This is a genomic window from Pradoshia sp. Z5_111 (assembly GCF_058267535.1).
Genome location: NZ_JBZCPQ010000001.1, coordinates 461,374 through 519,044, shown reverse-complemented (window position 1 = coordinate 519,044; position 57,671 = coordinate 461,374). Strand labels below are relative to the sequence as shown.

The window sequence follows — 57,671 nt, the reverse complement described above, 5'->3', positions numbered from 1 at the left end:
CTGTGAAAATTTTTCGCGGTTTTTGTAGATTTCCTCAACTGTCATCGAACCAAGAATGGAGCGTAAATGCCCCTCCAGTACTTCTCTTGCTTCCTGTTCACGGTCATCCTTCGTTTTCCCTAAAAATTGTTCCGCAGCTGTTGCAATTTCAGAAATGGTATTACCTATTTTAATAATGGATACACCATCTGCCATTACCGGAACACCCTGTTCGGTGTATTATCTCTATAAACTTATTGGACATAATTATTTAATTATTGATTTTTCTATGATATCAAAGGCTTTTTCAAGTTCAGGAAACTGTACATAATAAAAATTGTACATAATCTTAGGTAATTATGTACAATTACTTAGAATAACATCAATAAAACCATTTTTATATTTGTTCATAAATTTTATAGACTATAAATGATGATAAAATATCATACTTAGATCAATCCTTATTATTAGCCACTCACAAATGTATTCATCACCACAGATTCCCTGACATCAAACATACTTTTATTCTTCTTGATTAAAATTATTAGTAAATATCACTTTTAATATTTCAAGTAATTTTTTTTTTAAAATAAATAACTATTAGATTGCTTATCTACAAAAAAAAAAAAAAAAGAGCTGATCACACAGCCCTTGATATTAAATAAAATACTTGTCTAGGTTTTCTAAAATTTCATTTATTGTTTCCTATGTGAAAGATTCTCTTTCCTTTTGTTCCCTAAAATTATATCTCCTACATATATCTTTTAAAAAAACTTAAAAAGAAGGTATTGTTCCGAAAATATCACTTACTTTTCCTTTCTCTGTTAAATATCCATAAAAAGACTTTATTGATTCAATATGTTATTCCATCATATCAACAGCTTTAATAGAATCTCAATAGAAACTTATACAATTAATTATATCCACTTTATTGTTGGAGGTTTTGTATTTTTAAAATTATTCAAATCAATTAATCTATGTCCCTATCTAAGATAATATCTATTTCATTTGTGGAGCTTCTATCATAGTCACCTTCATAATCCAAATAATCTGGATCTTCATCTGGTTCAGGATAAAGATACCATTGTACTACATTTTCTATATCCTCATTTATTTTTTGATTTATTAACTCGATTAAAGTTTGTCTAGTATCTGTATCTTCTTCGCCTATTAATAAGTAATATACTTCCTCGTAAACTCTACTAGCTGCTATTTTCTTTAATTTTTCATACTCTTCGTGAATCTCATTATTTCTATTAGGGTTTTCATAATGAACATCTATTTCTGCTATAGCATCCAAATCTTCAATTGCAATAAAATCGAATAAATCTAATTCATTTATATAATTTTCTAACTCATCTATTTGTTTTTTTATTAAATCCTCATATATCTCTTCTTCTAAATTAAGCGAATATAATACATCATATATTTCCCTTATCTCTGAAGCATCAAGATTTAATACTAAAGTATGTCTAAATTCTGATAGTTTTAGCAGCTTATCTATATTATAAAAATTAAATAACTCTCTTTCACCCAATAATTTTAATATCACTTGGGACTTATTATCATCTTTATTAAATAATTCTGTTCCTCTACTTATGGCCAATAATCCTTTACTAATATAATCAAGGTATCTAGAGTCCATAATTCTTTCTTTTAATATGAAATAAAAAATATAAAGAGGTATTATATCTCTCACACTTTTCATCTTTAAAATTTCTCCTGATTTTAGTAGTGAAAGAATCTTACTTTCAGCTTTATCACCTAATACTTTTTCTATTTGTTCTATATATATCGCTGAATTAACAATATTTTCTCTTTCTAATGGATTCATAGAAAGGGCATACTGCATAAAATCATTTATAGACGGATTTAGTACACCCATTTTATATTCTTTTCCATCGTCTACTACTTTGACCATTGAAGATGTTAATCGTTTTTTTACTTCTTCAAATTTATTAGTAGTATTATCTATATTAGCTTCCATTTGAATTCTTTTTACAAAGCATTCTTCTAGAATATTTAATGAAATTATAGTATCAGTTAAAGAAAATATTGTATGCATAAAAATCCTATCTTCTAAACCTAAACCTTGTCTAAATTCCTCAGCCCAAACTTCTTGAGGATTGTTCAACGTTACAGATATAAAATTAAAATATTCTTCAGGTCTAACCCTTGAATACCTCTTTTTATGTGTAACATATTCGATAATCCTGGGATTATAATTCTTGTGCTGGACAATATAAAAGTAATTTTTATTTCTGCGAATCGAGTTATAATACTCATCAGGTACTTTATTTTTCATTAAGTGATTATAAAAGATTAAGCTCTTTTCCTTCGAGCTTATACTATTCATATTTATCTTTTTTATTTTTAATTTATCATCCTCTAAATATTGTCTTAACTTACGTGATAACTCTTCCGCCTCATTAAGTACTGTAATTCTGCTATTTAAAATTAATATCTTATTTTCACATAAGTTTATATAGTTCATAAGACTAATTAGTTCTTCATCTTGCCATTGTTTTAATTTTAAATAGTATTGCCCTAAACAATCGTCCAATAAAATAACTTCTTTTAAGTCTTTATTATCTTGCAAGCTCTTTTTTAAATCACTGATTAAACCATTTGTAGTATATCTAATTTGATAACCTTGTTTCACAAAATAAAATGCCAGCATTTTTGATGTTATTGTTTTACCTACACCTGGGTCTCCACAAATCAATAATTTCCTATTTTTTTCTAATATTTCTATACAATTATCAAATAGATTTGTTTGAACAAAGTATTTAAAATCCTCTTCCAAATTATCTAGCAGTACTTCACCATCGATAAATACATCTCTATTTAATAAATGTGTCAGAACTTTATCTGTTAATAACCACAGTTTAAAGTTTTTCCGCAATATATCCTGATTACTTTCTTTATTTAAAAATTTATCTACTTCATACTTTGAAAAAATATTTTTATCACTATTCATATAATCACTAAAAATCTCATATATTTCTTTAATATTATCTGCGGTCAACTCTTTAGATGTGCAAACATAATACTGTTCTGGTTTAGGATCCATTTTCCCTATTTTAACCAATTCTTTTTCTAAAGAGGATTTCAACCCACTAAAAGAACTTTTAACGTAGTGCTTAACTTGAACTACAATACCTTTCTTACTTGGACTTTCGGTTAAATCTACTCCTCCATCTTTGCCAGGACTAAAATGCCTTAATTCTACTCCTAATTCTCTTGACAAAATATCAGAGCAAAGCACTTCAAATTCATTTGGGCTTAAATTAGTATAATCAAACACCTGCATACACTTCTTTCAATGATCTTTTATGATTAATGGACAGAAGATTTCCTAAGATAACTTATCAATTTTGAAAATCAGAAATAACCCCGTTATACCATCTATAATAAAGCACTTTGATAAGTATGTATTTTTTTCCAAAAATACCCCTTTGGAATAATCATATCCAAAGGGGTATAACAGTGCAACTTCTTTATAAAAGATATAACTCAATTCAAATTCTATATATCTTTATTTAAAATAGAATATAATTATTTTCTCGTAGCTCTCAGTAGAATCTTAAAATTCCTGTTATTGTTTCTGAAGGCAATCATTATAAGGTATTGACTACTGAAATTATTATCACCACTATCGTCATCTTCCTTAACGGTATGTTCCGCACTATAAAAAGAGTTAGAAAAAAAGTCTTTGAATCAAAATAATTTGTATCTTTAAAAATAATGCTATAAAAAATAATATATCTTTGAGGACTTCATCCAATTTTTTTACGATATTCATTCTTTTGACCACTTTAAAAATTGATCCTCGGTATTATTTCCATAACCGTAATAGTCGTGAAAATTTTTATGGCAAACAGAACATAATGTTACACCATTAGTTACATCCTGCCTTCTTGCTCGGCACCAATTATATCCATCTTTATGATGAGCAGCTAACCCTTCTGTCTTTCCACATTTTATGCAACTAACTATGATTATCTCAAAATAGCCATCTCCTTATAGGACGTGGCTATACTTGTTATTTAACTAATGCACCGACTGTCGAGTAATAAGCTTATCATTATATTTTTCATCATTAAATCCTAGTACCATAATAGGGCATTCACCCTTCCTGGATTAATGCCCTATACAGAGCTGATTACAGTCCTTGTTACAAGAGTAATATCCCTTTAGTTCAACATTAAGGGTGGCACTGTCTCTTCAAAGTTTTGTACCCGTTACTTAAATGTCTAAATGATCATTCTTATAATTATTGATAATTATTGATAATTAACGATAATTATAAGAATAAAAATCCCACTTTCTGTAATAGTGAATTAAAAAAAGAGTATTAATCCTTTTTCGATCAAAACTCCATTGGGTGAAGTACATCTATTTTTATAATCTTCCTTACCTTTTTAATCATTTATTCCTGTAATAAGAGAATTAATACCTTTTATCGGTTAAACAAAACCAACTTTATTAACACCTATAACACCTCGCCTTAAGATATTAATATTAATAGTATTAGGTTCGAATTTTTTGTAACTGAACTTTTTCGACTCAAATTTTATAATATTCGAATTTCTATGGATAGACCTTTCGTACTCAAAAACTGTTAACCCCAAACTTTCTAAAATCTCTTTGGGTAATACATAATCTTGTTTAACTAAACCAAAGAAAGTAAAGCCCGATTCTATATAAAAAGATAAACAGACACTGGTGCTGGCGTCATATAGAAAACTTCCTATTATAGAGCCCAAGAAACTGCCTAACAAAAACCCAAAAAGAGGAATTTGTATCAACCCCTGAGATACAGATCCACCCATCAGTGCAAAAGAGGAAACCACTAAATCACGAGCAAAAGCATTTACTAATTCTATAGATTTCATTCTCCCTGTTGCAAGCTTAAACGAATTATGAATAGTATTCATAACAACTATGGTTCCTAATGAAATCATACTTGGATCAATTGACTTAAGAGTTTCACCTGCTAATCCCGATTTTAAAGTAGCTGTTATCGCAGCTGCAACCGAACCTCTTATAAACCCTTCTGCTGATGAATCTAAGGTAACAAAACCAACTTGAAGAAGTTCATCTCTTTCAATGTAACCTTGTTCAATCATACTCATAATAATTTTATATATTTCTGGTGTCACTTTTATTATGGAAGATAATACCGCTGCTGTTACACCTGCTTGTAAAGCTTGCTGTATAACATATTCAACCTTTATAAAATCCTCTGTAGTTAAACCATACTTTTTAGGATCAAAATTACCTTGCTTTATATCTTCAACTATTTTTAATGCTTCATTATTTGATAAACCTTTTGAGGAATATCCATTCTCTTCAATAACAGCTCTAGCATATTTAGCAGTATGTTGATAAGATTCAGTTACTTCAGGGCGTGTTTCACTGTTTCTCAGTGCTTGTTTGTCAGCAGCAATTCTAATGCCATCATTAGCAATCTGATCTGAAGGAGCTACCTTTCCAACATCATTATATTTAGGGTTACTCAATTCTTTTGCTGTATCCTCAGCTGATTTATAATATTTGATTTGCCAACCACTATTAGTTCCCTTGTTAAATATATCAATATCTTTTATGGGATTATTACTTTTGTCCACCCTAGCATATATATCATTTCCTCCCTTTACTACAACATCTGCATTAAAGGTCCCTGCGTGCCAATCCTCCGCCACAAAACCCTTTGTTGCTATATCTCTTGCATTCGTCCGCTGAGAAACTGTCTTGGACATTTCAGCAATGGTTTTATCAATTTCACTTTGCACTTTATCTACATATTCTATACTATGTTTAATTCCCTTGAACTCACTGGAGTTTTTCACAAAATGATTATAACCTTCCTTAAATGAATTCAATGTTTAATCCTCCATAAAATCATTTAATCCATTGATAAAGAAATTTCTCACCAAAACATTATATTGTTGTACTAAAATTGCCTTTCTCTTTTTTTGATTTAGCCAAAATTTCAAGGCTATATTCCCCAATAAAGGAATGATTAGGTTTGTGTATAGCGGAAGAGTAAATAGAGTCTTAGCTCTTACTGAGGTAAAGGACTCACTTATATTTTTATTATCTTCACTTACCTTTTTACAATAGTCTATAAAACTGTTTAACTCAGACTCTTTTACAGGTAAATAGTCTATATAAATGACACACTTATGTCCTAACCAACCGTATTTCATTCCAAATTTACTGTATTTAATTCGTAAATTAGGAATGAATTTTTGTGTAATCTTCGTATTTCCCATAAAAATCACTTTATTTGATGAGGATAATTGATCTTGGTTTTGTTTAAATTTTTCCTCGCTCCAAATAGTACATTCGTATTCCCCGAATTCATCTATTAAGCCGACCAATAAGTTTGCGTAAACTTCTACTTTTTTACCATAAACAATAATACAACTCTTTTTATTGCCATTATCCGTAGAATCAAAATACATATTAATAAATCACCGTTCCTATACCTCTATAAAAGGCTATGATATAGTTTTATAATAACATATTTGTTTTCTATCTTTATGGAAAGAACACACCTCTTAGATTTAATTTTCTCTGTTTCTTCAATAAAGAATTCAACAAAAAAGGGCATAAATCCTTCCTAGATCAACACCCTAGTTAACTTATCAAGTAGATTTCTTTGATATTATTATTTCTAATAGCTATCTTAATTAGGGATAAATGATAAGAGGTACTTGTAGTTTCGAAATAACAGTTTCTCATCGGATGAATATATATTATTCACACTAACTATGTGCTATATCTAATTCTATTGGCTTCCCTTACCCCAGAGTAGTAAAGCAATAAAAAAATTAGCTTCTATAACAGTATTATTCTCCTGTTGTCCAATTTTATATAAAGTTTTAAATGTTGAAGCTTGTTTATTATTTCAAATCATATATATGTTAAAGATGTTACTTTAAATATTTAATAACAACGTTCTATAATTATAATATAATGAATATATTATTTTAATATACAATTTAAAATTTTCTTTAATCTAATAATGTAAATTGAAGCTTTACTAAGATTTCTCTAAGGTCAATATTTTAAGTATTTGCAAATTCCTTAATATCACTTAATATAGGCCAATGAGAAGCTTGTATAATTATTTGTACAGGATATTCCTCTACATCTATGAACCCAAGTCTAAATTTTGGTTGTTCAAGTATAGCCATTTGCTCATTGATTTGCCCATTTTCAAGGCCTAATGAATTAATAACTTCTTGATACAGTACAGACATTCTATTCCCAAAACTATTCGACAAAGGTTCCGCTAATTCTATAATATGTAAAACAGCTATCTTCAGAAAGAGTGACTGCACTTGTTATTGAACTAATGCCCCTATTAGTTTAAGTGTATTCTTTCACATTCTCTATAAATAATGGTATTTAAATATAAAAAATTTAATCCTTTATTTTAAACAGTTTGGTTGTTTAATCTTTCAAGCTCTTCATCAATTCTTACTAGGTCTATTCGTTCAAACAATGGCTCTACTTTTGACAAATGCTGTGATCTGACAACAAACGCCCTCCATTCGGTTTCTGTTGTGTTTATCATTTCCTTGACTTTTTCGCTTGAAAAAGGGAGGAATGGAGTAAGGATATGAGCTAAATTTGCAATAAGATAAACGCAATCCGCCAGAGTTTGTTTGCAAGACTCGGTATCATCCTTTATTTGTTTCCAAGGTTGTTGTTCATCAAAGTATTTGTTCGAAAATCTAACAAGTTCAAATACTTTTTCTAATCCTTGTTTGAAAGCAGTAGTTTCTATGCAACGACCTACTTCATTGTATAAGTGATTAACTTTATCCTGAATATGCGAAGTTATGTCCTTTTCAGGAATAGCACCAGAAAATGACTTTTCAATAAATTTTAAAGTTCGATTAACGAAGTTGCCATAAGCACCTAATAACTCGCTATTATGGCTATATATGAACTCTTTCCAAGAAAAATCAGCATCTCGGTTCTCTGGTGCGTTGATTGTTAGGAAGTAGCGTATAGAATCTGATTCGTACCTTTCTAAAATATCTGGAACCCAAACAGCCCAATTTTTACTTGTAGATAATTTTTTCTTTTCCAAAGTCAAATACTCGTTTGAAACGATATGCGTTGGTAATGGTTCTTTCCCAAGACCAACAAGAATTCCAGCCCAAATAATCGAATGAAAAGGGATATTATCTTTCCCGTGAACATAATAAGACCGAGCAGAGGAATCCCAAAACGTTGTATCATCATTATTTGTTTCATCCGCCCATAGTTTACTTGCTGTATAGTATCCTGATACAGCCTCAATCCATACATAGATTTTCTTATCCTCATATCCAGCTACTGGAACACTTACCCCAATAGGCAAATCCCTTGAAACGGCTCTATCTTGTAATCCTTCCTTTAAGTAGCGTTTCGTAAGAGAAATAGCATTTTCCCTCCATAAGTTCTTATCTTCTGCTTCTTGCGTATAGTTTTCCAAGACATTTTGGAAGGAACTTAAAGAAAAGTAAAAATGCTCTGTAAACCTTGTTGTAGGTGGATTCCCGCATATTTTACATTTTCTATCAAGTAGTTCAAGTGGTTCTAACACGCTGGAACAAGCATCACATTGATCACCACGAGCATTTGCACCACAATGGGGACAAACCCCTTCAACATAACGATCAGGAAGAAATTGCTGATCATATTCACAATAGGTTTGTTCAATTTCCTTTTTAAAAATGTATCCTCTATCAAGCAACTCTAAAAATATCTCCTGAACGATTTTATGGTGATGTGTTGTATCTGTTCTTGTATACATATCATATGTGAACCCTAATCTTGTAAAACAATCAGCAAATTCCTGGTGATAACGGTTTGCAATCTCTTCTGGCGTTACACCTTCTTGTTTTGCCCTGATTGTAATAGGAGTTCCATTACAATCGCTTCCCGAAACATATAAAACTTTTTCTCCCTTTAAACGGTAATATCTCGCAAGAATATCTCCAGGCAACAAACTTGAAATATGACCTAAATGCAATGAGCCGTTCGCATAAGCCCAAGCCCCACCAATAAAAATACTCATTAATAAATACCTCCTGATAAATTATAATTTTTGAAAAAAAAAAAAAAAAAAACTCGCCCTTAGCTGTAATAGCTAAGGACGAGGTTTGAACTTCCTCGTGGTACCACCTTAATTTGCAAATAGCTTACACTATTTGCCTCAACAAGTACGGAGTATTATTAATTGCTACTCTTATACTGTGACATTGATAACGAGTGCCAAATCCCGTCGTATCCTACTAATACATAAATTACGTTCAGTACGAAGCTCAGAGACCATTGTTCAAATGAATGTTTTTGCTTCTTTTCAGCTACCGAAGCTCTCTGTTAAAAAACAAGATCATTTTACTTTTTCTCTTCTTTGCCTTTGATTTATAATTACCAATATTTTATTCAATATTGATTCTGAAGTCTATCTTAATATTTCAAAATATTCTAACTTTAGAAAATGTATTTGGATGTATCTTTAACTAAACTGCCTCTTTAGTAAAAAAGTGACTGCAAAATTGCACCGTCAACAACAAGTCTTAAATATTTTTATCCTATTGGGTTTACCAATCCCTCTGACTGAAGGACTAATGCTGTTAATCCCAATTCACTTCCACTAATATGCCCTTCATCTTTATTCCAGAAAACTCCCTGTCCACTTTTAATTGTCACTCTTTGTTTATTTTCTCCTTCTACCCATCCTTGGCCTTCAACTACTAAGAAAAGCTGCGGTACTGGTGCTTTGTGATAACCAACAATACCTCCTTGCTCTATGGTGATAAAGCCTATATTAGTAGGTCTCTCTGTTTTCATAAACTTTGAATAGAAAGAAGATACAGAGTTATAATTATTAATTTTTTGAGCTACCTCTTTTCCAAAATTAAAAATTTCCATACATTCATCCCCTGTAGTTTTCATTTCTATGTTTTAACTATTCGACAATCTTACTGAGCTAACCTGCCCGTTTCTACCATAAGGAATTCAACACAAAAAGGCGTTATCCTCCTTTGGATCAACGCCACTGTTATATTATAAGCTTGACCAAGTTATTGGTTGACCTTTTTCCTGCCAATAATGAAACTATCGCTTTTTGGACACTATTTGACAACGCAATCACCCACTTTACCATATTTAACATTTTTCTGTCTTTTGCCGTTTAAGGAATCCATTCGATTTTCGTCTCGCTGATCTGAAGTGGATAGGATTCTCGCACCGCTCCTCTGTATTCCACTCGCACCCGATCCCCTACCTGGAGTGTACGGTCTTCCCTCTTGGATAAGTGAACCCATACGCGATTGCCTGAACGAAGGATCACTCCTTCTTCTATGTCAATCAGGGCACTCTCTCCATTGATTTGGAGTATGGTGCCAGAAAACGAACTGGGTTCTGGACCAGGATATAGGAAAGCATAAACGACCATAAACCCGACCAGGAATAAGGCAGCTAGGATCCACATTTTCCGTTTCATATTCTTCTCCCTTCTCGCTCCTCAAATCGAATACACGCGTCCGAAAACGTCCGCTAGACAAAAGTTTATCCCCAAAAGGGTATTTTTCTTTTCAATCCTTCTTCTGCTAACCTGCCCCTTTACTTCCATAAGAAGTTCAACAGAAAGGGGCATTAATCCTTCTTGGATCAATGCCCCCGTAGTTTAAGAAAATTAATTCTCATACTGAGAATTTTATTTTCATTTATAACAGAAATGCTACCATAATAGAAAAAACAACCACTCTTATTTCGCAATAATAGCTCTACCTTTATGAGGGAAACTCCGCAAACATTCATATGTAATAACCAATAAAAATGAAATATCTTTTATGGGCTCTCTAATGACAATTGTTTTTTATTCATATTATAAAGTAATTTGGAAATATATATAAAACCGTACATTGATACGCCTGTAATTATCCAGCTTAATATTTGTTTGAATATTAATCCCTTATCGTAAGCGTTCACTCCATATTTATTTATAAGCCATATATTTATTGAAGCTATTAGAATTTCTCTAAATGCAAATCCTAAAGTTATAAGTTTGAATACCTTCAAAATATTTTTTAAATAGAACTGTTCTTTCATTTTCTTGCGATTTTGCCCTTGCATTTCCACTAAATCCAATGAAAAAAACAAAAATAATGGTTTGTTTACTAATAAAGTAACAATATAAAAGAGTGATAATATATACGAATACACTACATTGTTCCACATCATTTGGATTGCTGACCCCGATAGTATATCGATAAGTGTTCCGATGGATAGCGTAGAAATCATAAAAATACCAAAGAAGTTCGCTCTTTTTAATGATATAAATCGAATTAAGCTATAGATAATACCAGGTACCGATGAAATAAGCATCGCATAATAATCACCTATAATCCCCTTACTAAAATTCCAAACAACTATAGGAAAAATAATATAGAAAATCAAATCCCAGAGGACCACATTCTTAGACAAAAGTAATCACCTCGTTATAAATTCTAATCTGTAGATTTTATTTAAGTTTGCCATATATTTAAATTATTTGTGATACTGGTATTTCATATAACTTTTAAGCTAACCTGCCCCGTTACTTTAAGTACATCATTCACTAAATTTGTTTATACAGCTCTATATCTTGAATTAATTTTTGAACGGATTGTTGCCAAAATTCTGGTTGTGAAAGTTCTAAATGGAAATGTTTATTTATTAGTTGTTCAAGTGGCAACATCCCTGTCTCACTTAGGAATCCTTTGAATCTTTGGTTAAAATGTCTATCTGTATTAGCAAGCTCTAATAGTCCAATGCTTAACAAGAAGCCAAATGAATATGGATAATTATAAAAGGGAGTATTCGCTTGGTAAAACTGCCCATATTTAATCCATACATAAGGCTCATATTTACTTAAACTGCTTCCATAGGCTTTTTCCTGAAAGTGCAAGGAAAGTTCCTCCATTTGTTTTGCGTTTAGCGGTCTGTTTTTTCTCTCCTCATAAAACCTATTTTCAAATAAGAAGGCTCCTCTAATAGACATCAAGTAATTTAGCGAACGCTCGATCTTCGAGCCAAGAAGGGCTTTTTTTATAGATGCTTCTTTTGTGTTTTGAATGACATAATCAATAAATGCAGTTTCAAAAAAAATTGAAGAAGTTTCCGCCATCGTCATTTCAAATGTGTCATCTGAGAAGAATAGGGATGGAACATCTTTCATTTGTTTAAAGTGCCAAGCGTGACCTAATTCGTGTGCAAGTCTTCTGGCACTGTCTATGCTGTCGTCATAATTCAATGAAATTCGTGATTCACCTTCTGAAATAAACGGAGCACAAAATCCACCTGGAGGTTTTGTTTTACGTTGCTCCGCATCTACCCATCCCTTTGTAATAGCTTCCTTTACAAAGTTGCACATATCGCTGTCGATATTTTCAAGAGAATGGATTATCCCATCTACCGCTTGTAAGAACGTAATCCGAAGAGGTACTTCTGTTGAATCAGTCATTAATTCAGACCAAGAAATATTTTTCTTCCCGACTTCTGCTGCTTTGATCCTTAAATAGCTGGAAAGATTGTGTATATTAGCGTCTACTGCATCCCACATAACATCAAGTGTTGGTTTAGATATCCCGTTCAACTTTAATGAATCATCAAGATAATCTACATTCCTTATCTTGTTTTCATTAAGTCTTAGCGAAACCATTTGATTGTATATAGAAGCAAATATATTTCCTTCTGCTTCAAGGGTTTTATTTAGTTCTCTGAATATATATTGCCTTTTAGATTGCTCTGGATGAGTTATGGACAAATTACTAGCCTCAGCAAAAGAAACTTCATTTGCTTCAAAATCAGAACTGACTTTTACTTTCAGATTGTTACGTACTTGTCCGTAAAGATCCTCCAGTCCACTTAATGTCTCTCTAGCAAAATTTGAAATAACCTTTTCTTCTCTATTTGTTATCTTTATACCCTTTAATAATTCTTCTATAAAAATTTTTTCGTTAATGTTAGATGACCAATCATTCCGTTGATTCTCACTCATACTACTTAGGTTATATTGCACATTTGCAATGATCATTCGAATTTGGGATTTTAATGCTGATATGGTTCCATTTAATGATGTAAGGAGAGGTGGGGCAAACTGTTCTGTGGTTAGACAATAATAAAAGGATTCAGCTGATTCTATTTTCTTAATCGTTTGCGAAATACACATTAATTCTTCATTGCCGAAGGTACTGTTCTTTAAATTCAACTCGATTTCTATCAACTTTTCTTTAATACTGAACAAATAATTATTAAACTTTTCGATATCGGGACCACATAAGAGACCATTTAAATTCCACCGAATTGTTGTATTAGACAATTGCATATACTTTCCCCCCGTTTGATTGTTTTTATATTTTAAAAGTTATAAAATCTGTAATTTACAGGAACATTTCGATATAGTGATTAATTCTATAAGGTAACAGTGTTTTCCTTCTTCCGCTAAACTGCCCCGTTAGCTGCATAAGTAAAGACCTTTTTTTAAAAGGTCGAATTTAATAATTGTTATATTTTGGTCCCAATAAGTTCTTTATTGTAACAATGCCCCTAAAAAGACAAAGGCATTTACAAATGAATGAGATATAATTGGAACGATTATTCTCTTAGTTTTTACATAGATGAATGATAAAACAAACCCCGTTATAATGTAAGATAATAAGTGCTTAAAATCCATATGCGGAACAGCAAACGCAATCGAAGATACCAAACTAGCAATAAAGAAGTTAGTCTTTGTATATAGCGTTCCAAAAATAATTTTCCTGCACATAATTTCTTCAAAAAAGGGTGCAAAAATAATTGTAGTTACTAAGTTGATTAGCAACATACTGAGACTTAAAGTGTCTAAAATATCAGTTTTTGATTGAGTACGTCCAGGCACAGCACCTGAACTGAATATATAATTTCCGATTAATCCAGCTATTATTTGACCAACTAGTACCATAAAAAATCCTAATATAATCCACTTTATAGACTTTTTAAACGGGAGAGCATCCTTTGATACTCCCCTTTTAATATCAGGTTTTAATAGAAATAAAAAAACAATAGCAGTTAGAATTGAAAATATCAATTTACCATATAACAAACCATTTTCTTTTGGTATATCAAATTGGTTTGTCAATATAGGCACAACTACATACAAAGCTGAAAAAATAAAACAAATATAAGTTATCAAAACTCCCCAATATCTTTTATGCATAAAAACACCCCCTAATAAGAATATCTGAATAATATAGTCCAACTAATTCTTTCGCTAAATTACCCATATACTTCCACAAACTGTTCAGCAGTAAAGGATATTTACTCCCAATATTTAACCTATAATCTCTATTCCCTTAAGGTATTTTCTTACGTATACCTAGACTCCTTCTTATTCAACTAACCTGCCCCTTTTGTAGCATAAGACAATTAGTGAACAATAGCTAAAACCTTTTCTTCTTAATTAAATCTATCACATAGTATATTTGGGCAATTATAAACGAAAGAAGAATAATAATGATTACTCCCACCGTGTATACAGTTCCCTCGACTGAATCTGCTTCGCTTATCAATGTGTTACCAAATATAAAATAAAGAATGAGGCTTAAAAAAAATGTTAAGGAGAATATGCTGATATATTTTGACATCTCATTTCACCTACTTGAGTCAACAAATTTACTTTCTTAAAATATATTCTACTTCTTTTTATAATAATCCTTCTTGAGCTAACCTGCCCCTTTAGCAGCATAACAAAAAAGAGCTGATCACAGCCCTTGATATCAAAGTAAAGTCAAAGTTTGCCTAAATAAACGCTTTGAATTTTCGCAATTCTATTTCGGTATATTTGCCTCAATCGCTTTCAGAATATCATATGCCCCCTCTGACTGATTCGAGCATACCACGGTTTTAATTGAGCTTTTAGGGTAGAACGCTGAATGAAAACTAACTCCAGGATCATATCCCATAATATGATATTTTGAAATTTCATCATCATTTTTATTAATCCATACGCCATAACCATAGAATTGATCGTAATCTTCATTTGTATTAATGTGTGGATTAAGTAACTGATGTTTATATTCTTCGCTTAGTAATTGATGATTTATTAAAGCATCCCATAGCTTTGCCATATCATTTACAGTTACGTAAGCTCCACCGTCTGACCCGCCTTTTACGGGCAAAGAGTAAATATTCGTCTTCCAAGTTCCATCTGGAAAGTCAATATAACCAAACGCTGTTTTTGATGGTAATGCATCGAATTCAAAATAACCAGAGTCAGTCATCCCAGTTTTCTTGAAAACATTTTTAGTTATGTAATCAGCAAATTTCACTTGGCTTGTTTGCTCTATAATTAATCCTAATATGATGTATCCCGCATTGTTATAATGAAATCTTTCGCCTACATTTAATTTCATTGGTTGATTCTGAAATAAAGGTAAAAAATCTTCCAAGGTCCTGATGTGATACATCGGGTTCTTAATCCATAACTCTTCGAAATTATCCATAACTTCCTCATCAAAATAATCAGGTATTCCAGCTGTATGTGTTAATAAATGATGAATCGTTATATCCTTATCAAAATAAGGGAAAGAAATATTAAGACAATCTTTTAGCTTTGTATCAAAAGAAAGTAACCCCTCCTCCACAAGCTGACAAACCCCTATCGCTGTAAATAACTTACAACCAGATGCGATTCCAAATCGTGTATCGGAGCTGTTAATAATTTCTTCGGAACGATTAGCGTAACCATAACTTTTCTCTTCCAAAGTTTTTTGGCCATCTTGAACAATAACTGTTCCTGAGAAGTTATTTTTAATCATAACATCGGTTATGTAATCCTTGATATTAGTATCCATTATAATCTCCTTTACTATTTCCTCTTTCACTATTCTGCACCTGTACTAAATTCGACAAAAAGGGTGTGTCTCCTTCTTCCGCTAACCTGCCCCGTTTCTTCCATAAGAAATTCAACACAAATAGGCGTTAATCCTCCTTTGATCAACGCCCCGTTAGTTATATAGGAAAATATAGAATTTAGTCAGATATTTACTACCCATTCCATTAAGAGAAGATCGTTGTTTAGGTCTTTTATTTCCCTAAAGCCGCATTTCTTATAACTTGAAATCGCTCTACTATTATCTTTTTTCACTTCTAACACAACTCTGGATGCATTTTTAATGATGCTCTGTGCCAATTCCTTTACCCCATAATTGGGTATCTCCAATAAACTGGTCTATTCCATAAATTTTTTGGTTTGTTATATAGCCGTACCTTTTTAATTCACCTTCCTGAATTTCATAATACTGTATATAACCGATTGGTTTTTCTTTATGTTCTATTATACAGGGGGTAACATAATGTTTTCCTTTTACTCTTGGACCGTATTTTTTTATTACTTTTTCTATATTTGAAGGCGGCTCATCGTAGAATTCTAATATCTTCTCATCATTTAGCCATTTGACCATAACCTCAAAATCATTAGAATCCATTAGTCGAATAAACAGTTCGTCCTCCTGTATCATATTTCACCTCTGTACTTTTCCTATTAACCCGCTTATACTCCCATAAGTAGTTCATCATAAAAGGGCATTAATCCTTCTTCCGCTAATCTGCCCCGTTTGTGGAATAAAAAAAAGAGCTGATTACAACTCTTGATATTGAAGTAATACCCTGTTAGGCACAATATGAAAGATATCACTCAACCTCACTTAAGTTGTTTTTCAATTCGGTCAAGACGTTGTTTAATCTCTTGTATATCTGTTTCTTCCATTTTTAATTTCTTCTCGGCTATTTTAGTGTTTGCTAGATACCGCTTAACTATCTTAACGATATATATAATTGCTACAACAATTACCCCAATTATCACCAAAAGAACAATTGGTCAAACGACTGTAATAACATCTACCCAACCAGATGTCTCTGCTACTGGCTTAATGCTTTCACCCACTTTTGCATCACCCCTTAGAATAGTACCTTTTAATAAATCCTCTAAATGTTAATTAATAATTCTACATTGTTATTGAATTAACCTGTCCCTTTACTTCAATAAAAAATTCAACCACAACTTTTAGATAACGTTTAATATTTGTACAAATAATGATATACATAGGCTTATTAAGAACGTAATAAGCCAATCTATTTTTTTAGTTGTCTTTAAAAGTATATTTAATACTGCACCAAAAGCCATACAAAATAAGAAAGGTACTAAAATCAGCAGAAATTCCAAGAAACCATCTCCTGTTAAAAAATTCATATTAGCTTTCCTCATCAGTTTTAGCTGCTTTTCCAAAAATGAACCTTCTAATAAGATAGATAATGCCCGCTAGTGCACCTAGGGTAATGATGCTTCCAAAAATATTGAACGACTGTAACATTACGCATTCTCTCCTTTACACTTCTTTTTCCACAGCTCTTTTGTAAATTATATACTATTATTCCTTGTGTATCTAAAAATCCCCAACTCACTCTTGAGCTAACCTGCCCCATTTATACAATAAGAACTTCAACACAAAAAGGCATTAATCCTTCTTGGATCAATGCCCAGTTTGTTTAAGTACAACCTTTCACTTGCTATTTCCACATTTCATCTAATTTATCAGCATAGAAATTAATTGCTTTTTTATAACTCAGTATTTCAGAGTCTGTTGTGGTATCTATTAAGCATTTTAGTAAAAACTCCATAGCTTTTTTATGCTCGCTTAAATTATATAAGGTCATTGAATAAAACACTTGTATTGCTCTATTAGTCGGGAATAATTCTATTCCTTCTAAAAAGACCTTTTCTGATTTTTCATATTCCCCTAAAGTTCTATATGTACTTCCAAGTCCCAATATTGCTCCTTCTAAATCCTTACCTGATAACCCTTGCTTAATAGCTTTTTCATAGAAAGGAACTGCTTTTGACTCTTCTCCTAAAACATCAAAGCTCCAAGCACATTGGTAGTTAATAAACGCATTATCAGGATGTTCCTCTACCATTTTTAGTAGTATGTGATTTGATTCTTTCTTCTTATCCTCTTTTCGTAATTCAAGTGCTTTTACCAATTGTTCTTCATTCAATATTAATAAACTCCTTTTCAAAATGTATTTGATAACAAGTTCATCACATCACTTTGAAAATCCTTCTTCCGCTAAACTGCCCCTTTTCTACAATAAGGAATTCAACAAAAAAGAGCATTAATCCTTCTTGGATCAACACCCCGATAGTTTACAATTATCAAACAACCTCTGTTAACTTATCTAAAAACTTTGATTATGTATAAAAATTATATTTTGGCATCGTACTAAGTATGGAGATTATTTCAAAAGATAGGATTGCCATTGATATTTTAACTCATTTATTCATTGAGTTCATTAACTGGAAGAAGTATTCAGGTTGATGAGTCTTATTTAGGCTATACCAAGAATATAATGTTTCTGGTGCAAATACATCTAATTTTTTCAGTACCTCCATCGTAAATTCCAGTGGAGCTATTCCTGATGCAGTAACTAAATTCACATCAGATACCACAGATCCCACCTCATAGAACTTTTCTCCTTTATAGTTAGGACATACCATTTTAGTGTATTCTAAATTATTACTTGTATGCTTTCTAGTATCTAAGTATCCCATATTCGCAAGTGCCTCAATTGCACCACAAATTGCAGCAACAATAGTGCCAATCTTTAAAGCGTGGCCAACCCTTTCCAAGATAGGTTGATGAATTACTTCATTCCAAGTAGTCCCTCCTGGTAAAATTAAAAGATCTTTACTCTCAAGAGTACATTCATCAACGGAAATATCTGGTTTTATGCTCAGTCCTCCCATAGTAGTAATCATTTCTTTATTAGCTCCTACTGTCATTACTTTTAAAGGTAATAATTCTTTTTTGAAATATCTTCCTGAGTTTAGTTCAGCAATTAAATATCCATATTCCCAGTCCGACATTGTATTAAATACATATAGAAAAACTTTTTTTGTTTGCACCAATAACACTCCAATCTTAAATTTTATAGTTTATTTTTTTTGCACGACAAAAGCAATATCGCTAAAAGAACATACGTTCTCTTAAAGATGATTTTATACCATATTTAACCAAAAGTCTATCTCTTATTCCACTAACCTGCCCTTAGCTGCATAACAAAAAAAGAGCTGATCACAGCCCTCAATATTTGAGTAATACACTCATTAGTTATGGTATAGAGGCGATAATTTATCTGATTCTAAATAAGCCATCGTCTTTTAAATGATAGACTTTACGAAAGGCGGTTATTGGATATTATTTTTTTCTCGATTTATACACTCACAATATGAGTTGACCATTAAATTCTTATACTTTGGTAAATCTTCTATACTTTGCAACACTGATTTCCATTGTATTTGAGCTTTCTTTTTCTGAGCTTCAAAAAGAGTATCATTTTTATAAGCTGCACGATCAGCTTTTGAAAGATTTAAAGCTATCCATTTAGTTCTGTCTGTAAACTTAAATCTTACAAAATCAAAATCCCAATCATTTCCTCGTAAAACTATAGTCGCATAGCTGTCACTCTTTCTAGTAACTTCAAGTTTGTCGATATTAATGACAGTGTTTTCTAACATCTCAAATATTATTTTAACCGCTTGGATTTCTTCATCATTTAGATTAATATTCCGTTCTTCTCCATAGTGACTTAATTTTATTCCCCAATCCATTTTCTTACCTCCAATTTTTATGTCCTAACTAAATAAACAAATTTTGATAAAGACCACTTCAACACCCCGTTATGAAAATCCTTCTTCCACTAACCTGCCCCTTTACTTCTATAAGAAGTTCAACATAAAAAGGCATTAATCCTTCTTGAATCAATGCCCTTGATAGTACCACAATAATTAAAAAATCTTATGAGTATTTTTTTCTAATGCACCTAATTCAAATAGGATAGCAGCATCACTATTCTCACACCATAGCTCTTTAATATTTCTATCTTCAAATGTAAAAATCATAATACCCGTTTCCTTAACACGTTGGTTTTCAGAAGGAATATTAAACCATCCTCCCTTATATGTCATCCAACCCGTATAACGAACAACTAACTTATTATCTTGCTCTATCAAATCATCTATAATCCATTCATCGTCTTGGAAAACATTACGGTACCATTTCATAAATTCCTTCATTTTTTCTTTCGTATTATCACCGTTTCTTGAGTGATAAACAAAGTCCGCAGTCGTAAGTTCGTCTAAAACATCCAATTTACCTCTAGTAAAATATTCATTAAACCACCTTTCAATAATTTTTCGTTTATCAATACTTATCATACATTTCCCCCCATAAAACAGATTTCCTAACTTATCAATAAAACAATTCTGAGGTAATTCAATGTTCCTTCGCTGACTTCAACAGTAATAACGATAACAGTTAGCCAGATGATTGTCGAAAGCTCGTTCTCAACTGATAACACCTATGATAAAATCAGATTATCAGAATTTTCCATATAGAGAAACTTTAAAAACAGAAACCGATCAGGGGGGAAAGAATGAAAACAACTAAATTACCGAAAGTCTATTTAAGAGAATTAACTCTTAATGATGTTGAGGACCGTTTTCAATGGTGTCTTGATAAAGAAGTCACAAAGCATTTAAATATGCCAGAGAAATATCCACCTTTTAGCAAAGAAGAAACTAGGAGTTGGATTAAAATGTGCATTAACAAAACAAATGGATATGAACAAAAAGCCATTATTACAGAAGAAGGAAGGCATATCGGTTGGATAGATTTGAAAAACATCGATAAACTCAATAAACACGCTGAATTAGGGGTAGCAATAGGAGATAAAACCTACTGGGGTAAAGGTTATGGGCTCTCCGCAATGAAAGAGATGATTTTATGGGGTTTTAATGAATTAGACCTTAACAAGATTTGGCTTAGAGTTGAAGTCGATAACGAAAAAGCAATAAAGTCTTACAAGAGAATGGGGTACGTTGAGGAAGGTGTCTTAAGACAAGACAGATTAAGGAATGGTAAATTTGTTGACCGTTTAAGAATGTATTCTTCGACACGAGTTCTTATGTTAACGTGAGGTTAAATAGAAAAAGGGAACTTCAAATATATGTAGTTCCCTTTAATATATTCAAAATCAACAATAATCTTTTACAAAGCTATTATTTTAAATAAGTAAATTCCTTCTTCCGCTAACCTGCCCCGTTTCTCCAATAAGACATTCAACGGAAAAGGGCATTAATCCTGCTTGGATCAACGCCCTGTTAGCTTGATAATTAGAATTAATCTTTATAGGCTTTATACCAATGATATGGTTGTATTTCTTTTAGTGCTTTAAATTCTAAATTACTATTTGAAGTAGTTACAGCCGCTTTTACATCTTCACCCCAGAAAAAAAGTCTTTCTTGGCATACACCACAAGGAGTCAAAACGGTAAATTCAGAATTCTCATCTTCTCTTACAACACAAATAGTATAAGTGACCCTTGTATTTAGTTTATGTGCTTCAAGAATAGCACCAGTTTCAATACACAATTCAGTTGAAGCATTTATAACGTCTGGTGCTACACTAGTCAAAATCTGACCGTCTTCCGTATATATTGCTGCAGCTCCTCCCCAACCCGAAGGATATCTCTTTTCTATTAAATCTATTGCTGCTTGATAAAGTTTTTGTTCGATATCCACTTTCTGATTCCCCCTAAGTTTTCCTCTATAAAATCACCTTAGCATAATCTAGTTTCTTGCACTAACCTGCCCCTTTTCTTCTATAAGAAATTCAAAACAAAAAGGCATTAATCTTTCTTGGATCAATGCCAAATCTATACGAAAACAGCCTATCTATATGATGTTTGATCTGCTACAAAAACTTGTGTATCATTTTCTACCAAATCTCTAACTGTGAATATTTTTCGATTATTTTTTTCACATCTTTTTATTTGACTGTTTAAGAAATCAACTAAGAAATGGCCAATATGCTTATACTCATAACCTTTAGGAAATCCCTCAGCACATTCACCCAATGGAAGCAACCAGTGAAAAGCCTTTGCTTGAAAATAATTAATTAATTCTATTTCAATCAGCTTCTCACCATTTCTTCTTATACGTCCAATATGATAATAGTTTCCTAGCTCATCTTTAATCAAATCAAGAGATTGTATAGAATTAATATCTTCATTAGGCATATTAAAATTCTTAGAATTCGTAGACATATTCCCCTCCTCATTTCCAATATATTTCCAATTATATCACTAGAAGGGACATATTATAAACTTAAATTATCTCATCGAACTAAGCTATATAATATACGGCAGAAAAAAACTAACCTGCCCCTTTACTTCAATAAGAAAAGACTAGACTTATACCAGTTCTGAATCCTAAGTTATTACTTACTTCAATTGAACAAGATATCAACAAAAATTATACCAAATTTAATAAAATTTAATTTTTGTTTGATTTTATTTAAAAATATGTTAATATTTAGTTAAATTTTATAAAGGAGGGATAATTTGGATAAAAATGAAGTACCCAATTGGCTCTTGTCTCTGGATAAAGAAGACATTGAATTTATTAAAAATTTTGTTATAAATTCCGGTTCATTAAAGGAGATAGCAAAATATTACGAAGTTTCTTATCCAACAGTTAGACTTCGATTAGATAAACTGATACAAAAAATTGAGGTTAACGACAGTGTAGAAAGTGAAGAATTTATAGATTTCATCAAGAAACTTTCAATTGATGATCGAATTAGCCTAGAGGATGCAAAATTAATCATTGATAAATATAAAAAGGAGGTAAGAATAAGTGAATGATTGGTATGTATTATTGATAACTTTATTAGTGTTTGGTTTTCAAAATTTTTTATCAACTAGGATTAAATTGTATTGGGGTGCCCTTTTACCGATTGTGTATCTGGCGATGTTAATATATATCCAAATTTCTGGGGTAATGGAATATTCAATAATACAGATAATTCTCTTCGGAATTGTAGGTGAACTGTTTCTGATAGGGTATTGGGTTACTGGCAGAAGGAGAGTAGATAATAAACACAAAAAGGAACTAACTAAGATGAAAGTTTATGACATATAATTAGATCTGAGTATAGGATAAATTGGTACAGCTTACTTTAAAATCCTAATAGATTATAACTATATTTGATATTTAATCATTAACACAATGTATAAAATAGAAGAGAAGAACAAGTTGATTACTTACTGATACCTGCTTGTTCTTCTTGTACTAACCCGCCCCGATAGCTGCATAACAAAAAAGAGCTGATCCACAGCCCTCAGTATTGAAGTAAAGTTCCGTTTGATTACCCTTGAAATTGGTTTAGAATCAGTTTCATTACATCGTCTAGCGACATATCATTAGTCAATATCAGTTCTCTATCTACACCAAGATAATCTTTTGGATTCCACCAAGCACGTAGAGAGTCTTCACCAAATTCTATCTTTTTGGAACGGTTGTTGTGCCGTTTTGCTGTTTCCTCAAAGGATAGATCAAAATAACAAGTATATGCCTTTTGGTTATAGAAGTGGATTAAGTTACTCAGCATTTCACCATAGCGAATTTTATTTAAGATCCCTTCTACAATAACAAATTCGCATTTGTCTTTACCGTATTCTGCAATTTGGCGAATCAAATCAATTGAAAGATTCCCTTCTCTATCGTGAACCTTCAACATATCACGACGAACCAGATCCTGAGAAACCAAGAGTGTCCCGTTTCCCAAATGATTTTGAAGACTTCTCGCAGTTGTTGTTTTACCACTCCCTGAGTTACCTCGTATGATAATTAACTTAGATTCCATATTCTCTCCTACACTAATCGTCTTCCGTTTTATATTATTAACTTTTAATATATTCAATATAAAAATCAATTTTTCCTTCTTCCGCTAACCTGCCCCTTTAGTGGCATAGCAAATAGAGCCGATCACATAATTTGTTATGATAAAGATTTAACTTGATTGTTTGCATTTCTTTAAACGAATGTCTCGCCTTATTTCAAGAATTCCTATAATTCCACATACTAATACGCCAAACCCTAATATGCTTGTGAGAATCCAATTGTTTCCCCAACTAATAATTGCACTACCTAAGCAACTTAGAGCAATAATTAATGCTCCATATTTTGCTCGCCATTTTTCCAATTTTAATGGTTTTTCACCTTTCAAAGTTATTCACCTCATACTAATTAGAATTTCTATGATTATTCTTCATCCCTAAGTAATTCTTCAGTTAAAATCTAAAATCCTTCTTCTGCTAAACTGCCCCGTTTCTACAATAAGAAATTCAACACAAAAAGGCATTAATCCTTTTAAGATCAACGCCCCCGATAGTTTAAGTGCATTCTTTCACAAAGAGAGAATCTATTTTCACATATCTCAGGAATGCTTCCCATTAGCTACATAACAAAAAAGAGCTTATCAAAGTCCCTGAAAGTAGTAGAATGCCTTTGTTAGTTAAAATACATCAGGGATAGAGTTTAGCCTAAACTCATTTTTATTATGGAAAGTAAACTTTACATAATAAGAATTTGGAAATATAATGGAGTTGAAGGAAAGTTAACTTTCCATCCGTTTAGGAGGGTAAGGGATGAAAAATAGACTTGCTGAGTTTAGAAAGAAGCACGGTATCAAACAAGAGGAGTTAGCAGATCGCTTAGAAGTTTCTCGCCAAACAATTGGTTCACTTGAAAACGGTCGATATAATCCCTCTATCATTTTAGCTTTTAAAATTGCTCGACTTTTTAACGTCAGTATTGAAGACATTTTTATTTATGAGGAGAGTGGAGAAGATGAAAAATAAAAAGATAAAATTTTATGCAGCTCTAACGGTTATAGCAGTAATCCTTGTTGCTGTTGGAAAGTTTGCTTTTACAGGAGATACGATACCTGGACTTCTTATGGGGATTGGAGCTGGACTATTTGGTCTTAGTGTGGCTCAAATATTTGTCATTGTGATAGCTGAAAAAAATCCAGAATATAAACGAAAAGTTTCAATTGAAGAAAAAGACGAAAGAAATATTGCTATTAATAATAAAGCAAAGGCAAAAGGTTTTGATGCAATGGGTTATATATTAACAATACTAATGCTAATTTTTGTTTTCCTGAATGCAGACTTGTCAATTATCCTTTTACTTGTCTTTGCTTATTTACTTGTGTACGGTGTGTTCATCTTTTATTTAAATAAATATTCTAAAGAAATGTAATGTAACAGGACAATAAGACATTTATTCTAAAAATGTCTTATTGTCCCTATGTATTGATACTAAAATTGTTATAACACTTTTCAAACAAATGCTACTTAAATTTATAATATTCATTAAAAGCTTATTGAACTAATCTGCCCCTTTAATGGAATAACAAAAAAGAGCTGATCACAGCCCTTCAGAGTAATGCCCTGGTACTTTAAGAAAACTGATACAAGGCATACATAAGTAAGAACCTATTAAAAGGAAATCATAGCTCCACGTTCATCGAATACTGAATCTGGATTCCAAGCAATCTCCCAAAGGTTGTTTTCAGGGTCCGAAAAATAAGCTGTTCTTCCTCCCCAGAAGGCATCGCTTGGTTCTCTTAAAATATTCCCACCTGCTTTTTTAATAGCATCAATTGTTGTATCAACTTCTTCGGGTTTATCTACGTTGATTGAAAAAGATACTCCACGAAAGGTATCTACGCTTTGAGTAATTTCAACTGCTGCATCCTTAGCCAATTCCTCAATAGGAAATATTGAAAGATTAACACCTGCCGTTTTAAAGACAGCGTAATTATCAGAACTTATCTCTGTTTCTTCCCATCCTAAATTTTTATAGAACGAACGTAAAATAGGCAAATTGAATGCACCGATAGTAATTAGGCTAATTCTTTGCAAGACCATTTATATTCCCCCCTCATATATTTTTATAAAGTAATGATTTCAACAAAACGTTTTAATTCTCCTTCTTCAACTAAACTGCCCCTTTAGCTGCATAACAAAGGATATCCTAAATGAAATGTTTTTCAATAATTATCTTTGCTCTTTCATCTAATAGAGAAGGTAATTCATTGATGGAGAAATATCTCAAGCCCAAACTTTCACCATCATTCATAGCTAGCTCGCCACTTATCCCCTCTGCTTGGTAAACACATATTACGTTATATACTTCGTCACCATTAGGATACTTAAAATAAAGTTCTTTACCTGATAAAATATCGACAAATTTAAAACTCTTTGCTTTTAACCCTGTTTCTTCAAACAGTTCACGTTCAGCAGTTTGCTCTAAATTTTCGCCAACTTCCATCGCTCCACCAGGCAAACCCCATTCTTTTGTATCGGAACGATGTTGAAATAGTACCTCTTTTTTTTCATTCATAACTACAATAGTTGAACCAACTAAAATAACTGGTCTACTACCAATAAGTGCTCGTATTTCCTTTATGTATCCTGTCATAATCAATTTACCCCTATATTTTATTCTTAGAATTTCAGCAAACTACCCCTTCACTCTTACTATAAGAAGTTCAACAAAAGAGAGTATAATCCTTCTTCCTCTAACCTGCTCCGTTTGTTCCATAAGAAATTAAACACAAAAAGGCATTAATCCTTCTTCTTGGATCAACGCCCCCGTTTGTTCAAGTAGCTAATCCCTACCCATTTGTACCGTAAAATGGATGCAGCTTCCCTTTTTATTTATAAGCAACAATCCTTACGAAAACAATCTTAAAATTGATTTTTAATTCGTCCTCCTTTGATTGATTGTCTTTTTTAGACATATATTCCATATCGCAAAATGATTTTCCAAAATGATATATGATATGCTTATATGACAATAAGGGAAAATTTAGGAGGCATAAGTATGTATATACAATATCTTAAGATTAATGGCTTCAAAAAATTCAATACGTTTTCAATTGAATTTAATAAGCATATAAACGTTCTTATCGGGGAGAATGAAGCTGGTAAAAGTACTATTTTAGAAGCCATCGATATAGTACTTAATCAAAGAGCGTTCAACTCTGCTAGTAGTTTTGATAAATATTTAAATCTAGATAATGTAAAAGCCTACATAGTTAACCCAACAATAGAAAATCTACCAAAAATTACAATAGAACTAACCTTCAATGATAGTACAGATATGGAAACTGAATATTTTAATGGACTGCACTCTTCCTTTAATCCATTATGCAAAAATGGCATTACGTTTACCTATAAATTCGATGAAAGCTATCGTGATTTATTCGAAACTGCATCAAAAGAAACTAGTAATGAGTTTTTAATTCCAACAGATTATTATATTGCTGAATGGACTACTTTCTCAGGTAGAAAATATATAAATAGGAAAGCACCTATAAAAAATGTATTAATCGATAATTCTGTACGTCGAAATAATTTTTTCGATTCTTACTCTAAAAGAATTTTTAATGCTAACCTAGATCTATTAAAACGCCAAAAACTATCTCATAGATTTAAAAATAATTTACAAAACTTTATAAAGGATAATAACGAAGATTTGATAATAAAAGACTATACTTTAGGTCTCGATGAAAATAAGACAGTTTTAGAAAACCTTGTTGATTTAAAAATAGAAGGGATTTCTATTCAGAATAAAGGAAAAGGGAAGGAAAACCTGATCAAAACAGAAATCGCTTTAGAAGTTGAAAGCGATTTAATTATGCTAGAAGAACCAGAAAATCATTTAAGTTATATAAATACACGTAAACTAATAACAGAAATCCAAAAAATGCACAAACACGCACAGATAATACTTACAACTCACAATCCTCTAATTGTAAGTAGACTTAACTTAAAAAATACACTTTGGATTACGAATAGGGAATGTTACTCTCTAAAAGGTATTAATGAAGAAACTGCAACTTACTTTATGAAAACAGATAATATGCAATTACTTAACTTTATTCTTTCTCATAAAGTAATTATAGTAGAAGGAAACAGTGAATATATCTTGTTACCATTCCTAACTAAAAATTCATTACAATACTCTTTGGAAGATAAAAGTATAGAAATATTGTCCGGCGGGGGTATCACATATAAGCATTATATTGAAGTTTCCAGGATAATCGGCAATCACCTACTGGTGATAACTGACAATGACAATAACCAGAATACCATAGATGATATACAAAAATTAAATGCTGAATTCGATATAAAACACCAAAATATACTCATCAAATGCCCTCTTTCAATAGACGAGTTTACATTTGAAGTATGTCTTTATAATAAAAATCAAAGTATATTAAATAATATTTCTGATAAAAAATCTAATACTCGGCCTGAATATAAAGGAAAACAAATAAATAAAAATCTAGCCTATATGCTTAAAAATAAGACTGAAGCTGCATTGCGTATCACTTCCGAAGAGCAATATTCAAAAACTCTTTTACCTAGCTATATATTGGAGGGAATAGAATGGCTAGTTCAAAAATAATGCTTGCCGTGGCAGGATCGGGAAAAACCTATTATATTGCTAACCATTTAAATCCCTTAGCAAAGAACATAGTTGTCACTTTCACAAATCAAAATGTTGCCAATTTAAAAAAGGAAATAAGGAAGGCAAATAACGGTGAGATTCCTAATGAAACTTTGGTAATTACGTTTTCTAGCTTTGTTTATCGATGGTTATTAAAACCTTTTGAACCCATATTGAAAGTTGGCAATCAAATTGGTGTCTACACTACTGGAGTTGAAATTGAAAGAACACCTGAGCCTCAGAGTATTAATCAAAAACCAAATCCGAAATATTACAAAAAAGATGATATACGGCATTATATTTATTTTCAAAAATACTATGTTTCAAGAATGTCTGCATTATTTATCAATCAACCTAACTATGTTAAAAAAATTATTTATCAACGTTTGACCAACTTTTGCGATTGTATATATTTTGATGAACTACAGGATTTTATGGATAATGATTTCAAAGTTCTACTAAACCTTCTCAAGAATAAAAATACCAATGTCTTAGCCGTAGGAGACTTTTATCAACATTCTGTTTGTAAGTCAACCCTTTCAAGCAAACCATTTAAGCAAGGCAAATATTATCTAACAAAAGAAGATTATAAAGCATTATTTAATAGTGACATAACAATAGATGAAACAACTTTAATAAATAGTAGACGGGTTCCTAAAGTGGTATGTGATTTTATCAATGATAAACTAAGTATTAATATCAACTCAATTAGTGAAATTAGAGGAAATATAGAATTATTAGATACCGATTCGAAGATTAATAAAATCTTAACCGATGATAAGGTTGTCAAACTATTCTATAAAGAAAGCAAAAAATATAACTGCATACCAAATATTAATTGGGGATACTCAAAAGGAGACACTTATAAGAGAACGTGCATTATATTAACCCAAAAATTTGATTCCTTATTTGATGAAGACTTTTCTAGTATCAGTTTCTCCCCTACACAAATTAATACCATATATGTTGCTATCACTAGATCTACACACGAAGTGTATTTTATTAAAGAGAAGGATTTCAAACGATTGAAACCCCATTATCTAATAGATTAGTTCAGAGATAGTTTAGCGTATTTCTTTTTGGTTGTTTACTTAAAGTTATGTGGTTGACCAAGTTTTAATTGGTTAACCTTTTTATTTGGCTCTTTTCGTAAACATTGTTGCTACTAAATAAAAAAAGAGAGACAACTTTTACTGTCTCCTTGTTTCGCAAAAGCCCCTTTTTGTTTAAGTGCATTTATTCACAACTTAATATACTTTTTCATTGCCTATTGGGAATTTCTCACCCACTTTAACTCGGGATAGAAATTTTTAAAATAAGAAAACCACTAGAATCTAGTGGCTCTTGTTATTCTCCTGTATTTACGCTTTCATCATCTACAGTGTTAATAATAAAGTCCTTAGAATCGACAGCAACTCCAACACTATTAATCTTATCGCTTATCTCAGCTAACTGGAATGCTATTACTCCTAAAACCACAACGAGGAAAGCCAATAATACAACTATCGTTCTTTGGATACTATCATCAGTCAACGTAATCACCCACTTTACCATATTTAACATTTAATTCGTTATTCTGTCTCGATTTTCCTTCTTCCGCTAACCTGCCCCGTTTGTCTAATAACGACTAGAACATACTGATATCTATTTGCTGTTTATTTTCTTTTTGGCATCCACATACCCAACTATTCCAATCATTATGATTAAAATTAAAACATACATATCTGGAGTCAGTATGCCTTTCGTTACCAATGAAAGTTCATCGTATGTTCTAATCAAGAGACCAATTGGCGGGAAAATAAGAAGCGACAAAAAGAACTTTTTCCTGACTTCTAAATCTTGCATAATAATCCCCCTTAAAGTATTGCTTTCCTTCTTCCGCTAACCTGCCCCTTTTCTACAATAAGGAGTTCAACAGAAAAGGGCATTAATCTTTCTTAGGTCAATGACCTATGAATAGTGTTATATATAATCACTTAGGATCTAACTTGAAGGATTCTTCTTTTCTATCATCCCATTTAATCGTGACATCGATTGGCTGATCTTCCTGTGGTGTAGAACAACCTGAACAGGATGATGAGATAGAAATTGTGGCTCCTTTATAATCACTTTCATTCCATTTTGTTTCGCCATCATTGATTGTAATTTCCAAGTTCTTAAAAGAAGTATCACTCGTTGCTTTTTTATAACCAAATATATACTTTCCATCTTCCCTTGTTTCATTATCAGATATATTGGCAGAGTATTCTCCTTTCCAATTTTCACTTTCTCCTGAAAAAGATAGGTGTTTGTCATTACAGCCAACAATAAAAAGAATGAATGGAACCAATAATAGCAACCGTTGCTTCATAGTGACCTCCCGTTAAGCCTATTTCCTATTAATTCTACTTTAAAAAGGCATTATCCTTCTTCCGCTAACCTGCCCCTTTAGTGAAATAAGGCTATTTTTCTAAAATAAGATAGTCTTTAGTTTTGGAATATGAAATGCCATTTTTATTAGCAAAATCAATTAAGTCTTTAAATACGTCACTGGGAGAAAAATTTACAATTCTAATGTTGAATCCTTTTTTAACTTGTATAATAGCACCTTTGGTATACCAATTTACTCGTTTGAATTTAATCTGAATTGTTTGATTAGGGTATATACTTGTTTTATATAAAGGCAAGTTAAAAAACAATATTCGATACTCCAAATAGTCTTCATTTATCTCAAAAATAAATTTGATAAATAATAAACCAAGAATGACTAAAGAAAATATTATTTGAAAGTATAATAACCAATTGGAATAGTCATTTATTGAAACTACCAATATCATTAATAGCAGGTAATACCCTAATATTTTTCTTTGAGTCCTAGCGATATAAATCAACTAACTCCCTCCTTATAAGTTTATTTCAACTTAAATATCCTTTGTTATTGAGCTAACCTGCCCCTTTAGCTCTATAAAGAAAATGATGTCAATATTCAACTATATTTAACCATTGACCATCAGGACCTATTGTTATGTGAGGAACTTTGTTTGTTTCAAATTTATCGTATATATCAATGTTTTCCTTGCTTATATTATTTAAAAGTTGAGATACATCTAACTCCGAAAAAACTAAAAAATCCATTGTTGTTGACCTTAAATAAAAATCGTATATATATTGTTTTTTACTATCCTTCACATATCCTAAAAAACCTATTGTTCTTGGGAAGCTCCTACATAAAGGAATTTTAATCTTATTTATTAAAATAAAATCATCTGACAGTTGGTTTAACAATTCTTCTTCCCAATCAGGAATAATCGCATAAATATAACATTCTTGCTTATAAATATCATTGATTACATCAACAAACTCCTGCTCTTCTATTTCCTCTTCAAGCAATCTTTCAGTTACCTTTGGTATGATTTTCACTCTAATCACCTCTTTGTTAATATTATTCGATTAGATTAGAATGCTTTCCTTCTTCCGCTAAACTGCCCCTTTACTTCCATTGAGAAAAATAAATAATATAAAAGATTATCTAAAAATTATTAAATATGTATAATAAAGGAATGGAGGTGAGGTGAATAAATGAAAAAAATATTGTCACCTTTTATATTTTTAGCCCTTATTTATTTGTATACTTTTCATCCAAATGATATTAGTTTATTACATAAACCTATTGTCTCTATCTTTTTATATGTTGCAGCAATAATAGTCTGTGCTTTAATGCTAGTAAATGTAAAGAAAGAACGAATGAACAACAGTGGTGATTAATTATATAGAATTTTAAAAGAGGAAACTATCTAACAAAAATAGTCTCCTCTTTTTTGTAGGAAAACAGTAAAATTGTGAAAAAATGTACTTAAACTAATCTGCCCCGTTTGTGGAATAAAAAAAAGAGCTGATTACAACTCTTGATATTGAAGTAATGCCCCTGTTAGGCATAATATGAAAGATATCAATCAACCTCACTTAAGATTTTTTTCAATTCGGTCAAGACGTTGTTTAATCTCTTGTATATCTGTTTCTTCCATTTTTAATTTCTTCTCGGCTATTTCAGTGTTTGCTAGATACCGCTTAATTATCTTAACGATATATATAATTGCTACAACAATTACCCCAATTATCACCAAAAGAACAATTGGTAAAACGACTGTAATAACATCTACCCAACCAGATGTCTCTGCTACTGGCTTAATACTTTCACCCACTTTTGCATCACCCCTTAGAATAGTACCTTTTAATAAATCCTCTAAATGTTAATTAATAATTCTACATTGTTATTGAATTAACCTGCCACGTTTCTGTAATAAGGAATTTCAACGAAAAAAGCGTAAACCCCTCTCATTCAACGCTCCATTAGTTTATTTACATTACTTCACAATATCTAGAAGATGATTAAAACTCTTCATTTAAAATAGAATACATCTTTATATCTTGATGTTTCCCCTTTATAAATATTCCCTTTCTAATGATTCCTTCGAATGACATTCCCACTTTTTCCATCACTCGTGACGAACCTATATTTTCTACGTCACATCTAGCTTGAATGCGGACTAATTCCATTTTTTCAAAACCCAACTTGATTACTTCCTTTGCTGCTTCAGCTGCTAAACCGTTTCCCCAATATTCTTGAGAAATAACATAGCCAATTTCAGCAATCTTTTGTTTTGGTTGTACCCAAACAAAGTCAATAGTTCCAATGAATTTTCCATTTTCTTTGTATTCAATTCCCCAGGGAGCCACTTGATTATTTTCATATTTATTTAATACAAAATTAATGAATTCCTTTGTGTCGGATACTGTTTTATGGGTATTCCAAGTTACATACTTAGATACTTCTTCATTAGAACCGTACAAAAACATATCGTCAACATCATCTAAAGTAATCCTTCTAAGGATAAGACGTTCTGTTTCTAATGTCGGTAAATCACCAAATATTTTTTCTATCTCCATTAGACACCTCTCCAACTTACTTATTGAAAAACACTACTTCTATATAAGTTTTTATTTCTCCTTCTTCCGCTAACCTGCCCCTTTAATAGTAAAAGTGAACAACGAAAAAAAAGATAGGAATAATTATCATCGAACTTATAATCGTTGAAATATATTGTTTTGATTCCTTTAGATACTTCCATTCCAATATAACTTGTAAACACGTTAATGCTGTTAAAAATAGAATCAAATTCCACTTTAAAAGGTCATCCGATTCCTTTTCAAGGGCAAACAAATAGGTAAACATAAAAAGTATACCTATCACCACTCTTCCCCAATGTTCAATTGATTTTCCAGGAGTTTCGGAAAGATCTATTTTCTTTACACCAAGAAATTTCCTCACTATTTTCTCCACTAAAAATGCTGCTAAAAGAAAAACAACAAGACTCACCAACAGCTTCATATTCACCCTTCTCTCTATTAGCCACGACTTCCAATATTACAACTTTATAATTCGATATGTATGATAGCAAATCCTTCTTCCACTAACCTGCCCCGTTTCTACCATAAGAAATTCAACAGAAAAAGGCATTAATCCTTCTCGGACCAATGCTCCTATTAGCTAAATATCAATTTTTAAAGTCATCCACATTCCAATTCCATTTTGCATTAATGGTATTCAAAAATCCCTGAATTCTTTCCTCTGATAAGTCTTTTGCTCCGTTTAATTTCGCATATCCATTACGTCTGCCACCTCCATTATTAATTTCATATATATCTATCCATCTCTTATTCCAATTTTCATTTCCTTATTAACTAACATACACTTCCTCCTTAAATCTAAATAAATCCTTTCCAATCTATGCAAAATATTTAACAATGATTATAACAAAAAATGGTAATATATATATATAAAGGGAGGTGATAATTAATGAGTAATTTAAAAAAACCTGGCACAGATAATCAATCACCAGGAAAATATAAAGAAGTAGGGCCAAGAGGTGGTAAAGTTAATAAACCTAGAGTAGTAGAAATTGGTTCTGGAGATAGGCTTCCTCCAACACAAAAAGAAGGACATAAATGGAAAAAACATTAATATTCAAACTTTAAAAACCTCCTATTTGCAGAATTAAGACTTTTTTCCCCTTATCATTACAGCAATGAAAAGGGTCTCGTCTTCTTTTTAATCGGTCTTCAGGAATTACTATTTTATTCACTATTATAAAAAGCTAATATTTCTGAAAAAAAGGAACCCATCGAGATATTGGTTCCTTCTTTTCATTCACAATTCGTTAACGCCCCCGTTAGTTTAAGTACATTTCTTCACAATAATTCAAAAGAGAAGCTCCTTAATTAGCCCTTACCACTCTTGTAGCTATAGACGCTTATGAAAATCCAAAATAAATAGAGGCCTTGTTAAAAGCAAAAAGCGTAATCTAATAATCTGTAATAAAAACCGCTTACCCAATTTTAAGGACGAGCGGTTTTTATTACCTAATTTACTTTATGGAATAAATTTAAAGACTCTTCCACAAAAGAAAGTTCGAAATTTCCGGAAAATTGAATCTCATAGTGTCTTTGGTTGAATGAGGTCACGGCTAAATATAGGCCCTCCTGGTCTTTATAAATTGTCCAATTAATTTTGTTTATGTCTAATACATCCTGTTCCATTGGGGGTTTTTTGTTCTTATGGAAAGCAGAATCGAGAGGTATCTTATTCCTATACTCTAATACCAAAATGGAATTTTCGTCTTGTTCAGGTAACAGATAAATCATCTTGATCGAATCATAGTTTTCTAAGGAATTTAATAAATTTAATTGATAATTGTCATCGTTCGTAAAGGCATAAAAATCAGGGAAATTTTTCTTTGCGTTGTTAAACGCTATGGATAATTCATCTGTGTCTGAAACTGCACTTTGAATAGAATCAGGATTTGTTTCTGTTACCTCTTTATCCTTTTTAAACAGCAAATAGCCTTCTTTATTTGCTCCATCTTCATAATAAGCACCTTTGGCTGCGATGAGGGATTTGTCTTTCCCATCCATCTGATAAATAGGTCCAGGTGGTACTTCATTAGAATCCCCAGATCTCTTAATCGCCCAGTCTCCTATCCGCTTCACTTCTCCAACCTTTTTCCAATGAGAGCTTGATTCAGGCACTACTCCACCAGTCTTCATATAATAATATCCTTCAAAAACAATATAAGCATTCTGCTTCTCACTTTCTGTTACCACTTCTACTTCTTTTACTCTGTTGTTTTGTTCTTTTCTTTGTACTGATTGAGCATTCTCTCCTTTCTTTTCAGCCGAAATACTCTCAAAAAAAGCAAAGTATAGAGTTGAAAGTATGGCTAAGAATAGAACAATCCATACACCTATTCTTTTATTCACGATTCTCCCCCTTTCCTTTATACGAATAAGTATACAATAAAAAAATACAAATATGGGTTTATTTGTAAAATAATCATTCGGAATTAGTTGGGTTGGTAAAGGGTTTGGTAATTCGAAAAATTCATTCGAATAAAGGAGTTAATAGGTAAACTAGCCATTTCAATTCATAAGCCAGACCATCGATTTTTTCCTTAATATCCTTATCTCCACTATTAACACTGTTTCATTTCATTTGTAAAAGTGATACCCATAGATAGGACATCTTCCCGAACCCCTGTACTTTTTGAATCATTATTAAGCTCTGTTTGAGAACAACCAAATGAAAGATCTATTGAATTGGTGTAAATGCTACTTGCCAAATTCCATCTTTATTTTTAATCATCTTAAACCCACTTTTCCCTTTGCCAGAATCATATTCAATATAGCCTTCGTAATTATTCGTCTGTATGAATTCTCCTTTGTCTATATTTTTGAATTGATTTTTGACCTGTTCACTAGTTCCTCTGTCAGTTACGGGAATTTTTTCATCTTCTTCTTTTGACCATTGAATATACTCTTTTCTGTCTGTATATAAAGTATACTGAGCATCAATTTTTTTATCTAATTTTGTTTGAACATATAACTTCGCAATACTGATAGGTTCTAACCTCCTTAAATGTTCTTGATTTAAATCTTTTTGAAAATCAGTATAAACTTTCTCCTCCTCCTTAGTTAGTTCAAAAAGGTTAAATTCAGCGGCAGAGCTATCAACAATTACTTTATTCTCAACTGTCTTATCTTCTTTGATATCTGTTTTCTCAAAATTACAAGCAGTTAATAGGATCGTTCCAGAAATACAAGCAATACCTAAATATTTACTAATCATTTTTCCTTTTCCTTTCCTATTTCATTTAGATCTGTCTCTAAACAAATCCTTTACTCATTAGAAGTTAAACAGAAAAAGGCATTAATCCTCCTTTGGATCAACGCCCCAATTAGTTTCTTTGTACCAATTCTTTTCTATCCTATGTGTAATCATCCTGCTCTTATCCATATTTAATCTTTTGAGTTAATATAAAATCTGCTCATTTGGTATAATTTCGATTAAAAGTTGAAACCAATTGATTAAAGGTATCGAGAGCAGCCTCTCTTTTCTCTTTGCTTTTATTGTATTTGGGATTACGAGTAAATACAACCTCATCATAGGCTATGCGTATTTCGCCCAATGTATCGATAAATACCATCTCATTATTTGAAAAAGTTTTATAATCATTGTTTTCAACACAGACTACTTTCAATTCATAAGCCAGATCATCGATTTTTTCCTTAATATCCATATCTCCACTGTTAACGCTGTCTTTCATTTCATTTGTAAAAGTGATACCCATAGATAGGACATCTTCCCGAACCCTTGTACTTTTTGAATCATTATTGAGCTCTGTTTGAGAACAACTAGTCGCGAGACCCACTGCCATAATTAACACACAAAATTTTAGAGTTAGAATGGTTTTTTTCATTATATTCATCCCACTATCATTTGGTATTTCTTTGTTTTATTTATTCGATAACCTTATTGAGTTAACCTGCTCCTTTAGTAAAAAAGTGACTGCAAAATTGCACCGTCAACAACAAGTCTTAAATATTTTTATCCTATTGGTTTTACCAATCCCTCTGACTGAAGGACTAATGCTGTTAATCCCAATTCACTTCCACTAATATGCCCATCATCTTTATTCCAGAAAACTCCCTGTCCACTTTTAATTGTCACTCTTTGTTTATTTTCTCCTTCTACCCATCCTTGGCCTTCAACTACTAAGAAAAGCTGCGGTACTGGTGCTTTGTGATAACCAACAATACCTCCTTGCTCTATGGTGATAAAGCCTATATTAGTAGGTGTCTCTGTTTTCATAAACTTTGAATAGAAAGAAGATACAGAGTTATAATTATTAATTTTTTGAGCTACCTCTTTTCCAAAATTAAAAATTTCCATATATTCATCCCCTGTAGTTTTCATTTCTATGTTTTAACTATTCGACAATCTTACTGAGCTAACCTGCCCCGTTTCAACAATAAGGAATTCAACAAAAAAGAGCTTTAATCCTCCTTTGGATCAACGCCCCTGTTAGCTCTATAAAGATATACATATTTATTACTTTTCAGGTTTAATGTAAGGAACAATTTGTGCTGTGGCACCGACGGAAGCTCCACGAATGAAATTTTGATTTTCTAGAGCTTTGAAATTTTTCGTTTGCCCAGTGAGCATTACTCCTAGTATTCCCACATTATCAAATGATTTGTTTTTATTTTTATTTAAAAAGTCCTGAATCATATCATCGTCAGCACTATATTGCTCTAGGTCATCAATAAAACTGTTATACCTTGCTCTCGGTGAATCAGAGGGATCATATCCAAAAACCGGCATTCCAGCTGGTCCTTTACTCTCATCCATAATTTCTGAGGTCATATATAACCATACAATGTTTAAATTATCGGGTATTTTTTCTTCTATTTCTTGAAAGGTATACGGTTGATTGAAAGAAATGGCAACTTCTGCAACGTGATTATCCATTTGCGAAATTTCCTCTAATTCATTTGGAACACCTCTATAGTAATTTTTAATGGACGGATGATAAAATGTTGCAACTTTGTTTTTTGTTTGTTTGTCATACTCATAAAGATTTGTATCAGACCAATAAAAACCTGGTGTTAATTCGTTATGATCTATTTGTTTTCGAATCCAATCATACGAACTTGTTAGTGTGCTCCATTGAACTACATATCCATTAATATTTTTAGAACGGTTTGTTATAATGTTTCCACCAAACATTGAAGAATTACTTGTTACTTGAGAATCGATTTTGATATTAGGTTCGGCAATGGCATTATGTAAAAATAGTGCTTCGTGTAGGCTTGTCGAACTTTTCGCCGCGAAGTAATTACCTGTTTTATAGAGTATTGGTAATAGAATTGGTAATAGAATTAATATGACTATGATTGAAGTAGTAATGATCTTTAAAAGTTGTTTTCGTTTAGCCTTTTTCAATGCTCCATTTAATGAATGGTCCATTTTCGTTTTCCTCCTACTTTTGAGTAGATAAATTTGCGTGCACGATATAGTTTTTGTTTAACACTGTCTACTCGAATATCCAAAATAAGAGCAATTTCCTCATAAGATAAATCATAGTAATATTTTAAAAAGAAAATTTCCTTGTATTCTTTTTTTATGTCCTTTAATAAATAAATAATCTCCTCCTTATTTAAAATCGTATCGATTTCGCAATCAACGTGCTGGAGCTTTGAATAGATTTCTTCGGTTAAGTAAATGTTCTGTTGCTCTTTTTTTCTTTTCAAGTCAATATATTCGTTAAGTGATACTCTAAAAAACCAAGGACGTAAATTGCCTTCCGTTAGGTCATCCAAAATGGCGTAAACTTTGTAAAAGGTATTTTGAATGATATCTTCTGCATCTTCTTTCTTGGCCCCTTTCATCAGTAATAATACGAACACTTCCTCTCCCAAATTGATAAGATAGGAGGCTAATACATCTTCCCTTTTCATAATTTTTCCTCCCCATACTTATACAACGAATGAAGAATAATAAATGTATACACTTATATAAATTTAAAAAAATAATTCTTCTTTACTTTATCGACAACTTTAATAGCCTCCTACCAAACTAACTAGTAGGAGGATACTGCATCCTCACAAAAAGGGGTAATAACTTGGTTACTTCTACATATAGCATTTACCCTAATTTAAGCATATTTCCTATAGAACTAAACTGCCCCTTAGCTGCAAAAAAGACCGTTAATATGACAACCGCGATCTTCAGTTACAGTTTAAAGTAGTATGTATTTTTTACTCTTTAATAGTAAGAAGTTTGTATGATACGAACATAGTTGTTGTTAAACCAACTCCAAAAAGTATACTACCAACAGATAAGAAATTATTTATATTTCCTTTCGCTCTTATATGGTACCAAGCAGTATCTGCTCCTCCTTGTTTTACTAACCAACTTTCGGCTAAAGAAGTTCCAAAATTAACACTGTTAAAAAGTAAAAATAGTCCCAACACAGATAACAAAATACTTAAAGCTATTAAGCCTTTTAATTTAGCTCTGGTCACAATAACACCCCTTATATAGTCACAAATCCCAATGCTATACCCTTATAATTCAATATGTATGATAGCGAATCCTTCTTCCGCTAACCTGCCCCTTTTGTTCCATAAGAAATTCAATACAAAAAGGCATTAATCCTTCTTTTTGGATCAATGCCCCTGTTTGTTGAAGATATTATTCCATATCGCTTGTATATTTTTCAGGTAGTAACTCCATTACATTGCACTTCACTAATTTATCATTATAAGGAATAATTACATCTGTATTTTTTCCATAATCACTAATTAACTCTCGACACATACCACAGGGAGCAACTACCCAACATTTTTCTATATCTTCGTGTGGATGAGGGTGAGCAACTGCTACAATTGTTTCAAATTCGTGGTCTCCTTCAGAGATAGACTTACCAATAGCCATTGCTTCTCCGCATACTGTTATTCTTCCCACATTCGCTTCTACGTGAACTGCTGAAAAAACATTACCTTTTATAGTTCTAACTGCTGAACCAATATGATGTCGTCCATACCTATAATTCTTTTCTATTACTTCTTCTGCTTGCTTAATCAATTCATAATCTCTATCTTCTAAAGGTCTTACTTTTAACATATTTATTCTCCCCTTTTGATGGTTCATTTTTATCTTTCTATTTAACAATCCTGCCCCTTTAGTAAAAAAGCGACTGTATTTCACAATCGCTACTGCTAATTGAACAGTTTTTAATATATTTGCTGGGTATTTCTTAATAATTTATCCGCAAGACCTATATTTTCTTTTAAATAATATGGTGAATCTGTCCGTGATAAAATCTCTGAAGTTGTCAACCAAATAACATCATCAACTTCATCAATACTTTTAGCATAAGGATTTCCTGATTTATGCTTACATAGAAATACTATGTCTATCACATTCACTCCAGAAGTAGTAACAAATGATGAACTATTCACATAACCACAAACCGTTACCTCAATTCCAACTTCTTCAAGAATTTCCCTTCGCAAAGTTCTTTCCAAAATATCTTTTGAATCACCCTCTATTTCACACTTTCCACCAACAAGTGAAAGCGAACCCCCTGCGTGTTCTTCTTTTACACTACGGCGTATTAATAGCCATTTTTCATCACGATAAATTGCACCCTCTACATTAACTATAAACATAAAGATATCCCCCAGCACGCTTGTTATTTAAAACTCTATTAATTATTCGATTATAGCAACTGGTTTTCCTTCTTCTTCCGCTAACCTGCCCCGTTTCTACAATAAGGTTTTCAACAGGAAAAGGCATTAATCTTCTTGGATTAATGCCTTTTCAGAATTAATCTCTCCTCTTTATTAGGAGAACTAGGTTTGATTAATAGGTAAAAAAGGGTTATTCACCTTATATCAATTATCTATCAATATTTTTAAATGGTTGCTAAATATCCATAAAATGAATGAGAAATGAAATACCTACAGCAACAATGCAATATATTAATGCTAAGTAGGTATGTCCCAGACTATATAAGGTATAGCTTGTTATTAAAAATAGTAATAACTCAAAAGTAAATCCATAGAAACCTTGGAGTTTATAAGGTGCTTGTGGCGAACCAACATAGCCCAAATAACCGCCACTACTGTTGGAACTCCAATTGCCCCCATAATTTCCCCCTGATGAAATCCCCACAATCCGAAGATGATTAGGGCTAATATTTCACAAATAAATCTAATTGCCATAATAACTATCGTCATTCCGACTCTCCTAATATCTCGCATTGTTTCAAGAAAACCTTCTCTTGAATATATAAATTCGATAGATAGAATAAACAATCCTTCTTCCGCTAACCTGCCTCGTTAGCTGCATAACAAAAAAGAGCTGATCCACAGCCCTTGATAATGGAGTAATGCCCCGTTACTACAATTACAATTCTTCACAAAATAGAACTACATTATTTATTCATTATAGGAATGCTACCCATATTTATTTAGTTTCCATAGTTTATTTTAACGATTTAACCTTACTGCATTAATTCTCCAGTACCCCCTATAAATGATAAGGTTAATAAAATACCTAATACATAAATAACTAAATTTCCTTCATTTCTTATAATAGATAAAATCGTCCCTAATAAAACGAAGGGATATGAAAAGAGTGGTAGTATATTAAACAACATTTCATTTTTAAAAATGTATTCATTAATTATTTCTAACATTATTATTGAAAAACCAATTTGAAAACTCACTATTTTAGCTTTATAAGTAAGGTTTTTAAGAAAAGATGTATGTTTTCCACTCCACTCTCCAAATAGAAGTTTAAGCGAGGTTGGAATATCTATGCTATGTAACTTTGGATATATGGGCTGTAAAAATGGGGCTTTTCCTTTCAGTGATTCGTATCCCCAGGCGATTTCTTTACCAGCAATGCATTCTTTGTTTACATCTTTTAAATCTTCATTGCTATTAATGTATAGAGGGTACAATAGTCTCTCTGGATCAACAGAAAACGCTAATCGTTTCCCCTCGTGATCACCAAAATATCTTCTTTTATTCGGAAAAACCCCATAAAATATTGCTGATGATATATTGATAAATGGGTGATAGTATGATCTAACCCTCCCCATACTAGGATCAACTGGTATCCACCCCTCATTTTCAATGTATATTTCACTCCAAGAATGGGGTGAAAATTTTTTAAGCGTCCAAGTTCCATATAGCATTTTTGCTGGAATATTTAAAGCTCTACAATAAGAACAAAATAAAGCACCAAACTCTCCACAGTCTCCTTTTTTCGTTGCTTTAAAATCATCAATTCCTCGCTCTGAAAAACGTGTTGAATACCTATATGTTTTTATAATATAGAGAAAAATCTTTTTAGCTTTTTCTAAATCAGTATTTACTCCTTCAACGATAGCTTCTGCTTCTTTTTTTATTTCTTCACTTACAGGTATTAGCTTTGTTGAGCGTAAAAAGAAATTCTTTTCTTCTATTGTTATATCGGCTTTATAATTTTTATCTCTTCTACAGCCTTTATAATCAATAATAACATTTAACTTTTGACCTGGTTTTAGATTGAAATACCATAAAGTATTTAAAAAAGGATGTTCCGTAATTTTGTCCGGTTTAAGATTAGGCTTTGTTGTGATATTTTGTTGTGTAGAGGATTCTTGGGGTTCAGAAAACCATACTTCAACATCTTTCTTAGTAGTATTTTGATATTCATACTTCAATTGAAAATTCCGTTTATCCAATCAACCCACTCCCTTACGGAAAGAATATGCTCTCTCTTTATGACAAGAATTGCTCCCACCACTTTTCGCACAAATCCTTTGGAATATTTTAACACAAAAACCTTTTTTATATGATTGCTTATCCAAATATTCAGTACCTTCACTTCCATAAGAAATTCAACACAAAAAGGCATTAATCCTCCTTGGACCAATGCCTCTATTCGTATCAGAAAAACTTTTTATATAACTCACGTCGCAGCGTCCCGCTTAAATAAGCGTAGATTTTAGTTGTTTCGCTCTTTTCGTGTCCCATCAAATTTTGAATAACTTCTAGTGGTGCACCATTATTCAATAAAGTAGTGGCATAACTATGTCTCAATTGATGGGGGTGAATGCTTTTATTAATGCCGGATCTTTTCGAAATCTGTTTTATGATATATCTCATTTGAGATATACTCATCCGATGGGGAGACCTAATAGTTACAAATAACGCTTCTTGGTCATCTGTTCTCTCATCCAAATACCTCTTCAACCAGATATCACACCTAGTATTAAAGTATACTTCTCTTTCCTTATTTCCCTTACCTAAGACTATTAAAGACTGATTAGAAAAATTAATGGATTGTCGATTCAAATTAACGGCTTCACCAATTCGACAACCGGTTGAATACATAAATTCAAACAAGGCATTTTCTAAAGTTGTATGACAGGCTTCTCTTAAATGCTCAATTTCTACTTCAGATAAAAACTTTGGTATTCGAATATCCGATTTTGGTTCCTTAATTTTCGACGCAGGATTACCATTCAATATATTTTCGTCTTGTGCCCACCTAAAAAGCGACTTTATAAAACGTATCCTATGACTCAAGCTAGCAGCTTTTAATTGATCAGCAACATTTCCAAGATAGAGCTTTAATGAATCGGTGGTAATTTCATCAAGGGATCGATCACCAAGATTCCGGATTAACAAGTTTAATTGGACATTATATGCCTTTAAAGTCTGAGCTGAATATCCTTGGATCTGTTTATCAGCTTTATATAAATCCCAAGCTTCAGATAGTATCATCCTATTACTCTCCTCATCTTATTTTTATCAGTATAGACAAATAGAAAGGAAGTAATACTGCAATCCTACTAAAACAATGCCCCCAATTGTTGAATAAGAAATCCTGATTAGACACAGGACTTTTAATCAAACATTATTATAAATTATCAAATTCTTAAAATAAGGACTTTCTTGCTCTTCCTCGCCCTTTATTGGAATATATTGTAATATGATGATAAAGGAGATGAATTTCGATGAAGAGGGTAAATCTAGGAGTGTACATTAAAAAATACAATTTTGAAGATTATTCTATTGTAGAATTAAATAAAATTAAAGAATATATCTTTTTCAGCAATAATTTAAGTAAGTGGGATGTTGATTCCCTATTCAATACTTTAATGGATATAAAATATGATCGAATGGAATATGATTTTTGTGGGGATGAAAACAATTTATATATTAATATTAATCTAAAATATCCGGAGTATGGTGAAGAGGAAAATGCAGAGAATTATCCCCATTTGCAAGGAATACTACCTGTTATAGATGATTTTGTTGAAACTAAAAAGAATATCAATGTTTTTAACGAAGCTACATCCCCTAATGAGTACGTGGAAGAAGAAAACGGGCTACTAATGAAACTAGATACACATAATCTAGAGTTGTTAGAAAAGATGCAACTGCAACAGGCTGATTTCAAATATGAAGTAATCAGTGAAAAAGTATTTCGAGAAGAATCAGGTTATTCCGACCTTTGGACGGAAATAATAGTGTATGTGTCTAATATTCCTGACGTAATATTTAGTGGAGCATTGTATGATATTACAAAATGGACCTTTTTTAGATTAACATCTCCTTCAAAAGATGAAGATATTCGTGTAGCCAGTTCTAGTAAGATAAACTATAAAAAACTCAGAAAACAGATTGCTACAATGGTGAACCTTAAACCTGACGATTTAACTCTCAAAACAATGGATAAAGATAACTCTGAATATATATTTGAATTTAAAGCCAATAACTTAGAGATAGTGGTTATATGTTCGGAGAATGGATCAATCCAATCAATCGATACAAAAGAAAAATAAAAACAGGCAATCATATCCTCCGCGAATCAAAAGAGCCTTACTACATTAATCATAGTAAGACTCTTTTGATTTTTTCATATTAGATAAATAAAGCAATAGCAACAATCCTTACGAAAAGAGCCAAAATAGCCACCTCCAGAAAGAGTGGCTAGATTGTTATTAAACTAATGCCCCCTATAGTTTAAGTGTACTTGTTCACAAACTTTTTATTTCTGGAATGCTGCTCCTTTAGCGGTATAATTCTTAATCACAATTAGACATTCGCCAGAACAAACATAATCTTACTTTCTAAATAACTTATTGGTCCCAGATAACAATTACTTAAACTAGAATAGTGTTATTCCTTCTTCAATTAATGCACTCGTTAATTTAATAAGAGATCATTGAAATGTTTAATGATAATAGAGTTATTTAAAAATGAAACTGTCCCGCCTACCATTTATCGTGTACAGTTATAATAATAAACTACAAGAAATAAGTCGATTGACTACAGTTACATTTTAAAATAGAATTATTTACGCTACTGCATTTACCGCGGCAAAATTAAATAAGGATGGTAATGCATATGATTGAAATGAACGATTGGCTTGAGCAATTTAGTCAAAAACTTATTCAACAATTTGGCGAGGAGATTGTCTTTATAGGATTGCAAGGAAGTAGAGCGAGGGAAGAGGCAAAGCTAGACAGTGATATTGATGTAGTGGTCATTTTTAAAGAACTGACGATTGATCGATTATTATCGTATGAAGTCGTTACCCATACGATGCCAAACCGTCATTTACTTTGTGGTTTTATTTCGGGTGTAGACGAACTCCAAGCTTGGGATAAATCGGATTTATTTACCTTTGTCTATGATACAAAAGCAGTTTACGGTAGCTTGGAATTTTTAAAGAAACATATTCAACCGGAAGATATCAAGCGATTTGTTCGAACAGGTGCAGGAAATAGTTATCATATGACTTTGCACAATTATTTGCACACAAAATCAGTAGAGGCAATTAAAGCTATATTTAAAAATGCACGTTTCGTAATACAAGGAAAGCATTTTTTAAAATCAGAAATATTTCAATCAGATATAGGGGAGCTTATTCTAAATGCAGAAGAGCTTGATCGACAAGTATTAAGCCGTTTTTTAGAGATTCAACAAGGTATCCCTGTTCATTTACAACAAGATACAACGTTAATTTTTCATTGGGCAAAGGAAACGTTACAAGCAATGAAATGATAAAGACAAAATTGTGCGTTTTTGAACAAATTTTAAAAGCCTTATTACATTTATGTGTAGTAAGGCTTTTATTTTTCTGTATTAAAATTAAACGACTTTATTATCTTTGTACATATAGTTGCTTAATTCATAATAAAGTCGTTTGGTAATGGTAACATTCATTAGTGGTTTTCTCTTATTGAGCTAAACTGCCCCGTTTCTCCCATATAGAAATTCAACACAAAAAGGCATTAATCCTTCTTAGATCAATGCCACGATAATTAAGTACACTTATTCACAAACATAGTTTTTTCATACTTTATTTAATAATATTTGTTAACCTTTAATCTGTTCCACAATAGTATTAAAATCCTTCTTGCTATCTATATTCATAGACAGAGTTACACAATATTCATCAGGATCTTTTAGTATTAACTCCCTTGCATTCCAAGGACGATCAATAGGCCCTTCAATTACATTTGCCTTTTCTGTGATTGCTTTCTTTGAGAATATACTAATCTCATTCACAGTAAAATTTAATACAACTCCAGCACCTTTTCCTTTATCTTTTGAAGAGGTAGCAACTAACATAAGATCTTGATACTGTTCCCCCCTAATATGGGCCATAACAATATTACCTTCATTATCAGGCAATTCAAAAACCAAATTAAAACCCAGAACTTTTTTATACCAATTTATTGATTTCTCCATATTACATACTTCAAGTTTTACAAATAACGGCATAGGATATGCTTCCAACGCTTACACTCTCCTTTGATTAAGATATACTCAGCATAATCTGTCACCTAACGTCAAGGTCAAGAGTGTTTCGAGTTTCTTACTGGTTTTTCTTTTTAAGCTAACCTGCCCCTTTAGTACAATAGATTCAACCAAAAAAGCATTAATCCTTCTTAGATCAATGTTTCGTTGGAAGCAATCTTCGCAAATGGATTTACCTTCGTTTTTTGAGGTAGTAGTGTATCTGTCTTTGCAAAAAAATAAAATGGTAAGATTTATGAATACTCATATGATTCGCAATAAATTTTAAACAATCAAAAATGTTATAACGAATCTTTTAATTGTATAATTATTATTTATTAGTGATCTAATTAGTGTTAAAAACAGAATTGATGATAATATAAAAAAGGCAACTCTCTAGAGAGTTGCCTTTTTTATAGGTATCTTTGTTCATTAATCGTTTTTAATCTGAATCACATTAATTTTTATCATAAGAAAATAAGTGCTATAAAAACAAATTATCTTAGAGGAATTATCCAAACTGTTCACGGTATTCGTCAAATTCTTTTGACCATTTTAAAAATTGATTCTCGGTATTATCTCCATAACCGTAATTATCGTGAAAATTTTTATGGCAAACAGAACAAAGTGTTGCACCATTAGTTACATCATTCCTTCTTTCTCGGCACCAATTATATCCATCTTTATGATGAGCAGCTACACCTTCTGTATCTCCACATTTAATACAAGTATGATTATCTCTCATCAAAACTTGCTTCCTCCATTGCTTATATTCATAATAGCTTCTTCCTTTTAAACGTTCTTCCATCGTAATATCAGGATTTAATCGATGAATACAACCAGGTCCACAACACTTTGTTCTTTCCGAAGATAATGTACTATAGTTTTTCTCTATAAGTTTGCCACAATCACACTTACAAAGATATCTTCTTCCCGTTGGATTAGTCTTATTAACTTCCTTAATAATTGTTAAGTGGCTGTATCGCTTACCAATAACATCAATTTTCCACTTGCCACAATCAACACCACAGGAATTATAGTCACCTGTTTTTAATTTTCCTAATAAAAATGGTCTTTCTTTACCACATTCACATCTACATATCACTACACGTCGTTTACCATATTTGGTATCTTTCATCCCTCCATCTGCAATTATTGTTAAAAATCCGAATTGATCTCCAATTGAGTAGCCTGAATGTAAAACACATTCTTCTTTACAAAAATAATTAACATTCTTTTCAATATAATGCAATGGTTTCTCAATGATTTCCCCACATTCACAGCCAGCACGGACATATAACCTTTTATAATTCACATTTGAAGATGATCTTTTATAACCAACTATCTCCAAAATTGTCAGACAACCGTATGTTTCACCTGTAACTTCAAAGCATTTCTTAATAATATTTTCATCCAAATTGGGGATATTTGGTATATTATCTAAATCACATTGAGGAATTTCCCAATAACCTGATTCTGATCTAAATGCATTGGGGAAATAACCACTTTCTAACCAACTATGCACATTGTATAGTTGGCAGTCTCTATATTTAAGTATATCTCCAGTTGATAAATATGGTAAATTCTCTTCTAGGTATTCCAATAAAATTTGGGCATCACTAGAAGACCAAATACCATTTGTACCATCTAAATTACAATTTTGTAATAGTTTAATGATATCAATTTCTTTTATATTAAAGATTGCCCCTAAATCTTTTCCAGAAAAATTCATATCCTTGTTTACAAATTCACTAAGATTTTCTCTTAATATTAACAAACTTTCCTTTCTTCCTTCTAACTTCTGTATCGTTTTTATTGTTGCTTTTACCTTAACAAGAGCATTTTTGTCAAATAAGTGCAAATCTTCCCTTTTAATATAGAAACATTTATTTACTTTTTTTGTACTAGGTATAATATTTTCTCTTAGAATTGAATGTACAAAAAAAGGTGCGTATCCAAAATGATTACAAATAAATGGAACATCGATATACTCATCAACATTTAAAAAATCCTCATAAATAAGAACATCTTTTATGGGAAGTACCATCTTTGACCTATTTTAAATGCACTTTTAATTTTTTTAGTAGTAATCAATTTTCTTAATTGATGGAAAGAAAGACCTAAATACTCTTGTAATTGATTTGAATTAATATATGTATTCGGATACAAATATTTTGTAATTTCAGTACAAGCAATTAAACACTCATTCTCTTCCTCCAATATATCAGTAAACTTTCTTTCGACTACCCAAGAATTCAAAATGCTTGAAGGGATATCTAACAGTATTGACGCTTCTAGGATTGTAAAATGGCTCTTCATAATATCCTCCTTAACTGATTGATATTATATGAAGAGCTGGTTAAATTATACATTTCTAATTTACAATTTACTTTTTGAATGATATAGAAACAAAATTATGAATAAAGGATAAACATTAGTAACATAATAAGACTCCAAGAAATCAAATGTATAATTCGAGTAAAGCATTCAGGATTCTCTTATTTAAGGTGTTAGAAACTACTACTTCCCGGAGGCAGTGGTTATACTGGCTATACCGATCAATCCATTTTGGTTAATAAAAACTTCTGTAATGAGTTCACCGTTTATTTAAACTAAAAAAGGCAGAAATGTTAAATTAACATTACTGCCTTTTTAATATTTTTATGATGCTTTCCCCTTATTTTGTTGATATCTGCTATATTTTTCTGTCCAAATTATTTATAATTACAAATAATTATAAATAATTATAAATAATTATAAATATCTAGTTGATTTAATAAATGATTGTCACTTGCTAGATTAAAGTAAGGAAGAATACAATAAAACAAAGGTTATATATGGAAGATTATTGTTGAATGAAGTTTCGAGAGCAGAAAAGGATGAAAATAGCAGAAAACTTAAACTTAATCTATCACCTATAAATATTTTAAAAGATCTAATGATCTATGATGAAACAAGAAATATACAACAACAATTCAATGAAATTAAAGGAACCCTCTTGAATATAGATCGAATGAAATGTTTGGCATACTACTTAAATATCGAGAGGAACACGGAGATTGTGATGTAATAAAAATAAAAAACTAAGTCATTGGGTACTAGAACAACGAATAAGATTTAAAAACGAGACTATATCAGATGAACAAATTAAAATTCTTGAATCTATTAATTTTAGTTGGTCTTTAGCTCCAAATGCTTGGGAATACATTTTCAATAAGTTAGCTTCAATTCAGAAAGAGTTAGGACATTGTAATTATTATGATGATCAAATTTTAGTCAAGTGGATGCAGAGACAACGTTCCACAAAGATACGATAATACGCTTGGATCTTGAGTTCAAAAACAACGCAAAAAAAAAAAGAAAAGGAATACTTTCCAAAGATAAAACGAGATGTTAAACAGGTTAGATTTTGATTAGGACTCACTTGAGGCCAATTGGAGTGGGCTGCTTAACATTTCGGATGACACTTTAAAAAAATGGATCTGGAAACCTAACTAACAAGTCAGAAAATCTACCACTTTATAAATGGGTGCGTTCTCAAATATTAAGTTTTAAACAAAATAAACTTGTGGAACACAATTATATCCGCTGTATTAATCACCAAATAAATCAGGAAAGCTATTTGTAAAATCAGTGGAGAGAGCCTTCTTTTCATTCCCTTTTTCTTGTATGTCTAGTATATTATTAAGATTGTTCTTGTCTCTTTCAATTGGACTTTTCGAGAGCACAGATACTTCTAGTAATTTCTTCTTGTAAAATTCGATATCGCCCTTAAAGATTTTCAGCTCTTGTTGTAAATCTGAAATTTGCTTTTTTAGATCTGATACTTGCTCTTTATGTTCGTGATAAGCTTGTGCATCTTCATAGAAATGTTGAATAGTTTCTTCGTACATTTGAAACGAAGCTATTAATTCTTTTTTGTTGTTCCAATGTGTTTCAACAATTTCAGAAATATTGGGAAATGGAACGTATTCTTTTGTACCCTTTCCACCTAAGTCAGTTTGAAACGAGCTTTTAAGTTTGTCGATTTTTTCACCCTTTCTTCTTCGCCATATCTGCCGCCCAATGCCCGTCTGCTTTTCCAACTGTGTGGGATTCAACTTATTTAATGGGTTTTTCTTCACAAATTGTAGTAATATTTCATCTAATTTCTCTTCCGAGATTGTCTCAGGTGCCCCAGGTTTAAGCCTCTTATTTTGCTTTTGTTTTTCACTCATAAATTTCATCCTCCAAAAAGCTGTCTACAATCGATTTCTTAATCATTAGCGATGAAATATCTCTTGATAGTGTTTTAAGCTCTTCATCTCCAACATTAAACCATTCAAGATTAGAGAAGTCATATTCCAAATCTTTTGAAGCTTCTTTCATAAATGCAATTTGTTCTCTTATCTTTTTCCCTAAGAGTCTAGAATGATCTGCAAACCATTTAATACATTTGGGCTCTTTTAATTCTTCTTCAGAAAGATAAAACCATTCTCCACCACATTGGCGGCATTCACCACCGTATGGACAACCAAAACTCTCAAGATCATATGTACAAGCACCATACGGGCTTAATTTATAAAAATGATCAAAATCACCTTTATCTTTAACTCTACTCTTTTTAACCAGGTAATTGTTTTCGTCAACATAATCTTTTGAATTCGAGTTGTGTTTCTTAAACCTACGTAACTGAGTTAAGCTAAAAACATAAGAGTCAGCAAATTCATCCATATGTTTCTGATAGTGTAACTGGGCATTAATCGTTCTATGACCACCTAATCTCGCAATTGTTAGTTCATTAATACCTTGTAATTTTAAATTCATAAAGGCATAATGTCTTGTGTCCATAGGCTTTATTTTTTCAATATTATATTTATTGCAATACTTACCCACAACAATGTAGTCATAGAAACGATTTAAAAGAGAGGTAAATCTGTCTTTATGCCAATAAGCAGAATAATCTTTAGTCATTTCCATTGCAGCTATATATGCTTTTGTCGAAAGTAATTGTTCAGTATCTCCATAACTATCAGTTAAATGAATATATTCCAATATAATATTATAAACATCCTCATTAATAGGAACTACATCTTCTATTGATAAATCACGTTTATGTCTTGGTTGTTGTTTTTGTCTAGGTAACTGGATATAAAACTTATCATTTTTTTTAATTAAACAATCTCTTTTAATATCGAGAAATTCTTGTGTCCTAAGTGGAATAATATTAGTTAGTTTCCACCATATAATAATCGGAAAGTAAAGTAATTTCTCTTTATGGCTCCAATCTTTTTGAAAATCCTCAACAGTCTTACTAAATAACAATAAATCCTCAAATTTAACCAGCTTTCTAATTCCGGCTCTATTAGGTTGAAATATATCCATTGAAGATTTAATCTCTTCTAATACCGGATGATTTATAAACGAGACAAACTCTTTAATAGCGTTTGACATTTCATAGGGCTTTTTTGAATCTGATACCACATCTTCTAAATAAGAAATTTTTTCTTCTTTAAAACCATTTGTTGCAAGTATTGCATTTTTAATATAATTCACTCTTTTTTGGACGGCTGATGGTGTAATTCTTGTTCTCTCAATCACTGCATAAACTTTTAATGCAGATTTTAATTCTTTAAACGTATCAATATCAAATATAATATTTCTTTTATTTCCTTTTGATAAGTCTAACTTAAAACACCAGATTTGAGATGAATATTCACAATCAACAATCCATCCTTCTTTTTTATATTGTTCAAATTGTTTCTTTGCTTCTAACTCTGTTGAAGAATTGTATGCACTTTGAACAAATGTAAAAATTTCTGTTTGATTTACTTTTAATAAACTCTTTTTAATGCTTAAGGCCATTTACTCACCCTCCTTTTTAATATAACGTTTAATACTTTCTATTCTTGCTGTAGCAGTTGAAAGTTTTTCTTTTAAAACTTTTAGATTGATAAACTCATTAACGTACTCTTTATTCAAATCAACTGTAGCCTCATTTAATCGATCTAACAAGGCGTTTAGGACACTTAAATCTCTAACAACATTCCCCCACATTGTCGCTTTAGATAGTGAATCTATTTTTTCGTCTAATTCGTCTTTTAGTGATTGCAACACGCTAGCTTTGGGAATTGCCATTAGACAAGTTGAACAACTAGTAGATTCAGGTATTTTACAATGTGGATATGTTAAACAGTGATAGTCTTTATGCTTTGAAGACATTTCACCAAGATATAACTTATCAATAATATCTCGAAGTTTTTCTTTCGGCTGCCTAAGAATTTCTATAGCTAACGTCTCTTTTTGATGCTGTCTACTTCGGATAAACTTTGCCATCCCTTCGAGCACCACAGGTTGGTATTTAGTTTTAAATTCTTTAATTAATACAGTTTCACCGGTTAAAGAAAGCTCTCTACCTTCTAAATCTTTTGCTCCACTAAGAAGTAAAGAGTATAAATAACCAAATTCCCCACGTTCGAATAACTCTACTGCAATATCATCAATAGGCCCATCCTCATTTGATTGTCGGATATAAATTTGAGTGACTTCTGAATATACTCTATTGGGAGCTACCTTATGGTTTCTTATATTTTTGCTAAGTTCATACGCTGTATAAGCATAGCCGCCTTTTTTATAAATACTATAATATAAATGTTCAACAAGTGAGCGATTCATTTTTAAGGATGAGAAATGAATTAAATCCTCTCTTTTACCAAAAAACAGATGAAAAGGCTTATCATATGGAATATTGTACTTTGTTTTAAAGTTAATTAATATTCCATCCTTTTCTGCATCACTATGAAGTTGTGAAATAGCATATGCTGTAGCCATTGGTATTCTTAGACTTTTATTGACATAAAAGCTTCTTCTAAATTTCGTTTTAGAAACTATTAATTTAACCATTCTGTGCTTTTCGATTTGAGCCAGAATTTTACAAGCCTGGTCTTCAGATAGTTTATTAAAGCGAAAATAATCCATATTTGTAATACCCATATCTATGATATTAATCTTTGGAAGTCTTATAACATCACCGTGTCTCCAAGCATTTGTCATATGTATAGCAGTATACAGCCAAGTAATAGCATAGTCTCTGGAATGAATTGCTTTTTCAATATGCCTTTCATAGCTCTTGACATAATAATAATAGTTAAGAAAAAGCTCAAATTCATAAACCCTCTCTTTTTCATCTATCTCTTTTGATTCACCTTTATTTATTTTATAATTATTTTTATACTTAGTTTCTTGTACACATTTAAAATGGTTAATAAAACCAGCGAGAAAAATTTTATCATTTTGATTTAATTCTTCACTTGCAAATAACAATTGTAATTCGTCGTCTGTATAATCCGCTAATTCTTTATTTAAAAATTGAATGTAGTTTTCTAGTCTAATCACACAATTTCTTGCCTTTGAGGCTAGAGATTTTATACTTGCCTTACTATTTACAATGATATTTTGAGAATAATCTATATACACATCCACTGTATGAACTAAATACTCTGGAATGATTAATTTCTGAGCTCCTTCATTAAATATTTCTAATGGATCAGTAGCAGATGAGTATCTATATTCGTTTAATCCATCAATATACTTCACCACACTTACTCTTTTGGCGAAATTCACCGGCCCTTGCTTATAAGAATATTTTTTGATATATATATCATCAAACTTTTTAGCAGAGAATAATTTTCTTACAGTATCTATCGATATATTATAAGGAAAAAGTCCTGTTATCTCATTTGTCGAAAGATAATCATTTTCTTTTAAAAAATTTACCTCATCTTCTGCTTTTTTCTTAAATTCTATAACCTTATCTTTATGGTTTGCTACAATAGTCTTTCCATCTGATGTTAACCCGTTTAAAGTTTCTCCGAAAGTTCCATTATTTCTTAGTTTCGTTATTGCTTTACGATCTATTCCATTCAATAGGTCAATTATTTCATTTGTACTAATATAACCATCCGGAATACTCCTCATATTTACATAAGAATTAGCAAATGCTTTAGGGATTCGTATTAATTTATCAAAACGGGTAGAAAATATCCCAATTGGTTTTTCCTTCTTAATTGCTTTCCGCCAGAAATTAGAACTATACGAATATTTTGTTGTTAATTGCTTAGGGCTGTAATAGTTATATTCTATGTCTTGAAGTAATTTTTTAAATGTATTCACTGACATTTTTGACAATAATAGTGTTTTATTCTTTTTAGTAGAATTGGGTCCAAAATAAAATTGAAATCCACACTGTCTAATTGTTAGATAGGAATACAATGTGGACGTTTTTAAATTCAATTCATTTGCTGCGTCTTTAAGAGTAATCAAATTATCCTTTATTTTGTGGTATTCCTCTTCCGACATTTTATTCATTATTTTTTCACCTCTCTTTCAAATAAGTCTTCTAATCCTTGATTCATTTTATTGATTGACTTTTTGGTATTAATTAAATAAGGATAAACTGATTCAGGTGAATTATCCCTTCTTGCACGCATTATTTCTACTATATGGTTACATTCTTCTGCTATATTATTTGAGTATGTCCCCCTTCCTATATGAGTACTCCATTTAAGAGACTGATAGTTTAAAGCATATAATTTATCATCTGGATTGTCCGAATTCTTTAGTTTTTCAATAAAAGCTTTTTTTACCTTATTAAACTTGTGGTTGAAAGTTTGATATTGCATAGCTCTCCCGCGTTTATTAACAAAGAGACTATCTGAATCATCTATTGGATCTGGGAATCTATCTATATGTGTTTTATATAGTATTTTTAATAAATCTTTAACTGCATCTATTGGTTGTACACCGGGTGATTTAACTCTATTACCACTACCTTTTGCATATTTTGCATTAGTTTCTAATTTAACGATGAGACCGTGTTCTCCAAATACCCCCAATTTCTTTATTTCACTTCGTTTAACTGACATCACCTCAGAACCCCTCAGCCCTCCAAAGCAAGATAAGTAAATACCTAAAGCTATATCATCTGCAACAATAAGTGCAGTTTTTATAAATGGGATAACGTGATGTTCCTCTAAGGTTCTTGCTTTAGTATCTTCAAGATCTATTGGTGGTAGAAATTGCATCTTAGGTTTAAAGAATGACTCAAGCGTTTTTTTCTTAGTCCTATAATTGATACCTTCTTTGAAGTCTCCTTTATTAAAATGCTTTAAAACCCCTTTTAGAGTTAAATATTCGTAAAAGAGCATTATCGATGAATCGTAAGCATTTATTGTATTTCTTTTACATCCTTGCTCTCTTTTATGCTCTAAGAAATATAATCCGTGAATGATATTAAGATCTTCTATACTTTTCAATTTAAACAAAGGGTAACAGTCTATTAATGTGTAGTTTAAGAACGTAGATATATGTTTTGCTCTAGATAATTGAGTGTTATAAGTTTTCATTCTCCACTTATCATATATGAAGGAGGTTAAGGGGTGAGGTACTTCTCTCTTGTTCTCTTTATTCAAAAGAACTATAACTGCATAATCATATGTTTCTATCCCCATTCTACCTCTATCTTTTTCTATCTTTACATTTCTTACTTCAAATCTTAAATTTATATAGGGGTTAAATTCTATTATTCTGTTATCCTCCATATTTATCACCTCCATTAATAATATCTTTTAAAAATAGCAAGAATATCAATGTTCGGATTATTTTCTTTGTTGCTATTTTTAAAAATTAATATTGAGTTAAGGGTTCCTATCTATTTAAATCTCCACCTGTCTTTTTCGTACATTATTACCAATATAATCCATATATTCTATATTCAGTATATCACTTTTATAATTTATGTACATCTATTGTTTGATGCTCTTTAGTAGATGCTTAATGTTTTTATATATCGCATTATGTACATACTCTTTTTCAAAAATTAGTTGAACAAAATAAAAAAACCTTTAATTATAAGGTTTTAGTCAGTTAAGGAAAATATAATTGTGTACGGTACTTAATATGTTCAAAGATTAATAGATAACGTGTATACTTCCGGTGTTGAAACCTCTAATTTACTTGATAATAAGCTCAATGGCTCAGCTTGCTGAAATACTGGAAGAACGAAGGTCCCTCCTCCTCGTACAATTTTGATTCGATTACCTGATTCATCAACATGTACATTTTTACTGCCTAAGTAACTGCCTGTGACAATCAATGCTTCATCAGGTCCAGCTGTTCTATATTTTGTAACAAAAACTCCTATAAGGGCTAATATAATAAATACCACTGCCCCAATAATACCGTAGATTAATGTCATACTACTCCCACTCTCCTATCCCAGTTCATTTAATTCTTCATGTGGACTGACATGCAGAACACCATTTTGGATATCAATGATTAATACCTTTGTCTCAGATGGTATCGCTTCTTGGTCAAAACTTACGGCCGGCTTCGAAAACGTTCCGCTTTTACTTGTTATTAATACTTCACCATACCCGTTAACAGGTACTGATGTTATCACTTTTCCTAATCGTCCCTTTAGTTCTTCCTCTGTTATCGTTAAAGATTCATGAGCAAGAGACAAGGGCACTAAAACGAATAGATTAATAATAGAGACAAGTATAAA

Annotated in this window: 62 protein-coding genes, 4 pseudogenes and 1 other annotated feature (2 of these 67 only partly in view); of the genes and pseudogenes, 13 read left to right on the top strand and 53 right to left on the bottom strand. The window is 31.5% G+C overall.

Annotated elements, in window-relative coordinates; genetic code table 11:
• The 18 genes and pseudogenes from AC4D4A_RS02550 to AC4D4A_RS02465 all read right to left on the bottom strand — a co-directional run.
• A pseudogene (locus tag AC4D4A_RS02550) lies at window positions 1-219 on the bottom strand (flotillin family protein); its annotated part reaches 1,062 nt to the left of the window's first position; the annotation flags it as partial.
• A gap of 730 nt (window positions 220-949) precedes the next feature.
• Entirely contained in the window at window positions 950-3,292 is a 2,343-nt protein-coding gene (locus tag AC4D4A_RS02545; protein ID WP_490994444.1) for an nSTAND3 domain-containing NTPase, read from the bottom strand.
• Between the two features lie 1,156 nt (window positions 3,293-4,448).
• Entirely contained in the window at window positions 4,449-5,867 is a 1,419-nt protein-coding gene (locus AC4D4A_RS02540) for a hypothetical protein (RefSeq protein WP_490994443.1), read from the bottom strand.
• A 3-nt stretch (window positions 5,868-5,870) separates the two neighbouring features.
• Complete coding sequence (locus AC4D4A_RS02535; RefSeq protein ID WP_490994442.1) at window positions 5,871-6,452, bottom strand: hypothetical protein; 582 nt, start codon at window positions 6,450-6,452, stop codon at window positions 5,871-5,873.
• Window positions 6,453-7,058: 606 nt separating this feature from the next.
• Window positions 7,059-7,253, bottom strand: a complete 195-nt coding sequence (locus tag AC4D4A_RS02530) for a hypothetical protein (RefSeq protein ID WP_490994441.1) — start codon at window positions 7,251-7,253, stop codon at window positions 7,059-7,061.
• Between the two features lie 176 nt (window positions 7,254-7,429).
• The gene (metG, locus tag AC4D4A_RS02525; RefSeq protein WP_490994440.1) at window positions 7,430-9,064 is read right to left on the bottom strand and encodes a methionine--tRNA ligase; all 1,635 of its coding nucleotides are present in this window, start codon (window positions 9,062-9,064) and stop codon (window positions 7,430-7,432) included.
• A gap of 71 nt (window positions 9,065-9,135) precedes the next feature.
• Window positions 9,136-9,413 (bottom strand) — a binding site (T-box leader).
• Between the two features lie 166 nt (window positions 9,414-9,579).
• Complete coding sequence (locus AC4D4A_RS02520) at window positions 9,580-9,924, bottom strand: cupin domain-containing protein (RefSeq protein WP_490994439.1); 345 nt, start codon at window positions 9,922-9,924, stop codon at window positions 9,580-9,582.
• Window positions 9,925-10,186: 262 nt separating this feature from the next.
• Window positions 10,187-10,498 (bottom strand): DUF3221 domain-containing protein, encoded by a 312-nt coding sequence (locus AC4D4A_RS02515; protein ID WP_490994438.1) that lies wholly within the window; start codon window positions 10,496-10,498, stop codon window positions 10,187-10,189.
• Between the two features lie 347 nt (window positions 10,499-10,845).
• Window positions 10,846-11,481, bottom strand: coding sequence for a VC0807 family protein (locus AC4D4A_RS02510; RefSeq protein ID WP_490994437.1), 636 nt, complete (start codon window positions 11,479-11,481; stop codon window positions 10,846-10,848).
• Window positions 11,482-11,614: 133 nt separating this feature from the next.
• Window positions 11,615-13,363 (bottom strand): M3 family metallopeptidase, encoded by a 1,749-nt coding sequence (locus tag AC4D4A_RS02505; protein WP_490994436.1) that lies wholly within the window; start codon window positions 13,361-13,363, stop codon window positions 11,615-11,617.
• A 204-nt stretch (window positions 13,364-13,567) separates the two neighbouring features.
• Entirely contained in the window at window positions 13,568-14,233 is a 666-nt protein-coding gene (locus AC4D4A_RS02500; protein ID WP_490994435.1) for a CPBP family intramembrane glutamic endopeptidase, read from the bottom strand.
• Window positions 14,234-14,843: 610 nt separating this feature from the next.
• Complete coding sequence (locus tag AC4D4A_RS02495) at window positions 14,844-15,869, bottom strand: serine hydrolase domain-containing protein (protein ID WP_490994754.1); 1,026 nt, start codon at window positions 15,867-15,869, stop codon at window positions 14,844-14,846.
• A 182-nt stretch (window positions 15,870-16,051) separates the two neighbouring features.
• Window positions 16,052-16,162: a hypothetical protein gene (locus AC4D4A_RS02490; RefSeq protein ID WP_490994753.1), complete on the bottom strand. Its 111-nt coding sequence runs from the start codon at window positions 16,160-16,162 to the stop codon at window positions 16,052-16,054.
• Window positions 16,163-16,187: 25 nt separating this feature from the next.
• Window positions 16,188-16,535, bottom strand: a complete 348-nt coding sequence (locus AC4D4A_RS02485; protein ID WP_490994434.1) for a GNAT family N-acetyltransferase — start codon at window positions 16,533-16,535, stop codon at window positions 16,188-16,190.
• A 1,048-nt stretch (window positions 16,536-17,583) separates the two neighbouring features.
• Window positions 17,584-18,072, bottom strand: a complete 489-nt coding sequence (locus tag AC4D4A_RS02480) for a tetratricopeptide repeat protein (protein ID WP_490553209.1) — start codon at window positions 18,070-18,072, stop codon at window positions 17,584-17,586.
• A gap of 274 nt (window positions 18,073-18,346) precedes the next feature.
• Complete coding sequence (locus tag AC4D4A_RS02475; RefSeq protein WP_490994433.1) at window positions 18,347-18,979, bottom strand: type 1 glutamine amidotransferase family protein; 633 nt, start codon at window positions 18,977-18,979, stop codon at window positions 18,347-18,349.
• A gap of 282 nt (window positions 18,980-19,261) precedes the next feature.
• Window positions 19,262-19,684, bottom strand: coding sequence for a hypothetical protein (locus AC4D4A_RS02470; RefSeq protein ID WP_490994432.1), 423 nt, complete (start codon window positions 19,682-19,684; stop codon window positions 19,262-19,264).
• A 177-nt stretch (window positions 19,685-19,861) separates the two neighbouring features.
• Entirely contained in the window at window positions 19,862-20,290 is a 429-nt protein-coding gene (locus AC4D4A_RS02465; protein ID WP_490994431.1) for an ester cyclase, read from the bottom strand.
• A gap of 218 nt (window positions 20,291-20,508) precedes the next feature.
• On the opposite strand from AC4D4A_RS02465, the gene AC4D4A_RS02460 reads away from it, so the two are divergent.
• Window positions 20,509-21,051 carry a GNAT family N-acetyltransferase gene (locus AC4D4A_RS02460; RefSeq protein WP_490994430.1) on the top strand — a complete coding sequence of 181 codons (543 nt, stop codon included), beginning with the start codon at window positions 20,509-20,511 and terminating at the stop codon, window positions 21,049-21,051.
• A 202-nt stretch (window positions 21,052-21,253) separates the two neighbouring features.
• On the opposite strand, the gene AC4D4A_RS02455 is transcribed toward AC4D4A_RS02460, so the two are convergent.
• Together AC4D4A_RS02455 and AC4D4A_RS02450 are read right to left on the bottom strand one after the other, a co-directional pair.
• Window positions 21,254-21,655 (bottom strand): cytidine deaminase, encoded by a 402-nt coding sequence (locus AC4D4A_RS02455; protein ID WP_490994429.1) that lies wholly within the window; start codon window positions 21,653-21,655, stop codon window positions 21,254-21,256.
• Window positions 21,656-21,804: 149 nt separating this feature from the next.
• Window positions 21,805-22,179, bottom strand: coding sequence for a hypothetical protein (locus tag AC4D4A_RS02450; protein WP_490994428.1), 375 nt, complete (start codon window positions 22,177-22,179; stop codon window positions 21,805-21,807).
• Window positions 22,180-22,476: 297 nt separating this feature from the next.
• Between AC4D4A_RS02450 and AC4D4A_RS02445 the strand changes: the two genes are divergently transcribed.
• Together AC4D4A_RS02445 and AC4D4A_RS02440 are read left to right on the top strand one after the other, a co-directional pair.
• Entirely contained in the window at window positions 22,477-22,779 is a 303-nt protein-coding gene (locus tag AC4D4A_RS02445) for a DUF2089 family protein (RefSeq protein ID WP_490994427.1), read from the top strand.
• Window positions 22,772-23,056, top strand: coding sequence for a hypothetical protein (locus AC4D4A_RS02440; protein WP_490994426.1), 285 nt, complete (start codon window positions 22,772-22,774; stop codon window positions 23,054-23,056). Before AC4D4A_RS02445 ends, AC4D4A_RS02440 begins: the two co-directional genes overlap by 8 nt.
• 226 nt (window positions 23,057-23,282) lie before the next feature.
• On the opposite strand, the gene AC4D4A_RS02435 is transcribed toward AC4D4A_RS02440, so the two are convergent.
• Window positions 23,283-23,780, bottom strand: coding sequence for a kinase (locus AC4D4A_RS02435; RefSeq protein ID WP_490994425.1), 498 nt, complete (start codon window positions 23,778-23,780; stop codon window positions 23,283-23,285).
• Between the two features lie 147 nt (window positions 23,781-23,927).
• The gene (locus tag AC4D4A_RS02430) at window positions 23,928-24,143 is read right to left on the bottom strand and encodes a hypothetical protein (protein WP_490994424.1); all 216 of its coding nucleotides are present in this window, start codon (window positions 24,141-24,143) and stop codon (window positions 23,928-23,930) included.
• Between the two features lie 421 nt (window positions 24,144-24,564).
• Between AC4D4A_RS02430 and AC4D4A_RS02425 the strand changes: the two genes are divergently transcribed.
• Both AC4D4A_RS02425 and AC4D4A_RS02420 read left to right on the top strand, forming a co-directional pair.
• Window positions 24,565-24,777, top strand: a complete 213-nt coding sequence (locus tag AC4D4A_RS02425) for a helix-turn-helix transcriptional regulator (protein ID WP_490994423.1) — start codon at window positions 24,565-24,567, stop codon at window positions 24,775-24,777.
• Window positions 24,767-25,180: a DUF6442 family protein gene (locus AC4D4A_RS02420; RefSeq protein WP_490994422.1), complete on the top strand. Its 414-nt coding sequence runs from the start codon at window positions 24,767-24,769 to the stop codon at window positions 25,178-25,180. Before AC4D4A_RS02425 ends, AC4D4A_RS02420 begins: the two co-directional genes overlap by 11 nt.
• A gap of 239 nt (window positions 25,181-25,419) precedes the next feature.
• Here AC4D4A_RS02420 and AC4D4A_RS02415 read toward each other — a convergent pair whose 3' ends face one another.
• On the bottom strand, window positions 25,420-25,851 hold the full coding sequence (locus AC4D4A_RS02415) for a VOC family protein (RefSeq protein WP_148630922.1): 432 nt from the start codon (window positions 25,849-25,851) through the stop codon (window positions 25,420-25,422).
• A gap of 106 nt (window positions 25,852-25,957) precedes the next feature.
• On the bottom strand, window positions 25,958-26,404 hold the full coding sequence (locus AC4D4A_RS02410) for an NUDIX hydrolase (RefSeq protein WP_490994421.1): 447 nt from the start codon (window positions 26,402-26,404) through the stop codon (window positions 25,958-25,960).
• A gap of 405 nt (window positions 26,405-26,809) precedes the next feature.
• On the opposite strand from AC4D4A_RS02410, the gene AC4D4A_RS02405 reads away from it, so the two are divergent.
• Complete coding sequence (locus AC4D4A_RS02405; RefSeq protein ID WP_490994420.1) at window positions 26,810-28,399, top strand: ATP-dependent nuclease; 1,590 nt, start codon at window positions 26,810-26,812, stop codon at window positions 28,397-28,399.
• Entirely contained in the window at window positions 28,381-29,493 is a 1,113-nt protein-coding gene (locus tag AC4D4A_RS02400) for a UvrD-helicase domain-containing protein (protein WP_490994419.1), read from the top strand. Before AC4D4A_RS02405 ends, AC4D4A_RS02400 begins: the two co-directional genes overlap by 19 nt.
• Window positions 29,494-29,788: 295 nt before the next feature.
• On the opposite strand, the gene AC4D4A_RS02395 is transcribed toward AC4D4A_RS02400, so the two are convergent.
• From AC4D4A_RS02395 to AC4D4A_RS02375, 5 genes are all read right to left on the bottom strand, one after another.
• Entirely contained in the window at window positions 29,789-29,983 is a 195-nt protein-coding gene (locus tag AC4D4A_RS02395; RefSeq protein WP_490994418.1) for a hypothetical protein, read from the bottom strand.
• Window positions 29,984-30,085: 102 nt separating this feature from the next.
• On the bottom strand, window positions 30,086-30,286 hold the full coding sequence (locus tag AC4D4A_RS02390; protein WP_490994417.1) for a hypothetical protein: 201 nt from the start codon (window positions 30,284-30,286) through the stop codon (window positions 30,086-30,088).
• A gap of 127 nt (window positions 30,287-30,413) precedes the next feature.
• Window positions 30,414-30,791: a hypothetical protein gene (locus tag AC4D4A_RS02385; RefSeq protein WP_490994416.1), complete on the bottom strand. Its 378-nt coding sequence runs from the start codon at window positions 30,789-30,791 to the stop codon at window positions 30,414-30,416.
• A gap of 91 nt (window positions 30,792-30,882) precedes the next feature.
• Window positions 30,883-31,311: a hypothetical protein gene (locus AC4D4A_RS02380; RefSeq protein ID WP_490994415.1), complete on the bottom strand. Its 429-nt coding sequence runs from the start codon at window positions 31,309-31,311 to the stop codon at window positions 30,883-30,885.
• 88 nt (window positions 31,312-31,399) lie between these two features.
• Window positions 31,400-31,840, bottom strand: a complete 441-nt coding sequence (locus AC4D4A_RS02375; RefSeq protein WP_490994414.1) for a hypothetical protein — start codon at window positions 31,838-31,840, stop codon at window positions 31,400-31,402.
• 159 nt (window positions 31,841-31,999) lie between these two features.
• Here AC4D4A_RS02375 and AC4D4A_RS02370 point away from each other — a divergent pair, with 159 nt between their 5' ends.
• The gene (locus tag AC4D4A_RS02370; RefSeq protein ID WP_490994413.1) at window positions 32,000-32,185 is read left to right on the top strand and encodes a hypothetical protein; all 186 of its coding nucleotides are present in this window, start codon (window positions 32,000-32,002) and stop codon (window positions 32,183-32,185) included.
• A gap of 194 nt (window positions 32,186-32,379) precedes the next feature.
• Here AC4D4A_RS02370 and AC4D4A_RS02365 read toward each other — a convergent pair whose 3' ends face one another.
• The 3 genes from AC4D4A_RS02365 to AC4D4A_RS02355 all read right to left on the bottom strand — a co-directional run bounded on the left by AC4D4A_RS02365 (window position 32,380) and on the right by AC4D4A_RS02355 (window position 33,809).
• Window positions 32,380-32,622 carry a hypothetical protein gene (locus AC4D4A_RS02365; protein WP_490994412.1) on the bottom strand — a complete coding sequence of 81 codons (243 nt, stop codon included), beginning with the start codon at window positions 32,620-32,622 and terminating at the stop codon, window positions 32,380-32,382.
• Between the two features lie 187 nt (window positions 32,623-32,809).
• A complete protein-coding gene (locus tag AC4D4A_RS02360) occupies window positions 32,810-33,367 on the bottom strand; it encodes a GNAT family N-acetyltransferase (protein WP_490994411.1) in 558 nt (185 codons plus the stop codon).
• 82 nt (window positions 33,368-33,449) lie between these two features.
• Window positions 33,450-33,809 carry a DUF4181 domain-containing protein gene (locus AC4D4A_RS02355; protein ID WP_490994410.1) on the bottom strand — a complete coding sequence of 120 codons (360 nt, stop codon included), beginning with the start codon at window positions 33,807-33,809 and terminating at the stop codon, window positions 33,450-33,452.
• A gap of 468 nt (window positions 33,810-34,277) precedes the next feature.
• Between AC4D4A_RS02355 and AC4D4A_RS02350 the strand changes: the two genes are divergently transcribed.
• Window positions 34,278-34,442, top strand: coding sequence for a YjzC family protein (locus tag AC4D4A_RS02350; RefSeq protein WP_490994409.1), 165 nt, complete (start codon window positions 34,278-34,280; stop codon window positions 34,440-34,442).
• A gap of 398 nt (window positions 34,443-34,840) precedes the next feature.
• On the opposite strand, the gene AC4D4A_RS02345 is transcribed toward AC4D4A_RS02350, so the two are convergent.
• From AC4D4A_RS02345 to AC4D4A_RS02290, 12 genes and pseudogenes are all read right to left on the bottom strand, one after another.
• The gene (locus AC4D4A_RS02345) at window positions 34,841-35,737 is read right to left on the bottom strand and encodes a hypothetical protein (RefSeq protein ID WP_490994408.1); all 897 of its coding nucleotides are present in this window, start codon (window positions 35,735-35,737) and stop codon (window positions 34,841-34,843) included.
• Window positions 35,738-36,065: 328 nt separating this feature from the next.
• Entirely contained in the window at window positions 36,066-36,602 is a 537-nt protein-coding gene (locus tag AC4D4A_RS02340; RefSeq protein ID WP_490994407.1) for an RNA polymerase subunit sigma, read from the bottom strand.
• A gap of 199 nt (window positions 36,603-36,801) precedes the next feature.
• A complete protein-coding gene (locus AC4D4A_RS02335) occupies window positions 36,802-37,233 on the bottom strand; it encodes a hypothetical protein (protein WP_490994406.1) in 432 nt (143 codons plus the stop codon).
• 128 nt (window positions 37,234-37,361) lie between these two features.
• Entirely contained in the window at window positions 37,362-37,706 is a 345-nt protein-coding gene (locus tag AC4D4A_RS02330; RefSeq protein WP_490994405.1) for a cupin domain-containing protein, read from the bottom strand.
• 159 nt (window positions 37,707-37,865) lie between these two features.
• Window positions 37,866-38,783: a sigma factor regulator N-terminal domain-containing protein gene (locus tag AC4D4A_RS02325; RefSeq protein ID WP_490994404.1), complete on the bottom strand. Its 918-nt coding sequence runs from the start codon at window positions 38,781-38,783 to the stop codon at window positions 37,866-37,868.
• Complete coding sequence (locus tag AC4D4A_RS02320) at window positions 38,768-39,274, bottom strand: RNA polymerase sigma factor (RefSeq protein WP_490994403.1); 507 nt, start codon at window positions 39,272-39,274, stop codon at window positions 38,768-38,770. The genes AC4D4A_RS02325 and AC4D4A_RS02320 overlap by 16 nt, the downstream gene beginning before the upstream one ends.
• 300 nt (window positions 39,275-39,574) lie before the next feature.
• Window positions 39,575-39,841: a hypothetical protein gene (locus AC4D4A_RS02315; protein WP_490994402.1), complete on the bottom strand. Its 267-nt coding sequence runs from the start codon at window positions 39,839-39,841 to the stop codon at window positions 39,575-39,577.
• 169 nt (window positions 39,842-40,010) lie between these two features.
• Window positions 40,011-40,442 carry a cytidine deaminase gene (locus AC4D4A_RS02310; RefSeq protein ID WP_490994401.1) on the bottom strand — a complete coding sequence of 144 codons (432 nt, stop codon included), beginning with the start codon at window positions 40,440-40,442 and terminating at the stop codon, window positions 40,011-40,013.
• Between the two features lie 110 nt (window positions 40,443-40,552).
• A complete protein-coding gene (locus AC4D4A_RS02305) occupies window positions 40,553-40,990 on the bottom strand; it encodes an NUDIX hydrolase (protein ID WP_490994400.1) in 438 nt (145 codons plus the stop codon).
• A gap of 256 nt (window positions 40,991-41,246) precedes the next feature.
• Window positions 41,247-41,545: pseudogene (locus AC4D4A_RS02300) on the bottom strand (YrdB family protein).
• Window positions 41,546-41,826: 281 nt separating this feature from the next.
• Window positions 41,827-43,056, bottom strand: coding sequence for a transglutaminase-like domain-containing protein (locus AC4D4A_RS02295; RefSeq protein ID WP_490994399.1), 1,230 nt, complete (start codon window positions 43,054-43,056; stop codon window positions 41,827-41,829).
• Window positions 43,057-43,261: 205 nt separating this feature from the next.
• The gene (locus tag AC4D4A_RS02290; protein WP_490994398.1) at window positions 43,262-44,101 is read right to left on the bottom strand and encodes a tyrosine-type recombinase/integrase; all 840 of its coding nucleotides are present in this window, start codon (window positions 44,099-44,101) and stop codon (window positions 43,262-43,264) included.
• 233 nt (window positions 44,102-44,334) lie between these two features.
• Between AC4D4A_RS02290 and AC4D4A_RS02285 the strand changes: the two genes are divergently transcribed.
• Window positions 44,335-45,165, top strand: coding sequence for a hypothetical protein (locus AC4D4A_RS02285; RefSeq protein ID WP_490994397.1), 831 nt, complete (start codon window positions 44,335-44,337; stop codon window positions 45,163-45,165).
• A gap of 565 nt (window positions 45,166-45,730) precedes the next feature.
• A complete protein-coding gene (locus AC4D4A_RS02280) occupies window positions 45,731-46,390 on the top strand; it encodes a nucleotidyltransferase domain-containing protein (RefSeq protein ID WP_490994396.1) in 660 nt (219 codons plus the stop codon).
• A 315-nt stretch (window positions 46,391-46,705) separates the two neighbouring features.
• Here the strand turns inward: AC4D4A_RS02280 and AC4D4A_RS02275 are convergent, their stop codons facing one another.
• The 3 genes from AC4D4A_RS02275 to AC4D4A_RS02265 all read right to left on the bottom strand — a co-directional run bounded on the left by AC4D4A_RS02275 (window position 46,706) and on the right by AC4D4A_RS02265 (window position 49,447).
• Entirely contained in the window at window positions 46,706-47,128 is a 423-nt protein-coding gene (locus AC4D4A_RS02275) for a VOC family protein (protein WP_490994395.1), read from the bottom strand.
• A 511-nt stretch (window positions 47,129-47,639) separates the two neighbouring features.
• Window positions 47,640-49,175, bottom strand: coding sequence for an HNH endonuclease (locus AC4D4A_RS02270; RefSeq protein ID WP_490994394.1), 1,536 nt, complete (start codon window positions 49,173-49,175; stop codon window positions 47,640-47,642).
• Window positions 49,160-49,447 (bottom strand): helix-turn-helix domain-containing protein, encoded by a 288-nt coding sequence (locus tag AC4D4A_RS02265; RefSeq protein ID WP_490994393.1) that lies wholly within the window; start codon window positions 49,445-49,447, stop codon window positions 49,160-49,162. The genes AC4D4A_RS02270 and AC4D4A_RS02265 overlap by 16 nt, the downstream gene beginning before the upstream one ends.
• Window positions 49,448-49,979: 532 nt before the next feature.
• Here AC4D4A_RS02265 and AC4D4A_RS02260 point away from each other — a divergent pair.
• Both AC4D4A_RS02260 and AC4D4A_RS02255 read left to right on the top strand, forming a co-directional pair.
• Window positions 49,980-50,198: a hypothetical protein gene (locus AC4D4A_RS02260; RefSeq protein ID WP_490994392.1), complete on the top strand. Its 219-nt coding sequence runs from the start codon at window positions 49,980-49,982 to the stop codon at window positions 50,196-50,198.
• A 13-nt stretch (window positions 50,199-50,211) separates the two neighbouring features.
• Window positions 50,212-50,445 (top strand): annotated as a pseudogene (locus AC4D4A_RS02255) (helicase associated domain-containing protein); the annotation flags it as partial.
• 276 nt (window positions 50,446-50,721) lie between these two features.
• Here the strand turns inward: AC4D4A_RS02255 and AC4D4A_RS02250 are convergent.
• From AC4D4A_RS02250 to AC4D4A_RS02225, 6 genes and pseudogenes are all read right to left on the bottom strand, one after another.
• On the bottom strand, window positions 50,722-51,345 hold the full coding sequence (locus tag AC4D4A_RS02250; protein ID WP_490994391.1) for a hypothetical protein: 624 nt from the start codon (window positions 51,343-51,345) through the stop codon (window positions 50,722-50,724).
• Window positions 51,338-52,972, bottom strand: coding sequence for a site-specific integrase (locus AC4D4A_RS02245; RefSeq protein WP_490994390.1), 1,635 nt, complete (start codon window positions 52,970-52,972; stop codon window positions 51,338-51,340). The genes AC4D4A_RS02250 and AC4D4A_RS02245 overlap by 8 nt, the downstream gene beginning before the upstream one ends.
• Window positions 52,973-55,474, bottom strand: a complete 2,502-nt coding sequence (locus AC4D4A_RS02240; protein WP_490994389.1) for a hypothetical protein — start codon at window positions 55,472-55,474, stop codon at window positions 52,973-52,975.
• Entirely contained in the window at window positions 55,474-56,706 is a 1,233-nt protein-coding gene (locus tag AC4D4A_RS02235; RefSeq protein ID WP_490994388.1) for a hypothetical protein, read from the bottom strand. Before AC4D4A_RS02235 ends, AC4D4A_RS02240 begins: the two co-directional genes overlap by 1 nt.
• 380 nt (window positions 56,707-57,086) lie before the next feature.
• Window positions 57,087-57,362 (bottom strand): annotated as a pseudogene (locus AC4D4A_RS02230) (flotillin family protein); the annotation flags it as partial.
• Between the two features lie 15 nt (window positions 57,363-57,377).
• On the bottom strand, window positions 57,378-57,671 hold the 3' portion of the coding sequence (locus tag AC4D4A_RS02225) for an NfeD family protein (RefSeq protein ID WP_490994387.1). Its footprint extends 240 nt past the window's final position; only the last 294 of its 534 coding nucleotides appear in the window; the start codon falls outside the window, past its right edge; it ends in the stop codon at window positions 57,378-57,380.

Coding starts and splice junctions, on each gene's coding strand:
- AC4D4A_RS02425 (WP_490994423.1), top strand. CDS start 24,565: ATGAAAAATAGACTTGCTGAGTTTAGAAAGAAGCACGGTATCAAACAA.
- AC4D4A_RS02545 (WP_490994444.1), bottom strand. CDS start 3,292: ATGCAGGTGTTTGATTATACTAATTTAAGCCCAAATGAATTTGAAGTG.
- AC4D4A_RS02360 (WP_490994411.1), bottom strand. CDS start 33,367: ATGGAGATAGAAAAAATATTTGGTGATTTACCGACATTAGAAACAGAA.
- AC4D4A_RS02505 (WP_490994436.1), bottom strand. CDS start 13,363: ATGCAATTGTCTAATACAACAATTCGGTGGAATTTAAATGGTCTCTTA.
- AC4D4A_RS02420 (WP_490994422.1), top strand. CDS start 24,767: ATGAAAAATAAAAAGATAAAATTTTATGCAGCTCTAACGGTTATAGCA.
- AC4D4A_RS02355 (WP_490994410.1), bottom strand. CDS start 33,809: ATGAAGCTGTTGGTGAGTCTTGTTGTTTTTCTTTTAGCAGCATTTTTA.
- AC4D4A_RS02530 (WP_490994441.1), bottom strand. CDS start 7,253: ATGTCTGTACTGTATCAAGAAGTTATTAATTCATTAGGCCTTGAAAAT.
- AC4D4A_RS02460 (WP_490994430.1), top strand. CDS start 20,509: ATGAAAACAACTAAATTACCGAAAGTCTATTTAAGAGAATTAACTCTT.
- AC4D4A_RS02515 (WP_490994438.1), bottom strand. CDS start 10,498: ATGAAACGGAAAATGTGGATCCTAGCTGCCTTATTCCTGGTCGGGTTT.
- AC4D4A_RS02305 (WP_490994400.1), bottom strand. CDS start 40,990: ATGTTTATAGTTAATGTAGAGGGTGCAATTTATCGTGATGAAAAATGG.
- AC4D4A_RS02450 (WP_490994428.1), bottom strand. CDS start 22,179: ATGTCTACGAATTCTAAGAATTTTAATATGCCTAATGAAGATATTAAT.
- AC4D4A_RS02350 (WP_490994409.1), top strand. CDS start 34,278: ATGAGTAATTTAAAAAAACCTGGCACAGATAATCAATCACCAGGAAAA.
- AC4D4A_RS02320 (WP_490994403.1), bottom strand. CDS start 39,274: ATGAAAAGGGAAGATGTATTAGCCTCCTATCTTATCAATTTGGGAGAG.
- AC4D4A_RS02240 (WP_490994389.1), bottom strand. CDS start 55,474: ATGAATAAAATGTCGGAAGAGGAATACCACAAAATAAAGGATAATTTG.
- AC4D4A_RS02405 (WP_490994420.1), top strand. CDS start 26,810: ATGTATATACAATATCTTAAGATTAATGGCTTCAAAAAATTCAATACG.
- AC4D4A_RS02400 (WP_490994419.1), top strand. CDS start 28,381: ATGGCTAGTTCAAAAATAATGCTTGCCGTGGCAGGATCGGGAAAAACC.
- AC4D4A_RS02415 (WP_148630922.1), bottom strand. CDS start 25,851: ATGGTCTTGCAAAGAATTAGCCTAATTACTATCGGTGCATTCAATTTG.
- AC4D4A_RS02340 (WP_490994407.1), bottom strand. CDS start 36,602: ATGATTAGTAAATATTTAGGTATTGCTTGTATTTCTGGAACGATCCTA.
- AC4D4A_RS02325 (WP_490994404.1), bottom strand. CDS start 38,783: ATGGACCATTCATTAAATGGAGCATTGAAAAAGGCTAAACGAAAACAA.
- AC4D4A_RS02495 (WP_490994754.1), bottom strand. CDS start 15,869: ATGGATACTAATATCAAGGATTACATAACCGATGTTATGATTAAAAAT.
- AC4D4A_RS02520 (WP_490994439.1), bottom strand. CDS start 9,924: ATGGAAATTTTTAATTTTGGAAAAGAGGTAGCTCAAAAAATTAATAAT.
- AC4D4A_RS02390 (WP_490994417.1), bottom strand. CDS start 30,286: ATGCAAGATTTAGAAGTCAGGAAAAAGTTCTTTTTGTCGCTTCTTATT.
- AC4D4A_RS02310 (WP_490994401.1), bottom strand. CDS start 40,442: ATGTTAAAAGTAAGACCTTTAGAAGATAGAGATTATGAATTGATTAAG.
- AC4D4A_RS02500 (WP_490994435.1), bottom strand. CDS start 14,233: ATGCATAAAAGATATTGGGGAGTTTTGATAACTTATATTTGTTTTATT.
- AC4D4A_RS02280 (WP_490994396.1), top strand. CDS start 45,731: ATGATTGAAATGAACGATTGGCTTGAGCAATTTAGTCAAAAACTTATT.
- AC4D4A_RS02485 (WP_490994434.1), bottom strand. CDS start 16,535: ATGATACAGGAGGACGAACTGTTTATTCGACTAATGGATTCTAATGAT.
- metG (WP_490994440.1), bottom strand. CDS start 9,064: ATGAGTATTTTTATTGGTGGGGCTTGGGCTTATGCGAACGGCTCATTG.
- AC4D4A_RS02265 (WP_490994393.1), bottom strand. CDS start 49,447: ATGAAGAGCCATTTTACAATCCTAGAAGCGTCAATACTGTTAGATATC.
- AC4D4A_RS02410 (WP_490994421.1), bottom strand. CDS start 26,404: ATGACAGGATACATAAAGGAAATACGAGCACTTATTGGTAGTAGACCA.
- AC4D4A_RS02535 (WP_490994442.1), bottom strand. CDS start 6,452: ATGTATTTTGATTCTACGGATAATGGCAATAAAAAGAGTTGTATTATT.
- AC4D4A_RS02385 (WP_490994416.1), bottom strand. CDS start 30,791: ATGAAGCAACGGTTGCTATTATTGGTTCCATTCATTCTTTTTATTGTT.
- AC4D4A_RS02465 (WP_490994431.1), bottom strand. CDS start 20,290: ATGATAAGTATTGATAAACGAAAAATTATTGAAAGGTGGTTTAATGAA.
- AC4D4A_RS02245 (WP_490994390.1), bottom strand. CDS start 52,972: ATGGCCTTAAGCATTAAAAAGAGTTTATTAAAAGTAAATCAAACAGAA.
- AC4D4A_RS02330 (WP_490994405.1), bottom strand. CDS start 37,706: ATGGAAATTTTTAATTTTGGAAAAGAGGTAGCTCAAAAAATTAATAAT.
- AC4D4A_RS02470 (WP_490994432.1), bottom strand. CDS start 19,684: ATGGATTGGGGAATAAAATTAAGTCACTATGGAGAAGAACGGAATATT.
- AC4D4A_RS02285 (WP_490994397.1), top strand. CDS start 44,335: ATGAAGAGGGTAAATCTAGGAGTGTACATTAAAAAATACAATTTTGAA.
- AC4D4A_RS02370 (WP_490994413.1), top strand. CDS start 32,000: ATGAAAAAAATATTGTCACCTTTTATATTTTTAGCCCTTATTTATTTG.
- AC4D4A_RS02290 (WP_490994398.1), bottom strand. CDS start 44,101: ATGATACTATCTGAAGCTTGGGATTTATATAAAGCTGATAAACAGATC.
- AC4D4A_RS02335 (WP_490994406.1), bottom strand. CDS start 37,233: ATGAAAAAAACCATTCTAACTCTAAAATTTTGTGTGTTAATTATGGCA.
- AC4D4A_RS02250 (WP_490994391.1), bottom strand. CDS start 51,345: ATGAGTGAAAAACAAAAGCAAAATAAGAGGCTTAAACCTGGGGCACCT.
- AC4D4A_RS02435 (WP_490994425.1), bottom strand. CDS start 23,780: ATGGAATCTAAGTTAATTATCATACGAGGTAACTCAGGGAGTGGTAAA.
- AC4D4A_RS02235 (WP_490994388.1), bottom strand. CDS start 56,706: ATGGAGGATAACAGAATAATAGAATTTAACCCCTATATAAATTTAAGA.
- AC4D4A_RS02270 (WP_490994394.1), bottom strand. CDS start 49,175: ATGGTACTTCCCATAAAAGATGTTCTTATTTATGAGGATTTTTTAAAT.